The organism is Halarchaeum grantii (genome assembly GCF_014647455.2).
GTDB lineage: Archaea > Halobacteriota > Halobacteria > Halobacteriales > Halobacteriaceae > Halarchaeum > Halarchaeum grantii.
Window position 1 is genome coordinate 57672 of sequence record NZ_BMPF01000005.1, and the last position, 54458, is coordinate 112129.

The following is a 54458-nucleotide window of genomic DNA, read 5'->3' on the forward strand; positions in this document are numbered from 1 at the left end:
GTATAGTGTGGTATGATTCTACGGTACATTATAATTCTATTCATCGCTATTAGTCTGGAGACTCTGTCTATACGAAGTGGGATACTATCAGTTCTCTCCATCCCCTACATGCTGTCGAGATCTATCTCCTGACTCGCGATTGTCTCGAAAACGCTGCTGTACTCCGCGGGGGAGTTCCTCAAGCAATAGCTCGTACAGTTGATCCGTCTCAAGTTTTTTATTCGACCAACTCAGTTTAAATGATCCAGTACTGTGGATATATTCCGTAATGCTCTCAATATCGTCCGTAGTAAGAGGATCGAACCCATCAATTGTCTCCTTTGGGTTTTCGGTTCGGCAAACAAACTCAGTTGCAAAAAACACAAAAGCAGCATATAGCAGCTCTTGTTCGCTACCTTCACTGATCACACCATGAGCGATATTTGTCTCACTGTTTGAAATCTTTGCAAAATTCACAGACCGCGAAGAGTCTGACGTATAATGGAGCCCCTGATGGCAAATTCCACAAATGTTTCGGAATTTGAATCGTTCAGACTCAGTTATTTGCGAGACCATCGTTTCCATGTCGGCATCACTAATTGGGCCACTTTGCCACGCTTTTACCACGTATCCCATGGATGCATACCAAATTAGGGGGAGTACATCGCGCCGCTCTTCAACTAACCGCGGCCGTGACTTTGGCTTGTATTGTCTAAAGCAATGTAGCCAAAATTTTGAGAACAATTGAGTGCCATTTTCTGTTTGTAGACTTCGAAGAAGAACTGTATAATTCATTTCGACAGCGTGTAACCAAACTCCCTCACGAAGGGGGTTCGTCGCCTCATTTGATCGAATTCCACGTTTCCGGATGGAATCACGAACAATTCTCACCACATCTTCGCTTATTGGCCCCAAATTTCGGGCATGGACCTCATCTAAGTGTCGGCCATAATACTGGTCTATTGCATCAATAATCGCGTCTGCTAATGATAGAAATTCCTCGTTTAGTGCATTAGAGAAATGTCTATCCAATACCGCATGAACTTCATATGTCTCATCTGTATTTTTAGTCTGTGATAGCTTCATATAGAGATGTACAGACATTTCTTGAAGTTGATTAGCAACCTCAGATCCAATCTCAGCTTCTTCACGTATGTTGTTTTCATCCAATAGCTCCTGGCGTTTATCAATTGAGTAGATTATCAGATCAGATAGAACATCTGTATATCGCTCTATTGTGGATATTTCCCCCTCTTGGACGGATTCCGTCACAATCTCTTTGAATCCAGAGGTTAGGTCATCAAATTCATAGACCCAGTTAGAATTATCCAGTTCGATAGTCCCCGCGACAGGCGGTAAGTTGAAATTTGGAGAAGATGCGTCGTCAACCAATTTTAGTATAGCAATAGTCCCATTATTATTATGTTTATGTATATTTGAGGAGAGATTAATTACGATGTGGTCCTCGTACGGATAGAGAGGATCAATTGCCTGATTAAATGCAGCGAGGTCAACGTCTACAATGAATTTCCGGGATACAGGAATTGCGTTTCGGTGAGTGACCGGAAACTGCACACCATTCTTTTTAATTGACATACTCTCGGATAGATTCATCTTATCAGTTATAACCTCAGTTTGAGTACGTTCCGAAACACTAGGAAACTCTATTGGTTCAACATCTTGATCACGGAAACCGTCAGAAGTATTCACTTCGATGGAATTCAATCGTGACTGTGCTACCTCTCGATGGGTCTCTGCTTGTAGCTTTCTTTTGAAGTTATCCCTCAATTTCGACTCTAGACCGCGATCTAGAGGATTGGCAAAAACTTCGGACGTAATACGATAATACACATAAAATAATGAGATGAGAGTGAGTGTTGAAGAAATTAGAACGATTAGCGAGTAGTTTACCGAATACGATTCCTCGACAGGGTCAAGGAGCAAAGATATGCCCCCTACGACAAAGAGCGTTAGAAATGCGGTATATACTGTCGGAACAATCAGAGTACCCGAAATAAAGTCCTGGATAACCGTTCTATCGTGATATTCGTTTTCAATAAATTGCAATAAAAATACTATCACAACAAAACTGACACTTATTAGAGAAGCCAAGACAGTCCAAGTTGTCTGGACATCACTACCGGTCAACCGGATCCAGCTAATTGAATCAAAAGAGACCTGAGATAGCACAAGGATAGAAAGAGCTGCAATAGGTAGGATTACGACAAAGCTTTGATTCGTTTTTAAACGCCTTATCCGTTCCAAGCCAACCCATCGGGCTAAAGATAATCGGTAAAAGTCCTTCCGGCTATAGACTTCAATGCCAGACGTATACCACAGAGAGTCTCGTGAAAGTAGATGCTTCATACGAACGCACTCCCTGATATCGCGGTAGTATCTATTTCCTCTCCAAGACAGGAGAAGTAATATGATTGCACTAAATAAAAGAAAGCCAGACAAGATAGGGAGCTGCCTTGTGCCAATCTGCATCTTACTTATGGCGTTGTAAGTCAGCATCTTAAGTTGACGGGTTATTAACCAGATATTCAATCCTCTTTGTGAAGCAGGTTCCTAACAAGGCTAATATTCATCAAAGTTCCGGTAGGCTACAGCGAGTCTTAGTCCCAAGAGCCCAACAAAGCACGTTAATTTATTTGTTCGTAGGTTCGCAAAGCGCCTCTTCAATAGTGTCTTGTAGTTCTCCTATATTTTCATCTCGATACATCTCCCAGAGTTGGAGTCGCTGGGGGTTAGAGGGAAGAATTATGCCGACGCCGGCGTTGGTAAACGCTTCCTCAAAGACGATTCGGTATTGTTTACTAGTAACATAACCAATCACCTTATCATACCGATTCCCGTATTCTTGCAAGTAGGATGTCAGCCGAGATATGACGAGTTCCCGCTGCTCATCATCCACACTATTGAGAGCGTAGTCATACTGTGTAATTGGATCCAAGTGTTCGTCTGATTCAGGGACTGGACCATAGAGACCAGAAACGGTTAGTTTGGAGTATACTCCGTCATCCAGTTCATCAAGACCAGACTCTACTACTTGGTGAGATTTAGATTCACTATATGGTTTAGTCTGGCTACAGGGAATAACCAGTAGCACTGGTGCAGCATCTGGCTCATGCGATCGGTCAAGGACATTATAGTCGTCAGGCGTATGTTTTAAAGAAGTTGTTCCCATGGAGTTTTCAACTGGTTCTTCGGAGTCTTGGTCACGGATTAGTGGTTCTGGGTCGACATCAACAGAGAATGCGACCTTCGGTATATCGTCCCTTAGTTCTGGATCTCGCATCTGTGCCCGTTGCAGCCCTTTCCGAAGATCCGCATTATTTTCAGAGAGTTTGATAACATGGGACAGAAGAGAGCCCTCCTTAATCGCGTGCCGGACCTTTTCGACTTCTCTTTCATAGACCAAGAAGTTGTGATGTGCCATCAACGCGTAAAAATCACTTTTGAGGTACTTCGTCTCTGCAATGCTCTGATACGATGTGTCCGACTGCATTACAGTCCGCATTGCATCTATGTCGAGTTCAGCACACGCTTCACAATTACAGGTCCAGCTGTCAGAAGAAACATCAACGAAAGAAGTTTGTTTCCACGAATCTGGATCAATGAAATTCCTGTTCCGTGCTGTTTGGACGTAGGTTGTTGAGTCAAAGCTGTCGACTCCAAGCAACGACATCAGGCCAAAAAGTTTCCCACTAACACCAAAGACATGAAGCCCAAATTGATCTCGATATTCTTCTGGAATTGCATTTACTGCACCCTGAACGATATCGACCAAAGTGGCAATATTAGACCGTAAGGGCACTAGAGAGCCGATTGCAAACCCATCAATCAAAGATGGATCAGAGACCCGATTAAGCACTTCACCAATGTACCAATCGATTTCCTCGTAGTTGTGACCATGGATCGCGACATATACGGTAGGATCCCAGCCTTTGGTGTTGACATCCCCATGGTCTTCATTGAGGAGTTCAATTGTATCGAGTGCAGATTGTATACTGCGTTCGAGCCGCTCATCTTTTTCACTATCCCTCAGATCCTCGGGAATAGGGAAATCAAGAGTGGCAATAATATCCGCACCGAAGTCACGCTGGAGTTCAAGAACGCTTTCTGGGGTGGTACCTATTCCCCAATCATTACTTACGTCTTCGCCTCTCCCCACTTGGAACGTATCTGACTGCATCAGTCGATACCCACCCGAGTCGATAAACAACGGCTCCGTAAATGATTCAGGTTGGGGATGCCAATCTTTTGGTGGGTCATGATTAGTGAAGTGCTCTCGAAGCGTATGTTCCCGCCAGTCGTCTAAATTATCCGGTGTCAAACCGAAATTCAGGAAGCTTAGTGCCTGATACATCGCTCCGTTAAATTTAGGAGAGCCAAACAGGCGGTTCCGAACCCGACTCCAAATACCGCCGGATTTGACAGTTGTGCCGCCAATAAAATCGAGAACAGGAAAGAATGCGGGAGTCTCCACACTCCCACTCGGGGTTCGGATTCGACCAGACCTAGCCTCACCGTCTCCATCTCGAGTGTTGGTTTCAAACGAGCCCATTAATATGGATTGAGATCAGCCCCGGAAAGGGTAAACTCTTCTGTTGGAGCATAGTCTGGCATTTCCTCAATAAACATGCGATACTATCAAATAGCTACGATCTTATGTAAATCGTAGATATGGTACGATCATTACCTGGGATAGAATGGTACGACGGTGCGGCATCAGGACAACAGCGGTCTGCATTAATGCGATTACAGCCTCAGCGGGTGATGATCTCCTACGCAACAGCGTGTAATACTCCGTGGAACAATCAGTACCAGTCGAGAGACGATTATACATTATTCGTTGATTCCGGGGGGTACCATCATATGAAAACAGGGTCTGGGGAATACAAAACGTCAAATGCCGATTACCTATCGTATATCAAAGAGAACGAGCCCAGATACTGGGCTCTTCGAGATTTCCCCTGTGAGCCATCACTATTATCCAAACTGGGGAGATCTATTCAGGATCATCAAGAACGGACAACCCAGAAGCACGCCGAATTAGTGTCAGCAGTAGAGGATAGTTCTGTTCCAGGAGAGCCTGTCGCGGTACTACAAGGATGGGAAATTTCGGACTACCTAAGCCATATCGACGAACTCCGCGAACAAGGGTCTTTGACAGATTACGTTGGGATTGGTTCCGTTTGTAGGCGTCATCAAGAAGAACCGATAGTGGATATTATTCTTGCAATCAGAGAGGAGCTACCACAGTCAGTCAATCTTCATGCGTTTGGAGTGAAAAATAGCGTACTCCAGTATTCTGAAGTAGTAGACGCTCTTCACAGCGCAGACTCTAGTGCTTATGATTATTCTGCTAGTCATTGCGCCAATCGGCTCACGGAGTCTTTCTCATATCGTGACAGCCTTTGGTCATGGTTGAATTGGCGGAGAAAATTGTATGATCAAGTTGGAAGTAAATCATATATAAATAATACAACATTAACAGGGAATAAAGAAAAGCAAGAAGCGCATTCAAAGATGGCCGTCAGAGATAAAGTCTGGTCAGCAGTCCTCGAAATTCTAAGAGGGTCACAGGGTCGGTTTACGATATCTGATTTACTAGAATTCGCCAGCATGAGCGAGTCCCAGAAAAATACCGCAAGAAGGACACTACACTCGATGTCATCATCAGGGTGGATATCACATCAACCACATTCACAATATTGGTACCCTGGGCCCAAAGCACAGGCCGAATTAACCCACTAGCCATATTGTATCTATCATTTTCTCCCGTGGCCCCCCAGTCCGAAGGCTTCTTTCCCGGACTGTCGATCGAGGCGATGGCAGCCGTCAGCGTCTACGCCGCCTGTCGCCGCAACTGTCTTTCTCTGCCGCGTACAGACGTCATCGAGCCCGCACGCGTCGGCAAAAAATCGTGTGACGAACGCTATTCAGTCTTGAACGAGGAACTGGGACTGCCAGCGCGACCGATGTAACCCCTCGGATACCTCCGACCTCGACGTCCCAGACGAGATACGACGACAGGTGAAGACACTCGCAGAAAGACTGAAGAGACGCAGGTCGTACAGGTATGCACCGGCGGAATTCGCTGCCAGTTGCCTTTATTTCCCTGCACAGCAGGCTGACTATCGACTTACACAGTCCGCAGTCGCCGATGTCACGGCCAACATAGTTCGTGGGCATCGCATACTCGAGGAACTAGAGTAGCCCGACTCAATTCGGCAGTTATACAGAAGGTATTGATTCACGGCGTAGAAGTTGCAAATACGAATAGAGTAAATAGAGGGAGCGACGATGCTGACGAACTAGTTCCCTGCAGATCACTTTGACGCGGAATTCGTCGATCCTCCGAAGCGACTGGGAGGTCTCAGTGATAAGTAACATACCAATCCTGAAGATTACAAACAGGCAGCGTTTGGGGAGGCGCGAGTTCGAGAATTTCGGCACCGATGTCGACCATCACGAACGCGAATCGCAACGCAATCGATCGGAAGCAAGCGAGTTGGCCGTTGACAATTTGCCTGAGATATAACATTTATTGACAAAGAGTAACAAGCGTCTCTCTTGGTCGATACGGACGCTGGCCAACAGACGTTAACTGGCGAGGCTGCCGCGATGCGCTGTCTCTTCAGCAACTGATCGGCCGGCACCAGTCTTAACCAACAAAGAATCATTGGAAGGAGGAAGTACAGCCCGCTTTGTCTATCAAACCCCGAAGAGGGGATGAGGGCTTGATCGAGTCCTCGAACATCCATGAGTAAAAAGCAAGACCGAAACGACGTCTCGATCGATCCGATCCCAGTTGATGTTTCGAACTCGCTCTCGGATGAGGTTGATCCGACAGAGATCCCCGACGAGATCGAGTCGCTCACCCGAGCGCTTGCTAGCGAAGAGCCACCGACGAACCCGTTGGTCGTGCTGAAGGCCGCGCGCTGGTGGTACATTCACGGCGAGGGCGGAACCGATCCGGTATTCTGCTGGGCAGTCGAGTGGACGCGCCACCTCGCGACCGATACGGCGAACGACGTCGAACAGTTCGACGCGTTCCTCGCGTACCTCGTCGAACTTGGCCTCCCGACGAGCAGGCAGCGCTACGAACACCGCAGTAGCGTTTTTCTGCGCCCGAGAGGTGCGACGCGCGCTGTAGTGAGCGTCGTGGAGAACACCATGAGTGGGTCCACAGACCGAGAGTCGTCGGCGTCCTTCGGAGATTCCGACCAACGGTCGGAGGAGATGCACAGGACGATCGAAGCGTGGGTCGACGACCTCGTTGACCACGTCGACGAAGCACAGGCGAGCGAGACGTTCCAAGAGTGGCTGGACATCCAGAGTCGGTTCCACGACTATTCGTATCGGAACACGCTCCTGATTACCCTCCAGTGTCCTGAGGCAACGAAGGTCGCAGGGTATCAAGCGTGGCAGGAGGAGTTCGACCGTCACGTCCAGGAAGGCGAGAGCGCGATCTGGATCTGGGCACCCATCATCGCGAAGCAATGTCCAGAGTGCGGAAAATCGCCGAGTTACCACGAGCAGAGCGACTGTGAGTACGACGAGACGCCACCCGAGGAGTGGGACCGGGGACTCGTCGGTTTTCGACCCGCGTCCGTCTTCGATGTCTCCCAGACAGAAGGTGAGCCACTTCCGGAACTCAAGACGGCGGCGACCGGCGACGCCGGGAATCTCGTCTCCACCCTCGAAGACGCAGCTAACGATTTCAACGTCGACGTCGAGATCGTCGGCTCAGAGGAGTGGATTCACGGGCAGGCGGAGGGCATCTGCAAGCCACGTAGATCAGACGAGCGACCCCTAGTCGTAGTCCGCGATCGGGAGAACGAGGCGGACCTCGCCGTGACGCTCGTCCACGAACTCGCCCACGCGCTCCTTCACGGTGCAATCAGCGACCCGCTGGCGCGCGACGCACAGGAACTCGAGGCGGAGTCGGTCGCCTACATCGTCGGCCGGTACTGTGGCCTCGACACGAGCAACTCCTCGTTCTACCTCGCCGCCTGGGCCGGCGACGACCCAGACATGATTCGAGAGCGCCTCGGGCGTATCAGTCGAACTGCCCAGCACCTCATCGACGCCATCGACGAGCAGGCCCAGCGGTGAACGTAGAGCCGCCAAGAATCAATTCAGAATATTGAATTAAGAAATCGAGTGCGAGGGCAGGGAACGATGAGAGCGCCCGCATGGCCGAAGTCCGGTTAACTAATAGTCAGATATGCCTAATACACGGTATGCACGATTTGACCGGCTTTCAGCGCGACCTGCTCTACGTCATCGCGGGCCTCGAGAACCCCCACGGCCTCGCCATCAAGGAAGAGCTCGAGTCGTACTACGAGACGGAGGTTCATCACGGCCGCCTCTACCCGAATCTGGATACGCTCGTCGAGAAGGGCCTCGTCGAGAAGGGGCAGATCGACGAGCGCACGAACTCCTACACGCTCTCGCGACGGGGCCGCCGCGAACTCGACGCCCGCCGCGAGTGGGAAAACCAGTACGTCGACCTGTAGACGCGCCGGAGGACAATCTCTAGGGTCGTTGAGGTGAGAACCAGATCGGGGTGGTTGATGACGCGCTAAATCAGCCGATCGCCTGGAACCCGAGTGCGGGATTAGGGTCAATCGCACAGATCAAACTCAACGCAGAGAGCGTTAGATATAGACGAATGCTGTATCGCGCCGAAACCAACCTACTTAGAGGTTGAAAGGACTGGCGTGCTGAATACAGGGCGCGAATACGGCACGGAGCGATTACGTTGCGGGTGGTCCCGTCTCGACCGACCTGTACACACCCATCGTAAATTCTCAGTCTGACTCAAACAGCGCTTTGGTGAGTACGCCACCGTAGGCGAGCCTCGAACCGAGCCACAGCGCACCGAGGGTGACGCCCACCGCTATGAGGTCGGGACCCGGCTCCGGAAAGTGGCTGCTCGCCACGCGGGCAAGAAGGCTCGCCAAGGCGACACCGCCGAACCACACAGCCAAGAAGGCGACGTGCTGGTGAAGGGACTTCTTTTGGCGTGCGTGACGGTAACCGATCACGAGAAAGCCCACGAGTAGCAGGACGCCTACAGCCGCAAGGGCGAGAGAGCGGATCTGCCCACCAAACAGAAACGCGGTGGAGAAGGCGATTACCGCCGCGAGAACAAAGATCGTCTGGACGACCAGTCCGAGAGATGGTTTAATATTGGAGGGCTGTTGGGGCACAGATTGTGGTTACGGACGACGAGGAAATGAATCTTCTCGACGCGACCGAATCCCGGCCATCCAGATTGGTTCTACCCTACGCTACCGACCAGACTGTCCATCGTGACGTTCACTGCTATCTCTGATACGTCACTAAGTACATCCTCTGTATTCAGCACGCTCCCGAGAACACCAATGATATCTGGCAGAACCCTCGGCGGTGGGTTTGCATACCTACCTAACGGCCGTTTCACGGAATCGGACGGTGATGCCCTTACTTTGAGAGTGGTTAGATGACGTCGTTGGGGTCGTGGGCGTCACGCATGCGCGTGGCTTCGGCGGCGTACTGCTGGCGCGTTTCCGAGTCGTCGACGTGGCCGAGATTGGTGGGTGCGGCGTCGACGGCGGCGGTGGTGTCGCGGACGTCGCCGAAGCTCGTGAGCGCGCGTTCCTTGCGGAAGTAGCGCTCGCCGTCCGGGGTCGCGTACGTCAGGATGATGAGGTTCTGCTCGTCGTCCGAGTACGTCCGCTCGACCAACCACACCCGAACCGCCTCCGCGTCGCTCTCTTGGATACTCATGCACACTCCTACGTTGCACAGACAGATGGGTGTACTGCCGGCTCTGGAGGAATGGGTTGGGGGGCTGGACTGCACGGGTTAGCCGCGACGTCATGATAGGTTTAACCAACAAGATACGCTATTTCGCGCGAGTGTTGGTTAAGGGTCTTGCCGGCGCCTACGAAGAATGGAATGATCGCGCTCGAAGAAGGGGAAGACGGCCGTGCTCGTCGTCCGCGATGAGGCCGCGCCGGCCAGCGTTGGTTCGGCGGACTGCCGGTCACGTCTCGCGCGGGTCGAAGACGCCGCTACGGAGGCCCTCACGAACCGGCGCGTGCTCGGCGTCAGAGGGCGGGGGCGCGGTCACGAGCGTCGCTTCCAGCCGCGTCCCGTCGTCCGCGCGCACCCCGCGTGCCGCGCCGGCCTCGACGACGACCACGTCACCGCGCTCGACCCGATACGTCTCCCCCGCGTCGTGGACGACGCCGCGTCCGGACTGCACCGTGATCGCGACGTCGCTCTCAGGAGCGTGCACCGGGATGAACTGCCCGGGTTCGAAGAACCCGAGCACGACCTTCTGCCGCTCGCTCTCGAAGACCGTCTCCGCGTTGAACGCCTCCTCGTCGTACGTCCGCTCCGCGTCGAAGCTCGTCGCGACCATTACGCGAAGACTCGCACGTCCTGGACGTCACGCTTCCCCCGAACTCGTTCGGCCACCCCGCGACGAGAGGATCGGTCCCGCCGGCGGCGAGGGCCGTCTCGCCGAACTCGTGGACTTCCCCTCGGATTGCAACTCGCCGAAGTCAATGGGGTCCTCATTTGATATGTGGTGGCCTCTCTATCGGAGTCCGTTAGTACTGGCGCCGGGCGTACGCGACCGCTCCCGACCGAACTTTCAGTAGCGTGGCCCCACCACGGACGAGTGATGTACGATCCCAGTCTCGGCCGACCGCCGAGCGAGCAGTCGGGGCCGCGGCCGACGCGTTCGCAGCGAGACGGGGGTACCGGCCGCACGGGGTCACGGCCCGACCTGGAGGCGGAGCCGTACGCGCACACCTCCATCGCTCCCGGCACTCCCTCCGACCAGTGGGACGCTGTCGAACTCCGTCGGCTCCGCGATACGCCCCATCATCCGCTTCAGGAGACGGCCGAACGCGAACTCCAGTCCCGTCGGGAGCGACAGCTGCCTGACTGGGACGAGAAGCGGGACGCGCTCGACGACGTCCTTAATGAACCGATCGATCACCCCGACGTGTGGGCCGACGGGCGGGCACTTCTCGAACGGGAGCCAGTCGGCCAGCCCGAGTCGTCGGTCGACGCGGTCGCCCCGTCCTCGAACGCGGAATCTCTCGACCCGGCGAGTGACTCCGTCGGCGCCGAGTCGCTTCCGGAAGACCTCGACCTGGAGCGCTTCGTCGCGATGACCGTCTACCCGCTGACCCACTTCGACCGCCTCGACTACATCTCGAAGTGTAAACACTGTGAGTCGCGGCCCTACTCCGAGGGGCCGCATCACGACCGGAGCTGCCCGCGTTACGCGCGTCAGCTCCGGTACGATACGCACCACGCGACGCGGAAGTACTGCAAGCACGAGGACTGTAAAGCGCGGCCGTTCGTCGCCGGCTTCCACCACCACGCCGACTGTCCGCGCGGCTTCCACGCGCGCACCGACTGGCAGGTCGCCGACGACGGCTACAACACACCGTGCGTCTGCGGCGCGAAACCCTATTCCGAGGGCCCACACCACCGCTCCGACTGCAAGTATCACACCGCGACGCCCCGATTTCGAACCGACCGCGCGTACTCGGCCACCTGCGGGACGTGCGGCGCCAAGCCGTTCCCACCCGGCCCCCATCACGAACAGAGCTGTGAGCACCACGTCGAGGCGGTTCCGGTTCCACTCGCGCTCCGCGACGACTGACCGGATCGGAGTGGGACTACTCCTCTTCGAGGAGGGCGCCGTAGACATCGTGGAGCGCGTCCGCGACGCGCTTCCGGTACCGATAGCAGACCATCGGCGGCAGTTCGAGCTGTACGCCGGTCCCGTCGCAGAAGTAGTTGACCGAACTCGTCTCGCCGCGCCCCGCGAGCGCCATCTCGTCGTAGTCGGTACGGATCTCGAAATCAGCGGGGAGCGTCTCGCGGAGCGCGTCACCGACGGACTCGCGAAGCGAATCGGGGGCGCGACCGCCGACGGCGATGTACTCCGAATAGGAGTGCATGTGGATGCCGACGACGTAGGCGAACCGCCAGTCGAGCATCCGCTCGAGTTCGGGGTACGCGTCGGCAGCGGTAACGGGTTTCTTCATGTGCCAACGACTGAACGCGTCGGACGCGAACCCGGAGTTGAAGCCGTGGCAGAGCCACGCGGTTACCGGCGTCCCGGTCGCCCGGAGCGAGCGGAAGAGACGGGCGCCGATGTCGTCGGTACCGAACTCGATATCACCGCCGTGCGGACACGAGATCAGGAGGTCGCCGCGCTCGTCGCCCCAGAGCGTCTCGGAGAAGTCACCGCGCGGCCACGCCGCCATATAGCCTCCCTCGAGGGGGATCGTCGCATCGACGTGGACCGTCTCGCCCGGCCGCGTGCCGATCCGATCGCGGCCGGTTCCGGAGAGCCAGATCGTCTCCTCCGCTCCCGCAGTCACCTGCTCGACCTCCGCGTGAGCGGCGAGATAGTCGTTCTCGAGACGGACGTGATCTCCGTGCTCCTTGTCGAGCCGCTCGGCGAGTCGTGAACTGAGGTGGCACGTCCGACCGCTCTCGTCCTCGGCAACGTCGGTCCGACTCTCCACGCGCGCCTGAACCATGACGAGCCGTCAGAGCGGAGACGAGGTTAAAGCTGGGGTGACACAGAACATCGGTTCGGTGGCGTCGTCGCTCGGCCTCGCTGTCGGGCTGTGCACCGTGACGCCGAGGCCGAGGCGCGGCCTGCTCGGATTCGTGCGCGAGGAACTGCGCAACAGACGTGGCGCCGCGCGCTCCGTGACCTCGGTATCTCCGTCGAGAGCGTCCGCGCGTCGCGCCGTTGTGCCGCTCGAACACGTCCCGGATATTCTCGATTGCACCCGTAGATTCATCCGAATCCACGCACCAGAGCACGCATGGAGGTACCGGCGTTCGGCGACGTCGTCCACCGGACGGACGCGGCGAACCTCGACGTCACACTCGTGCACACGAGACCCGCGAAGGAGAGAACTGCCGAGGGAAGCGATCCATGCTGAGCCCCGCTGAGCAAGACTTCGTCGACTCCATCGTGGAGATTGGTGACCGGGTCCTGGATCAGGACACTCTGCCGTTCATGGTCGAGGAGGGACTGCCCGTGGAGAATCTCACAGCCATAACGGGTGACGACGATGTGGACGAAGTCTTGGAGGGGTTGAAACAAAAGGAGCTCGTGCACATTGAACCCCGCAAAGAGACGATTCGCTATACTGATACCCAGAGCGACGGATTCGACCTGGCCAATTGGGGACACACACGGTTCAAGACGGTTGACCGCCGATACGTCCACTTCACGGAGAGATTGAGAGCCCTGTACGAAGAGTAGCCAGTCTCACTCAGCGGTGACGCCACAGTTCGGGCAGGTGTCGGTCGTTGCTGACTCGACGTCCGTGGTGCGGTCGTCGGTACCGACGATGGCGCTCGCTGTCGGAACTGAGTGGGACAACCGATTTGGGAGTGCTAGGAATACGACTCAGGCCGCCACGGTTCCGGCCTGTGAGTAGTGCGAAGCGGGTCGAGATCGAATAGCCGAGCCTTAGTCGATGTCGAGCCGCTCTTTGATCGTCCGATGGTGGTCCGCGATTCTTGCGCTTATCTCGGCGATTTCATCTGACTCCGGCGCGTCGATGAGCAAGATAACTAATCGCTCCAAGAGTTCGACGCCGATCTCGATATTGTCTCTGACCGAGTCGGTCGCGTCACGATATCCCTCGAACTTTTCTTCGAGTTTCGCCACCCGCTCGGGTAGATCCTCGTCGATCTCGGTTAGCGAACTCGTCATACCCTGTGCAACCCGGACAACAGAATTTGAATTACGAACGATTTCTTGCAGCTCTTCTGTCGCTTCAATCCAATACTCGAGTTGATCCTGAAGCGTCTGGGCAGCCTCGCGTGTCTCTTTGAGATCGCTCGTCTCTGGCCCCGCCTCTGTTTCAGCCCTGTCGCGCTGAAGCGCGTCTAGCATCGACAGGACGGCCTGCGTCCGGCCCTTGTACTGCTGCAACCGGCTGTTCGTCGACGTGATATAGTCGAGGTGGGTGTCTGTCATCGCCACCACCTCTTCAGGGGTTTGAGGAGGCATATCCGCCCAAACTGCTGGCAGCGGTGAAAAAGTATGGACTAGCCCACATGACAGTTACGCTGCCTACTCGACGAAAAGACGGAGCGGGCTACTCGTCGAGCGCGGCGGCGATCGCTTCGAGTTCGGCTTTCCGGAACGCTCGGTCGACGCCGTCCGCCTCGTCGTCACGCTCGCCGATCGTCGTGAGGATGCCGGCGCGCATCCGTGGTTTCGGCGGCAGCGAGTCGGTGTCGATCTCGTAGTCGAGGGCGTCGCAGATCGCGGCGAGGTCCTCTTTCGTGAACGTCGCCGAGATCTCCCGCTCGAAGCGCCCCACAGCTACCCTGATCTCGTTTCGAAGCTCGTCGACGGTCTTGGCCATACCGCAACGTGGGAGGAGACCCTGGTGTAGATTCTGGTTCCGTACCGGCGGCGAACAGTGAATGCTCGTGGGCCGAGTGCCTACGCGAAAGGCATTTGATATCGCACGGCAAACCAGGCCGTATAACATCAACATTCATGGGGTACCGACGCGACGACGGTCGCGTCGGTGTCCGGAACCACGTCGCCGTCACCCCGACGCCCGTCGCGGCGAGCAGCGTCGCGCGCGGCATCGCGGACGGAGTCGGTGCATGGGGAAAGGCGACGCCACACCAGATGGGGACCACGCGACCGCCGGAGACGCGCTCACAGACCGAACGCGTCCTCGCGGGAATCGGCCAGAACCCGAACGTCGGCGCCGCCCTCGTGGTCGAACTCGGTACCGAGGAGACGGACGCCGCGGACCTCGCCGATCGGATCGCACGGAACGGGACGCCGGTCGACACCCTCTCGATCCGCGACGTCGGCGGTACCAGCGCCGCGCTCGAGGCGGGTACGGCAACCCTCGACGAGCTGAACGAGGAGGCATCAACGGCGCGTCGTGAGGAGGCGGACGCGAACGAACTGGTCTTCGCCGCGGAGTGCGGCGGAAGCGACGCCACGAGCGGCATCGCGGCGAATCCCGCGGTCGGGAAGGCGTGCGACCGGCTCGTCCGAGACGGCGGTACCGCGTCGTTCAGCGAGACACCGGAGTTCATCGGCGACCACGCCATCGACGAGGCCGTCGAGTACGGGGCGCGAGCGAGCGCGAGCGGTGTCTCGCTCGTCGACGCGCGGACGGCGGACCCGACGGATCTCGTGGCGGCCGTTCGCGACGTCGCCGATGGCGCGGCGACGTGTGCGGAGGGGCACGGTCTCACCGAGTTCGCCATCACGCGCGTCGGCCCGTCGATGTAGCGACCGTCGGCGTGTCGGCCGACGATTCCTCCCGCTTAGTGCCCGGCCGAGATTCGACGAGTTCGACCTGTGCCCGTCGGGGTCGCGGTGGAACGCGTACCGTGTGTCACCGGGACCGGACGGGCCGATGAGGATGCCATCACACTCGCGCTGGTCGTCCTGCGGTGTCGACGCCGCCGATGTCGAGGCCGATGTGTGGAACCAGTCGGGGTGCTCTCGCCGCGCGGCACGCGGGACGGTGTGGAAAGCACGTCCCCGATATACACGCCGGACAGTCGCGCCCTCTGGCGTGTATGTTACACTCAAGCACAATACTTTTCCACCATGATGTTCAACCCTGATGCGTAGCATGGATAATAATTATAAATATGGTTCGACCGGTCAACGACGTCGGCAGTACCTCAAGGGTGTCGGTGGGGTCGTCGGCGCAGGTGCCATCACCACTCTAGCCGGCTGCTCGAGTGACGGTGGGTCCGGCGGAGACGGTACCACGACCTCGAGCGGGGGCAGCGGCGGGTACAACCAGCCAATCGATAAGGCGTTCCTCTCTCCGGACAGCCTGAAAATCGACCTCTGGAAGGCGTTCCTCTCGGGCATGAAGGAGGCCGCGGACGACTTCGGCATGACGGGGAGCGCACAAGACCACGGTGGCCAACTGAGTAAGCAGATCTCGCAGATCCAGGGCGCCATCACGAGCGGTGCTGACATGGTCGCCGCGACCGCACCGAGCGACGCCGGCGTGCAGTCGATCGCCGAGACGGCGGTCGACGGCGGCGTCCCCTTCTTCGAGTACTGGTCGATGGGCAAGTGGCTGTTCCCGTCGAAGATCGGCCCCGAGTTCGTCCAGTACCAGATCCCGGAGACGTTCAAGGCCGGTGCGATCCCCGCGAAGATCCTCTTCGAGGAGATGGGCGGCGAGGGTAACTACGTCGCCATCCTCGGTCCGAAGGGACACATCGGCTCCTATCGTGTCGAGGGCATGAAGATGGCCCAGGAGGACTACCCCGACATCACCCTCCTCGGCTCCCAGTACTCCGGCGGCTGGACGCGACAGAAAGGCCGCGAGGTCATGTCGTCGTTCATCGCCAACCACGGCGACGACATCGACGGCGTCTACTGCAACAACGGGACGCTCGGTCTCGGCGCAGCGACCGTCCTCTCCGAGAACGACATGGCGATCCCGTTCACGGGCTTCGACGGCGCGCTCTCGAACATCGAGTACATCAACAACAACGGCCCGGACTCCGGCGAGCCCTACCAGGTACAGGAGCAGGCCGCGCCGCCGTTCTGGCAGGGCGGTTGGGCCGTCGCGAAGGCCTGGGACTGGCTCCACGGGTGGCGTCCCAGCATCCCCGAGCGGATGATGTGGACACGGACCCTCACCGTCCTCAACCCGGGTCTCGACCAGTCGAAGTTCAGCGACCTCGACACCACGTTCGCGACGCCGGACAAGTACAACTCCGTCGCCTACAGCGACGGGCACTCCCCCTACGACTGGAAGCTCGCGTCCGTCCACGAGAGCGGCGAGGACTGGGACCCGCAGCACGCGTTGGCCCCGATCCGCAAATCCGAGTGGAACCAGCTGAAGTGGGACGAGAGCAACAAGCCGAACGACCTCAGCGTCCCCTCGGAGTACGACGACGCCGACCTCTTCGATCAGGTCGCGGAGGACTACCACCAGCGGAACGTCAACGGCAACAACCCCTACCTGTAGACGCCGCAGGCGGACTCACCACTATGTACACTATTTCCAACTCACCCACGCTCGAACAACGACGGTGTCGTCTATGAGCACCGGGACCGACCCGAGTACTCGGGCCGAGGCGCGTGACTCCGAGGCAGCGCCGCGGTTTCGCGTCGCGGACATCCGAAAGGAGTTCACGAACGTCGTCGCCCTCGACGACGTCAACTTCGAAATCGGGACCGGCGAAGTCGTCGGACTCGTCGGGGAGAACGGCGCCGGGAAGAGCACCCTCCTAAACATCCTCAGCGGGATCTACCAGCAGGACTCGGGCAGCATCCACGTCGACGGGAGCGAAGTCGACATCTCCGACCCACGGGCGGCATCCCACCACGGGATCGCTATCGTCCACCAGGAACACAACGTCATCCCGAACCTGACGGGGTACGAGAACCTGTTCTTGGAGCAGTTCCCGGACTACTCGAACGCGGGCGTCCTCGACACGGACACGCTCAAGCGCGAGGGGGCGGAGGTTCTCGATACCCTCGGGATCGACCTCGACCTGACGAAGCGCGTCTCGGGCTACTCCTTCAGCGACCGGCAGATGTTGAGCATCGCGAAGGCGTTCACCGAGACCGTCCACACCGACCACCCCGTCATCCTGCTCGACGAGCCGACGGCCGGTCTCGAGGAGGACGGCCGCGACCTGCTGTTCGACCGCATCAACGAACTCCGCGATCACGCATCGTTCGTCTTCGTCTCGCACGAACTCGACGAAGTCCTCGAAGTCAGCGACCGCATCTACGTCCTCCGCGACGGCAAAATCGTCAACCACCTCCCGGTCGAGGACGCGACCGAGGACAACCTCCAGCAGAGCATGGTCGGCCGGGAGGTCTCCGAAGAGTACTACCGCAGCTCCCGACAGCGCGACGTCGGGGAGGCGGAGACGGTCTTCTCGGTCTCGAACCTCAGCCGGGAGGACCGCTTCGACTCCGTCTCCTTCGACGTCCGCGAGGGCGAGATCCTCGGTATCTGTGGCGTCATGGGGAGCGGGAAGAGCGCGCTCGGGCGAGTGCTGAGCGGCGTGGACGACGCCGACGAGGGCGAAATCGCCGTCGATGGCTCGTCCATCGAACTCGGTTCGGTCTCCCGGATGTTCGACGCCGGCGTCGGATACGTCCCGAAGGAACGCCAGTCGGAGGGGACGCTCCTCTACCAGCCGCTTCGCGTGAACGTCTCCCTCCCCAGCCTCGGGACGGACGTCGTCGCCGACAAGATACCGGGGCTCGGCGCCGTCCCCTGGCTCATCGACTTCGACAAGGAGGACGAGATGGCCGAGGACGTCATCGACCAGCTCAACGTCAAAACACCCAGTATCGAGACCCCTCTCGTCCAGCTCAGCGGCGGGAACCAGCAGAAAGTCGTATTGGGGAAAAACCTCCAGGGCGACATCTCGACGCTCGTCATGGACAACGTGACGCGTGGCATCGACGTGGGCGCGAAGGAGGAGGTCTACGACATCCTCCGCGACCTCGCCGACGACGACGTGGCGATGGTCTTCATCGCGGACGAACTCCCCGAGCTCATCGGGATGAGCAACCGTATCGCCGTGATGCGGGACGGGGAGGTCGTGGACGTCGTCGATGCACCGGCCGGCGATAAGCCGACCGAATCGGAACTCATCCAGAAGATGATCTAACATGGCTCAAGAATCACAATCGAACCCCGTTCGCGAATGGTACGACGAGTACACGGAAAGCCGGTCAGCCCTCGATATCGCCGTCGACCTCGGTCCGTTCCTGATGCTGGTGATCCTGATGGCGATTTTCACCGCCACCTCGGGGGTCTTCCTGACCTTCGACAACCTCGTCGGGAACGTCCTGATGAACAGCATGATCCTGCTGTTCGTGGCGCTCGCCGGGACGTTCCCGATCCTCCAGCAGAGCATCGACCTCTCGGTGGCGTCCATCGTCTCCCTGAGCGGCGTCGCGATGGCGCTGCTCGTCAGCGACTACCAGCTCGGGATGCTGGCGCTCCCGATCGGCGTCCTCGTCGGCACGGGTGTCGGCCTGCTCAACGGTATCGTGTTCGCAAAGGGGAAGATTCCGTCCTTCCTGGTCACGCTCGGCTCCCTCTCGATCTTCGGGGGGTCGGCTCTGTTGATCACCGGCGGCTACTCGGTCCCGTTCAACTCCCCGGCGATCCGTCAGCTCGCGATCGGCCACGTCATCCCGCAGGTCCCGAACCTCGTCATCTGGGGCCTCGTCACCTACGTCATCGTCTCCCTCATCGCGTGGAAGACGACGTTCGGGCGCTACACGTACGCCCTCGGCGAGAACGAGCGGGTCGCCGACTTCTCCGGGGTCAAGGTCGACCGCTACAAGATCGGCGCGTTCGTCCTCTCCGGGACCCTCTGCGGACTCGCCGGCGTCCTGCTGAGCGCTCGTATCACGTCCGCAACGCCCGGGATGGGGTCGGGGCTGTTGCTCCAGTCTATCGCGGCTATCGTGATGGGTGGGACGGCGCTGACGGGCGGCGTCGGCGGTCCGCACCGGACCATCCTCGGCGTTCTCGTCATCGGCGTGCTGACGAACGGGATGAACCTCCTCAGCATCCAGTCGTTCGTTCAGGAGATCATCCTCGGGTTCGTCGTCATCTTCGCCGTCGCGATGTCGATGGACCGCGATAAGATCGACATCGTCAAGTAACGATCACGACCCACCGGGTCGTCGAAACACGCACCATCCATCCTTTCATGCCGACCACGACCAACCACAGCTCAGACGGCGTACAGACACCGGACCGACCAGCGGGACGTGGAGGTGGGTGCCGATGAGCGACGACGCGGCACTCTCGTCGGCGCTCGGCGCACTCGCCGACGGCGAACTCGTCGACCTGACTCACGCTCTCGAAGAGGGTGTTCCAACCGTCCCGACGCACGCGCGATACGGACACACCCGCTACGAGTCCTACGAGGAGGGTGACGTCGCGTGCCACTACCGTCTCACGCTCGGCGAGCACACGGGGACGCACGTGGACGCGCCACTCCACTTCATCGCCGAGGGCGACGCTCACTACGACATCTCCTCGGTCCCGCTCGATCGCCTCGTGGGACGCGCCGCGACGATCGACGTCACCGATGTGGGTCCGAACGAGACCGTACCTGCGGATCGAATCCGCGAGTGGGAGGCGGAGCACGGTGAGCTAACGGAGGGCGACAGGGTCCTCTTCCGGTTCGGCTGGGATCGCCACTGGGACACGGGCGCCGACGGCACCTACTACATGGAGGAGTGGCCCGGCCTCTCGGAGGAGGCCGCCGCGTACCTCACCGACGCCGACGTCGCTGTGGTCGGCTGTGACACCGCGGCTATCGACGTCTCGGGTACTGAGGAGTTCCCGGTGCACTACGAACTTCTCGGAAACGAGGTATACATCGTCGAGAACCTGACGAACCTCGAGGCGCTCCCGCCGTTCTCGCTCCTCGCGACGTTCCCACTGAAGATCGAGGATGGCTCGGGATCACCCATCCGTGCGGTCGCCATCGTGGAGTGAGCGGCACGGTGTCACCACCTCTGAGTTGGCAATCCCAGGTCCACCGAGCGAACAGTATCAGCCGAGATTAAACAAAGGGAACCGTTCGCACTCCCCTCGAACCACGTGAACCGGTGGGACTAGGCGTCCGTGTATTCGGCGAGCGAGTGGTTCGGGCTGTCGGTCGTCCATTTCCCGATCTGGATGACCGCGAAGGCGTCGATGGAGGCGTCGAGCGCGTCGTCGAGCGCTGAGCGAACCTCGGCGGGGAGGTCGGCGACGGGAATCGCGGTGAGCGGCCGACTGGTGAGGAAGTGGCTGCTCCCGAAGCCCGTCGGCGCGATGACGATGACGCGCTCGCTCTCGACGTCGCCGAGCGCGAGCTCGGCGTCCCGCCCCGAGAGCACCGTCGCGTCGAGGTCGTCGACCGGGAACAGCATCGTCGCGTCCCCGTGGTCGATGCTCCCACCTGACCGCCCGAAATGCCCTTTGAGCATAATAAGTTGAAAATATATGCTCTACAGGCATCAGTGTTGTGGCGGGGTCGTCAGGACTGACACGGTATCCCCACCATTGAGTGGCCCGGACGACGACGAGGGACTATGCCTCGCGACCTCTACGACTGTACGGCGGGCGAACTCGCCACCAGCCCCGTCGAGCATCTCTCGCACGACACCGCTCCGAGCGACGCCGCGACGTGGCTCGCCGAGAACGGCTACGACGCCGCGCCGATCTATCGCGACGGCGACCCCGTCGGCTTCGTCCACGAGGACGACGTCACCGCCGACGCCACGGGCACGCTCGAGGACGCCCTCACGCCGCTCACGATCACCCACATGATCAGCGGCGACGCCGCCTTCCCCGCCGTCCTCGACGCCCTCACCGAACACTCGGCCTACTTCCTCGGCGGGCACAACCACGTCAGCGGCGTCCTCACCCGCGCCGACCTCAACACCGCCCCCGCGCGCATCTCCCTCTTCGACCGCATCACCTACCTCGAAGAACACCTCCGCGAACTCGTCCTCGCGGAAGCGCCCGACTGGAAGCGGACGTCCGTCACCGTCGGCGAACTCGACGCCATCGAGGAGCGCTACGCGGACGCCCGCGCGGCGAACGTCGCCCTCTCCGAGATTCACTACGCGCAGTTCTCGACGCTCGAAACCATCGTCACCGACGTCGAGGCCTGCTGGCGGGCGTGTGGCTTCTCGCAAAGCGGCACCGCGGACTCCCGGCTCCACGCCGTCACCGAACTCCGCAACGACGTCGCACACGCTAACCTCCTCGTCGAGAACACCGACAGCGACGACTTCCTCAGTAGCGGCCGCACCACCGAGAACCTCCGCGAGACGCTCGACACCATCACGCGGATACTCGCGTCCCTCCGGGACGCGGGCTACGACCCGGATTCGTCCGGCGACTCCTCCCGCTCACCGGACGAATCCGAGGCGGAGGCGTAGGCCGAGGGGTCAGGAGATCGATCGTGCAGAGACGAACGGAGAGAGTGTGCGGCCTCACGCGGGGAGGTCGAGTCGCGTGAGGTCGAGGTTCTCGGCGACGAGGGTCGCGGCGCGGTCGAACGGCATCTCGGGGTCGGCGGACGAGTCGGGGGGCCGGGTGTCGGCGTGGGCGTAGACGTCGTCGCGGAACGCTCGGCGGACGGCCCGGTTCTCGAAGAGCCCGTGGAGGTAGGTGCCGAGGACGCCGCCGGTCGCGGCGCTCCGGTCGCCGAGCGGGCGGGCGACGTCGCGAACGGGGGTCGTTCGACCCATGTGGATCTCGTAGCCGGTGGCGGTGCCGCTCGCGCCGCTGATCGGGGCGACGCCGTCGACGGTCACGGTGACTCGCTCGAGGTGTTTGTCCTCGCGGAACCGCGTTTCGACGGGGAGATAGCCGAGACCGGGGACGGTGTCGTGGGCGTCGACGCTCTCGATGCCGGCGTCGAGGATGCGTTCGCCGAGCAGTTGGTAGCCGCCGCAGAGGCCGACGATGGGGCCGTCGAATCCCGCGAGGGCGTCGTCGAAGCCGGCGTCGCGGAGCGCGAGCAGGTCGTCGACGGTGTTCTTCGTGCCGGGGACGACGACGGCGTCGGCGTCGACGAGCGAGCCGTCGAGGGGGACGTATCGGACGCGAACGCCGGGTTCGGCGGCGAGCGGTTCGAGGTCGGTGAAGTTCGAGATGTGGGGGAGGTGGGGGACGGCGACCGTCACTGCCCGGTCGGACGGGACGCCGTCGTCGCCGCCGACGGTGCGTGTGTCCCCACTGGAGGGGAGGGAGACGGAGTCCTCGGCGGGGAGGCCGGGGTCGTCGTAAGGGAGGACGCCGAGGATGGGGACGCCGGTTCGGGACTCGATCTCGTCGATGCCGGCCTCGAGGAGCGCGGGGTCGCCGCGGAACTTCGTGATGGCGGCGCCGACGACGCGCTCGCGGACGGCCTCAGGGAGCAACTCGAGGGTGCCGTAGAGGCTGGCGAACGCGCCGCCGCGCTCGATGTCGACGAGGAGGAGGATGTCGGCGTCGGCGAACACCGCCGTTTCGACGTTGGCGAGGTCGCGGTCGTGGAGGTTGATTTCGGCGATACTGCCCGCGCCCTCGGCGACGACGACGTCGTGCTCGCGGGCGAGGCGCTCGTAGGACTCGACGGCGGCGTCGCGCGCGGTCTGCCAGTGCTCATCGTAGTAGCTGCCGGCGTCGTAGTGGCCGACGGCCTCGCCCTGGACGACGAGTTGGCTCTCGGCGTCGCCGCGCGGCTTCAGGAGGACGGGATTGACGTCGGTCGTCGGCGTGATGCCGGCGGCGCGCGCCTGCGTGTACTGGGAGACGCCGATTTCGCCGGGGTCGCCGTCTGGCGTCGCGACGACGCGCGCGTTGTTGCTCATGTTCTGGGCCTTGTAGGGCGCGACGGCAACGCCGCGCTCGGCGAGGAGGCGACAGAGGCCCGCGGCGACGGTGCTCTTCCCGACGTGGCTCGCCGTCCCCGCGACCAGCAGCGTCTTCGTCATCTAATACTCGGTGCCCTTTCGCGCGCGCTGGCCCGCGTCGATGGGGTGTTTCTCCTTCGCCACCTGCGTCACGAGGTCGGCGTGCTCGTAGAGGTAGTCGGGCTTCGTGTGGCTCCCGGTGAGCACGAGTTCGAGGTCGTCGGGCTTCGATTCGACGAGCCCCAGAATATCGGACTCCTCGAGGAGCCCCTGGTCGACGGCGTAGAGGGCTTCGTCGAGGATGAGCATGTGGACGCCGTCGTCGGCGGGCGCGTCGAGTGTGAGCGCCCCCTCGACCCCCGTGGCGGCTTCGATGAGTTCGCGTGCGCGCTCGAGGCCCGCACGCGCTTTCGCGGTGTGCTCGTCGTCGTCCGATCCATCGAGACGGCCGTGCCAGCCGTAGTGGCCGGTGTTCTCGTAGGAGAAGCCGGGGAACTGGTCGATGGCGTTGTACTCGCCGCGGGTGTCCTCGACGCTGGACGCGCCGCCCTTCATGAACTGGAGCATGTGGACGCGGTAGCCGTGGCCGGCGGCGCGAAAGCCCATCCCCATCGCGGCCGTCGTCTTCCCCTTCCCGTCGCCCCACCAGGCCTGCACGAGCCCGAACTCCTCGGGCTCGGCCGCCTCGATGCGGGTCGGCGTCGGGTTCCGCCCCTTCCCGGGGGTCTGGGCGAGCTGGTCGTCCGTCGCTTCTGTGCGGTCCGTGTCGTCGGTGGTGTCGGTGTGGTCGGTCATAGGGAATCGGTGAGTCGGTCGAACGCACCGCTCGCGGCGTGGCGGTGGCAGTACGTGCCGACGGTCTCGTGCTCGGTGAGTCCGTCGTGGTCGTCGTCGATGCCGGTGCCGCGAACGACGTCGAAAGCGAACCGCGCGTCGGCGTCCGGCGAGAGCGAGGAGTAGTGGAACTCGTGGCCGTGCTGTGTCTCCCCACCGGCCGCCGTCAGGCCGTCGTCGCGGGCGCGGAGCGCGACGTGGTCGAGCGCCTGATAGCGCTCGTGCATCCGCACGTCGGCGGGGAGGACGCCCGCCATGTCGTAGGTGTCGCCGTCCGTGGTGGTGAGCGATTCACAGAGCGCCATGAGGCCGCCGCACTCCCCGAGGACGGGGAGGCCGTCGCTCGCGCGCCGGGCGAGGTCGTCGAGTGCGGGCGCGTCGGCGAGGTCGGCGGCGTGGCGTTCGGGGTAGCCACCGGGGAGGTAGACGGCATCGCAGTCCGGGAGGGCGTCGCCGGCGAGCGGCGAGAACGTCGCGACGTGCGCGCGCTCGCGGAGGCGCTCCAGCACGGCGGGGTACGCGAAGCAGAAGGCGGCGTCTCGCGCGACGGCGACGGTGCGCTCGCGGCGCGTGCTCGCTGGTTCGGGGTCGGGACGCGTCGGCGCGCGCGCGGCGTCGAGGAGGCGCTGTGTGCGGATCGGCTCGGCGGCCGCGTCGAGCGCTTCGTCCCCGAGCGGCGACTCCGTCCCGCGTTCGAGGCCGAGGTGGCGCTCGGGGATCTCGAGGTCGTCGCGCGGCGGCACCCGACCGTAGTACGTGAGCGACTCGGGGAGGGCGTCGCGGATGCCGTCGGCGTGCCGGCCGCCGTGCGCGCGCTGTGCGAGCACGCCGACGACGTCGACGTCGGCGTCGGCGTGCGCGGCGTACTCACGAAAGCCGAGCGCGCTCGCGGCGACGCTCTGCATCCCCGCGCTCGCGTCCACGACGAGGACGACGGGCAGGTCGAGCGCCGCCGCGACGTCGGCGGTGCTCGCCACGGACCCGTCGTAGAGCCCCATCATGCCCTCAACGACGCAGACGTCCGGGGTGCCGCCCGAATCGGTCGCTGTAGCGTCTTCTGCGCGGTAGTAGTTCCGTCGCATCCCCGTCCGGCCTTCGAGCCACGGGTCGAGCGTTCGGGAGGGCCGACCGGTGACGGCTTCGTGGTGGCTCGGGTCGATGAAGTCCGGGCCGGCCTTCGCGGCCTGCACCGTGTGGCCGGCGCGCTCGAGCGCACGACAGACCGCGAGCGTCGCCACGGTCTTCCCGACGCCCGACGCCGTGCCCGCGAGGACGACGCCCTTCATACGCGGAACACCTCGGCGGACCGGGTCGTGACGACGCCGTGGTCGGCGTCGGCGACGGCCGCCGGGAAGTCACCCTCGGGGTAGCGCGAGCGGAGGCTCGCCCGGACGGCGTCGCGGACGCACGCCCGCGCCGCCGCCCCCACCTCGGTCCCGCTTCCCGCGAACGTCGCCGGCTCACCGCTCGGGTTCGCGCCCGCGACGACCGCGTCCGTCGTCGTCCCCGGGAAGCCGGTCTCGGCGAGCAGCGTCGCGGTCTTCGCCTCCACGGCGACCGAGAGGAGCGTCGCGAGCGCGGCGTCGTCGAGCGCGCGCGCCGTCCCGAGCACGACGTTCACCGTGCCGACGCTCGGCTCCTGCGTCTCGGGTTCCTCAGTATCGCGCTCGCCGTCCATCGGAAGGGCGGCGGGGTTCGACACGCCGGCGGTCGCGTACGCCGTCACGCGCTCGCTTCGCGCGCCGCGAGCGTGCGACATCGCGACGCCGGTGAGGAGCGTCGGCCCCGCCGTCCCGAACCCCGCGTCGTCCCGGCGCTCGGCCGCGTACGCGCTGAGGTCCGTTCGGGACCAGCCCTCGGGCACGGAGACGTTGTAGGCGGCGTCGGCGTCGACGTAGCCGCCGTCCCAGCCGGTCGAGAGCCAGCGCGCGCCCGACGCGGCGACGCGGAGGACGCCCTCGCGGACGGTAGCGTCAAACATCGAGGGCCTCCAGCAGTCGGTCGTTCTCCTCGCGCGTGCGGACGGCGACGCGGACGTGCGAGTCGAGTCCGCGGAACGTCGTCGCGTCCCGCACCGCGACGCCGCGTTCGCGCGCCCTCGTGACGACCTCCTCGACCCCGCGGTCGCCGACGTCGAGGAGGAGGAACGGCGCGTCCGACGGTGCGACCGCGAAGCGCTCGGCGAGCGCATCGCGGAGTCGCGCGCGCTCCTCGCGGACGCGCCGCCGGGTGTCGGCGACGAACGCCTCGTCCCGCATGCAGTGTTCGCCGACGGCGAGCGCGGGCGCGCCGACGTTCCACGTGCGGCGCGCGGCGGCGAGTCGCTCGTATCGGTCGCCGGTCGCGGCGGCGAACCCGGCGCGAAGCCCCGGGAGGCCGAAGAGCTTGGTGAGCGAGCGCGCGACGACGACGCCGTCGCGGCCGGCGAGCGAGGGCTGGTCGGTGAACCCGAGGAAAGCCTCGTCCACGAGGAGCGTCGTCCCCGCGTCTGCACAGGCGTCCGCGAACGCGCGGAGGGCGTCAGCGTCGTAACACTCGCCGGTCGGGTTGTTCGGGTTGCAGACGACGGCGAGCGCGTACTCGTCGGGATCGGCGTCCAGCACCTCGTCGTGCGGGACGAAGACCGGATTCGCGCCCTGCAAGCGGACCTCACGGGCGTACTCGGCGAAGCTCGGCGCGGGCACGAGCACGTCGTCGCCCGCCGTGACGGACACCTCGACGGCGAGGCGGATGGCGGCGAGGCCGCCGGGCGTCGCGACGACGTCGCCGGGCGCGCAGTCGACGTAGTCGGCGGCGGCCTCGCGATACGCGCGCGGCGGCTCGACGGGGTAGGTTCGGGCGGCGTCGAGCGCGTCCGCGTAGACGTCGCGGACGCCCGAGGGCACCCGGGGGTTCGTGTTCGCGCTGAAGTCCACGACATCGGGGTCGTCGCTACTCCCGTGGGGCTCGCGCCCGACGCGGCGAACGGCGTCAGGCTCCATCCGCGTCACCCCGTTCGTCGCCCACCAGTTCGTCGTAGCGCTCGACGAGTCGGTCGCGGACGGCCGCCATCGACACGCCGGCGTCGTCGGCGAGGGCGAGCGCGCCGCCCATGCCCGCGCCCTCCTTCGCGACGCCCGCGAGGTAGTGTTCGGTGGCGGCGTGGTCGGTGTGCTCGAAGCCGGGGTCGGTGACGCGGAGGTCGACGCCGAGGTCGTCGGCGGCCGCGCGGAGGTCGACGCCGTCGTCGTCGGCGACGAACGAGGTGGTGGCGAGCGCGAACGGGTCGTCGATGCCGCGATGGCGGACGAGCGTCGCGGCGGCGAGCATCTGCGTCCCGCCCGCGACGGTGACGGTCTTGCCCGCGTCGAGCGCGCCCTCGACGAGGCCGGCGATGGTGGCGAGCGTCGGGTCGCCCATCCGCCTGACGGCGGCAACCGGATCGCCGGAGAGGGCGCCGGGTTCGAGGCCGCTCGCATCGAGGGCGTCCGCGACGACGTCGCGCTTGAGGGCGATTGGGTTCGTGGGGAGCGAGGAGGAGACGCCGTACTGCTCGCCGAGCGCGCGGAGGACGCCGAGCGCCGTCGTCGTCCCTCCGGGTATGGTTTCGCCGACGACGAGGCTCTCGTCGGGGTGGCCGCGAGCGTACTCGGCGGCGGCGTCGAACAGGGCGGCCGCGTTCGCCACCGGCTCGGGGTCGCGGACGTCGCGGCCGGGTTCGCTCCCGAGGCGGACGGCGGGCGCGGCGGTGCGCGCGGCCAGCCCCGCGTCGAGCGCGACGACGTCGAAGCCGACGAGTTCGCGGACAGCGCGCGTCACGAGCGCCGGCGTCGGACAGCCGTCCGGGCTGACGGGGACGAACGGCGCGAAGACCGGGCGGCCGTAGGCGACGAGCTCGGCGTCCGCAGCCGGCGTCTGCGCCATCAGGTCGGGGCTCGCGCCGGCGGCGCTGATGCCGTCGATGGTCGCCGTCTCCGTCGTGCCGGCGACGAGCAGGACGGTCACAGCAACGCCTCCGCGAGGACGGCGTCGTCGAGGTGGTTCACGTTGACTGCGTAGCGTACGTCGTAACTGAGGAACATGGTTTCGGTGTCGGTGTCGGCGACGACGTTGACGCCCGCCGGAGCGACTTCGCGGCCGTCGCGCTCGTAGGTCGTGTCGGCGCTCGCGCCGAGTTGACGTTTCAGTTCGGCCGGAACGCAGACCTGCACGGCGTCGGTCACAGAGCCGGCGGCGGCGTGGGCGAGGACGCGGTTCACGGCGGCGCCGTCGAGGAGCGGGAGGTCGGCAGCGACGGTGAGAGCCGGGGTCTCGACGGCATCGAGCGCGACGTCGAGGTCGCTCACGTAGCCCGCACCGGGCGTCTCGACGGTGTCGAGGCCGCGCGCGTCGAGGTGTGCGGCGGTCTCGGGGGTCGCGGGGGTGACCGCCGCCGTGACCGAGTCGATGCGGCTCGCTGCGAGCGCGTCCAGCACGCGGTCGACCATCGGCCGGCCCGCGACGGGGAAGAGCGGTTTCTCCGCCTCCGTCTCGAGGCGGGTGCCGCGGCCGCCGCACATCACCAGTGCGTCCACGCGATCACCCCCACGAGGAGCGCGGCGAGGCGCGCGAGTTCGTTCGACGCGCCGATGACGTCGCCGTTGATGCCGCCGAGGCGCCGCCGCGACCACGCGAGCACACCGAGCGCGGCGAGCAGGGCCGCGCCGAGGGCGGTGGCGGCGGCCGGGTTCGGGTACGTCACGAGCGCGGCCGGGAGCGCGACGAGGAGGGGGAGCACGAGCGAGCGCGCGGAGAGGGAGTCGCTGACGGCCGCCCCGAGCCCGTCGTGGGTCGCGTCGCCGAGGCAGGCGACGGTCGCCATCGCGAGTTTCGCGCCGACTTCGACGGCGAGGGCGAGCGCGGCGGCACGGAGCGGAAGCGTGGCGAGCCTCGCGGCGGCGACCCACGTGCCGAGGAGGACGAGCGCGAGCGCGAGCACCGCGCCGACGCCGACGGCGGAGTCTTTGAGAACGTCGCGGCGGCGCTCGGGCGTGGCGTCGCCGTGGACGGCGGCGGCGTCCCCGAGGTCGGCGACGGCGTCGGCGTGCGCGACGCCCGTGACGGCGTAGATGCCGAGCAGGTAGCCGAACCCGGTCAGGTCGGCGTCGAGACCGAGGAGGAAGGGCACTGTGAGGACGAGGCCGATGGGGTAGGCGGCGAGCGGGAAGGCTGCCGGCGACGCGCGGAAGGCGTCCCAGTCCCGCTCTCGGTGGCCGACCGGGAGGCGCGTGAGGAAGCCGAGCGCGCCACGGACGGCGCTCAGAGCCACGCGACCACCCCGGTGGCGCCGACGGCGAGCACGCCCGCTCGGTTCACGATGCGGACGGCGCGCTCCGCGTCGGCGGTCGTCGGGAGGGGGGCGTCCGGGTTGAGCGTGTAGACGCCGGGTTTCTCGAGGCGGACGTCGAGCGCGGCGGCGAGCGCCGCCATCGGCCACCCGGAGTTCGGCGACGGCGGGGCGTGCGCCCACGTTTGCGCTCGCGGGAGCGCGCGACCGTCGACTGCGGCGAGCGCGACGAACACCGCGCTGACGCGCGCCGGAACCCACATGACGAGGTCGTCGAGTCGCGCGCTCGCGGTTCCGTGGGGCTTCGACGGGTAGCCGAGGACGGAGTCGTGCGTGTTCACGGCCTTCACCCAGACGGCGGCCGCGACGCCGAGCGCGAGCGTGAGCTGTGCGCCGACGGCGAACGCGAGGAGCGGCGCGACGAGGCCGTCCGCGAGGTTCTCGGCGGCGCTCTCCACGGCGGCGCTCCGGAGTTCGCCGTCGTCGAGGGCGGTCGTGTCGCGCCCGACGAGCCCGCGAATGCCCGACGGCGGTGCGTCGTCCGCCGCGTCGATGCGGGCGACCACGTCGCCCGCGAGGTCGACGAGCATCCGGCGGCTCGTCGCCGAGAACAGCCAGAGGCCGGCGACGGCGACCCCGAGGACCGGGTGAACGCGGAGCGCGCCGACGACGCTCGCGGCGGCGAATGCGGCGGCGACCAACGGGAGGCCGAGCGCGACGAGCGCGCCGACGACGCGCGGTCGCGGCCACTCGCGGTCGAGCGCATCGACGACGCGGCCGTAGAGCGCAACCGGGTGGACACGTCGCGGCGGCTCGGCGACGAGCGCGTCGAGGGCGACCGCGAGCGCGAGCGCCGCGAGCGCGCTCACCACGACGCGTCCTCCAGTCGGTCGGGGAACGCCGAGAGCGGCGTGTCGGCGAGGAGGACGGCGGTGCCGCCGAGCGCGTTGAGGCCGCCGTCGGTCGCCGGGTCGTCGCCGACGTGGACGAGCGCCGAGACGTCGGTGGCGAGCGCGTCGGCGACCGCGCGAAAGGCGCGTCGGTCGGGCTTGCGCCAGCCGCAGTCGACGCTCGCGACGACCGCGTCGAATCGGTCCTCGGGGAGGTCGGACGCGGCGAGCGCGCGCTCAACGAGACCGGGGACGCTACAGTTCGAGAGCACGCCGACCCGGCCGGCGGTGGCGGCCGCCTCGACTGCGGCACACGCGCCCGGCCGCGTCGCCACGTCGCCGTCGAACGCGTCCGTGACCGCCGCCTCGACGACGTCGCGGGGGGGCGTGACGCCGCGACTGTCGAGCACGGCGAGCACGTGCTCCGGGAGCGGATACTCGCGTCCCGCGTCGAGCGAGACGTGGGGTTCGCGGTACGCCTCGTCCCACGACTCCGGCACGCGAACGCCGCGTGCGGCGAGCTCGTCGGCGACGGCGGCGGCCGGGTCCTCGGGGCGAGCGGCGTCGACGAGCGTGCCGAAGAGGTCGAACGAGACGTGCATTCGCTATCAGTCGAGGCGGCGGGTCGCCGTCGCGAGCGCGGCGAGAGCGCCGACGAGCGCCGCGATGACGCCGAACCCGGGCGATCCACCGCTCGTCGTCTCCGCTGCGCTCGTGGTGGTGGCGTTCGCCTGCGTGGTCGTCGCGCTCGGTTCGTCCGTGGTCGTGGTGGCGTTCGCGGCGGCGAACGCCTCGGGGTGCATCGCCTGCGCGAGCGCCGTAATCGGCTGGACGACACGCGGCGCGGGCTGGTTCAGGTAGTTGTAGTTGAGGACGATGACGTTCCCGTTCTTCACCGCGTCAGTGCTGTTGTACGCGGCGGTTTCCGGGACGGTCGGGTCCTGGCTGTTCCGGATGATCCACTCCGGGTTCCGCTCGACGATGGTCTCCTCGTTTATCTGTGCGTAGCCGTCGATGCCGGCCTCGGCGGCGACGTTCGTTCCGCCGGCGGTCTCGATGATCGTGTCGATGAAGGTGTTGTTGCCGGCCGTGTACCCGAAGAAGGTGTAGATGGCGCGCGGGCGCTCCTCGCCGTCGACGGCGGTGCGGACGGTGTCGAGTTTCGACTCCATCTCGGTGACCGTTTCGTTCGCGCCGTCACACGCGCCGACGAGCGCGCCGGTCACGTGCGTCTGCTCCTTGATGGTCGCGATGGAGTCGGCGGACGGGTAGTGGTAGACGGTCAGGTTCGCCGCGCGGAGCTTCGCGACCGTCTCGCTCGAGATGGTGTCCGGGGCGAGGACGAGGTCGGGTTCGAGGGAGACGACCGTCTCGCGGTCGATGTAGGCGTCGCCGGTGCCGGAGACGTTCGTCCGGTTGCTCGCGCCGTCGAGGTAGTGCGCGTACTGCGTGACGCCGACGACCTGGTCGCGCGCGCCGATCTCCCACATCGTCTGCGCGGCGCTCGGGCTGAGTGTGACGACGCGTTCGGGCGTCTCGGTGACGGTCACGTTCTCGCCGGTCGCGTCGGTGACGGTGACCGGGAAGCTACACGTCGGCGAGTCGATCTGGCTGGCGTTCGACTGGGCGTGCGTGGTCCCAGTCGCCGCTGCTGCGGGTGCGGCCCCCGCTGAGAGAAGCAGGAAGACCGCGAGGATAGCTGAGAGTCGGTGTCGCATCGTCCCACCCAAGACGATATTACAATAAATATTTAGCTATCGAAAGTAGAGTTTAGTTCCGATGCGACCGGGGCTCAAAATCGGTAGCTGGACGCTCGCTCTCACGGCGCTCCTCGTCGTGACGGTGCTCGTGAGCGCCGGCATCGGGACCGTCGCCATCCCCGCGCTCACGGTCGCACGCGTCTGCCTCAACGCCCTCGTCGTCCCGACATCGCTCTCGGTCCACACCGGCGCCCTCGGGACGACGGGCGTCGTCCTCCCGACCGTATCAGTCGGCACCACCCACCTCTTCGACTTCCAGACGCCGGAGACGAGCCGCATCATCGTCATGACGATCCGCCTCCCGAGGATCGTCCTCGCGTCGCTCGTCGGCTTCGCGCTCGCCCTCGCCGGCACCGTCATGCAGGGCTTCTTCCGGAACCCGATGGCCGACCCCTCCATCATCGGCGTCTCCTCCGGCGCCGCCGTCGGCGCCGTCACCGTCATCACCGTCGGCGTCAGCTTCCCCTTCGGCCTCGGCATCCACGGCGCCGCGTTCCTCGGCGGCCTCCTCGCCGCGTTCGGTATTTACGCCCTCGGCACGCGCGGCGGGCGCACGCCCGTCACCACCCTCCTCCTCGCCGGCGTCGCCGTCGAGACCTTCCTCGGCGCCGTCATCTCGTACATGCTCGTCCAGAGCGGGAACGAGCTCCGCGCCGCGATGTACTGGCTGATGGGCCATCTCCAGAACGCGAGCTGGGGCGACGTCACCGCCACCGCGCTCACACTCCCGCTCCTCTTCGGTGTCCTCCTCGGCTATCGCCGCCACCTCAACGTCCTCCTCCTCGGCGAGCACGACGCGAAGACGCTCGGCATCGAAGTCGAGCGCACGAAACGCGTCCTCCTCGCCGTCTCCGCCCTCGTCACAGCCATCGCCGTCGCGGTCTCCGGCGTCATCGGCTTCGTCGGCCTCGTCGTCCCGCACGTCATGCGCTTGCTCGTCGGCCCCGACCACCGCATCCTCCTCCCGACGAGCGCGCTCGCCGGCGCGTCCTTCCTCGTCGCCGCCGACACCGTCGCGCGCTCCGGGCCCGCCCAGCTCCCCGTCGGCATCGTCACCGCCTTCGTCGGCGCGCCCTTCTTCCTCTACCTCCTCCGACAGCGCGAGGTGGCGGAGCTATGACGGACGCCCGAATCGACGTCGAGGACCTGCGCGTCGACCGTGGCGACCTCACCGTCATCGACGGCGTCGACGCGACCGTCGAGCGCGGGCGGTTCGTCGGCCTCATCGGGCCGAACGGCGCGGGGAAGACCACGCTCCTCCGCACGCTCGCCGGGACGCTCGCGCCGACCGCCGGCCGCGTTCGCGTCGCCGACCTCGACGTCCAGCGCGCGTCCGCACGCGACGTCGGCCGCCGCGTCGCCGTCGTCCCCCAGAACACCACCGTCGCCTTCGACTTCACCGTCCGGGACGTCGTCGCGATGGGGCGGATGCCGTATCATTCGATGTTCAAAGAGACCGACGACGCCGACCGCCGCGCCGTCGACACCGCCATGGAGCGCACGTCGGTCACGCAGTTCGCCAAGCGCTCCATCGACTCCGTGAGCGGCGGGGAGCGCCAGCGCGTCCTCCTCGCGCGTGCGCTCGCCCAGGAGACGCCCGTCCTCCTCCTCGACGAACCGACCGCGAGCCTCGACATCGACCACCAGATACACACGCTCGAACTCGTCCGCGAACTCGTCGAGGGCGGCAAGACCGCCGTCGCCGCCATCCACGACCTCGACCTCGCGGCGCGCTACTGCGACGACCTCCTCCTCCTCTCCGACGGGGGCGTCCTCGGATACGGCCCCCCCGAGGAGGTGCTCACCGCCCCGCAGCTCGCCGAGTCCTTCGACGCGAACGCCGCCGTCACCGGTGACACCGTCACCGGGACGCCCACCGTCACCGCGCTACCCGACGCGGGCGACGCCGAGGGCCGCGTGCACGTCGTCGGCGGCGGCGGCAGCGCCGGCCGACTCCTCTACGCGCTCACCGTCGCCGGCTACGACGTCAGCATCGGCGCGCTTCCCGAGGGCGACGCCGACCACGAGACAGCGCGCGCGCTCGACGTCCCGGCCGTCACCGTCCCGCCGTACACCGCAGTGGACGCCGCGACCGCCGAGCGAGTCGCGGCCCGCGTTTCCGAGGCGGACGTCACGGTCGTCACCGACGTCGACGTCAGCGACGGGAACCGCCGGACCCTCGACGCCGCCGCCCGCGCGGACGCACTCGTCGTCGTCGAGGGCCGCCCACCCGACGAACGAATCACCGACGACGCCCGTGAGAGCTACGAGCGCCTCCGCGCTCGCGGGCGCGTCGTCACTCCGGAGAACGCGCTCGACGCGGTCGCGGACGCCCTCGACGGCCCGACACCCAACCAGCGGCGCCCGATGGCCGACGACTGACGGGATGGGACCGATTCGAGGGATTACCGGGGAGAAAACGATACCGCGAGAGCGAACGGCGGACGCACGAGCACAGCGAGCGTGGTCGGTCGGTTCTAGACGGGCCGAGTATCGGGTCAGTCGCGGGTTCCCGACTCGAGGCGACGGACGTCAGCGAGCACGGCAGAGGCGGTCTCCGGGCCACCGGCACCGCGCCCCGAGACGTTCAGTCGGCCGGCGTTCGCCGTCTCGATCTGGACGATGTTCTCGGTGCCCGAGACTGCGAGCGAGGAAGTGCTCGGGACGATGCGGGGGCCGACGCGCACCGACCCGTCCACGACTTCGCCGATGAGGCGCACCGTCCGGCCGTCCTCGCTGGCCAACCGGAGCGCGCTCGTCGGGATGTCGGCGATGCCCTCCACGTCCGCGTCCGCGAGCGTGTACTCGCGCTCGCCCTGCGCGAGCACGTTCGCGACGATGACGCACTTGAGCGCCGCGTCCGTCCCCTCGACGTCGAAGGACGGGTCGGCTTCCGCGACCCCGAGGTCCTGGGCCTCCGCGAGCACGTGCTCGTAGCCGAGGCCTTCGACGGCCATCCGCGAGAGCACGAAGTTCGCCGTCCCGTTCAGCACGCCCCGGATGCCGGTCACGTGCGCCGGACCACAGTCCTCGATCGTCGAGAGGACCGGCATCGCACCGCCGACCGTCGCCTCGAAGCGGAGGCGCCCCTCGCTCTCGCGCTCCAGTTCCCGGACGTCCGCGTAGCGTTCGGCGACCGGGCCCTTGTTCGCGAGTACGACGTCCCGGTCGCGCTCGAAGGCGGCGCGAACGTGGTCGTACCCGGGTTGCGCGTCGCCGAGCGTCGTCGGCGTCGCCTCCACGAGGCAGTCGTACGCCGCGTCGAGCGCGTCCGCCGGGTCACCGCTCCCGACGCGCCCGTCCTCGCGCTTGCGGGCGAGCGCGGCCTCGACGTCGATTCCGGAGTCATCGGTGACCGCGCTGCGCGAATCCGCCAGCGCAGTGACGGTGTGACCGTACTCGCCGGCCAGCTCCGCGACCGACGCACCGACCGCGCCGGTGCCGATGATCGCGAGCCTCATACGCCACCCTCGTAGAGCGGCTCGATGACTTGGAGGTCCTTCTCGTCCGCGATCTCACGGAGCACCGAGAGCGTGCGCTCCGTCTCCCCCTCCTCGATTCCGAGGCGGAGGCGGCCGCTGGAGATGTCGCTCGACCCCTGCGGTGCGGAGAGTTCGAAGTCGGAGATGGTGATGTTCGTGTTCTCGCGGATCCGCGTGAGCGTATCCGAGAGCCCGGTGTCGACCAAGTCCCCGGAGAGGAGGACGGTGAGAGATTCGCTGTAGCGCTCCGTGCCGGCCTGAATGACGTTGATTCCCTCGGAGCGGAGTTCGTCGACGATCGCCTCGTAGCGCTCGGGCGTGGCTTCGAGGTCGACCTCGACGGGGATGTGGCCGCGCGGGGTCTTGTCGCCGCGCTCGTGGAAGATAGAGAGGAGGTTCCCGCCCTTCTCGCCGATGGGTCGGAGCGCGCGGAGGAGTTCACCGGGTTCGTCGACTAACTCGAGTCGGATCGTGTACGTGTTCGGCTCGTGGGTCTCACTCATCGACGCTCACCCTGTGCAAGAGGCAGTCACTCATTGTGCACTCATAAGTAGGGCCGGGCTTAAGAGTCTCGGTGTCCGCAGGACGGCGCCGACTAGGGCTTAGGCGTGCGTCTGTTGTTCGGCGAGTTTCGCCGCCAGCGAGTCCATCTCCGTGACGTCCTCGCTCGCGACTTGGAGCGCTTCGATGAGCGCGGCGAGCTTCCGCACCGGGATCTGGCCGGGGGCGTACTCGCTCGTGTCCTCCGCGAGCGGGGCGTACCCGAGCGCCGAGCCGTAGAGCGGGCCGACGACGCGGCTGTGGCTCCCCAGCCCACCCATCGCGATTCCCGCGACGTCGATCCCGTCGTTCGAGGCCGTGTTGATCGCCTTCAGGAGACGGAGCACGTCGTCGTGGTTCTGGGGGTACGTCGCGACCTTCGCGACGTCACCGTACTGCGCGCACTGCTCGATGATGGCGTCGAGAACGTCCTGCTCGGGCGTGTCGTCGAAGTCGTGGTGGGAGATGATGATGTCGACGTCGTTCTGCCGGAACTCATCGAGGATCCAGCCCATCCCACGGGCCGTCTCCAACTCGATGTCGACGAGCTCGACGGCGTCGAACCGGGAGGCCGCCGAGAGTCGGTCGAGGCGGCCCGTGTCGTTCGCCTCGCCACCGAACCACTTCGTGCGGTTCGTCGCGATGATCGGGAGGTCGCCGTCGTAGTCGGAGAGCTGGCCGATCGGGTCCTCGGCGCTGTCCATCCGGAACTCGACCACGTCGGCGACGCCGCGCGCGTCGACCTCTCGGCCCAGATCGTTCGTTGTTGCAGCGAGAGCGAACCCATCCAGTTTCATGGCACGCCGTAGCACCCCCGCAGGTATAAACCTTCCCAGAATCCGGAAAGAGGTGCACAGACGTGCTGCGTCGCCGCTCGGGGGCCGCAACCGGGGTACTGTGTGAGGGACGTCGCGCCGGTGACCGGCCCGCGCGTGAGCGGATTAGGTCGTCTTCTCGGTCACGTCGGAGAGCTGACCCGGGTCGAAGATGTCCGCTATCGAGCAGTCGAAATAGGCCGCGAGTTTGAACGCGAGTTCCAGGGAGGGGTCGTATCGCTCTCGCTCGATGGCGTTGATCGTCTGGCGGGTCACGCTGACGGCGTCGGCGAGGTCGCCCTGACTCAACTCCGCCGCTCGTCGTCGTTTCGGGATGTAGAATCAAGTGCCGGCAGCGATTGTCGAACGTATGGCCCTCCAACGCCGTCGCGTCCTCCGGACCGCAGGCGTCTCGACGCTCGCAGCGCTCGCCGGCTGTTCGTCCCTGAGCGGGCTCGACTCGGAGTCGTCGACCGAGACGTACGCACTTCACGTCGACTCGATCGACGCCTCGCCCGTCGAGTACGCACTCTACGAGCTCGACGAGAGCCCGCTCTTCGGCGACCCCGCTCGGACCGCCCTCGAGGCGGTTCTGCCGGACGGGCGGCACACGACGTACGGCTACACACCGCTCCCGGACGGCGGCTACGTCACCCACGAGAGCCGCTACTACCAGCTGTCGAACACCGTCACGGGCCGCGAGCGCATGGAGCGCACGCTCGTCCGCGCCGAGCGCGTCCCGAGCGACGACGTGCCGGCGGACCCGGTCCGCCTCGACTCACTCGACCGGCCGAGCGCACGCGTCGTCAAGATCCTGCACAGCCACACGCAGTCCGGTGGGGAGAGCATGACGGACCTCCTCCACGGGAGCGCGTATGTCCTTCGGCGGCCGGCCGAACGCCGGAGTCGCCTCGCGACCGGCGACCTCGACGGCCGCGTCGTGACGATGACCGACTCGGACACCTGGGCGTACCGACTCCACGTGACCCGGGAACCCGTCGTCGAGACCGCCTACACGGCGCTCGCCATCGAAGTCGCGGAGTCACGCGCCGCGTTCCGCGAGGTCGTCTTCGGCGCCCGAATCGACGTCGACCTCGCCCCGTCCGCCCTCCCGCCCGAAGCCCGTGACCGTCTCGTGCGGGCAATCGACCGCGGGGAGTACAGCGAGTCGGCCCCGCTCTCCGAGTCATTCGACACGCTCCTCGCGGAACTCGACCTCGCAGGCGTCGACGAGTCGGTGAACCGTCGCCTCCTCTGGTACGACGGCGACTTCTACCGCTACGCCCTCTACATCCAGCGGGACGAACACTAATGGCGCTCCATTCGGCGCCTTACGCACCGTCGACGTCGCCGCAGTAGCGCCGAACCGCGTACCACGAGAGCGCCACCAGAGCGGCGGCGACCCCCATCGCGAGGTGGCCACGGATTCGCGGAAAGAGCGTGTTGATGGCGAGAGTCGCGGCGACGAGCACGACCGCCACGACCAGCCACTCCGAAACCGCCCGTATCACTGGTCGGTCAATCGGCCGCCGCCGCAATAGTGGTTTGCGCTAGGGCGACCACTGCGTCACACCCCGCTCGCCGGCCGAACACCGCCCGAATCTGCACGTCGGGGGTCACGCACGGCGCCGAGCGCGGGCATCGCGCACGACGAGCGCGCCGACACCCGATGCGCTCTTTGCGGAGCCACCGAAACCCCCGGGTATGGAGACCGTGACCGTCACCCGCGAGGTCGAGGCGTCGCCCGAGCGCGTCCGCGACGCCATCTCGGACGTCGAGTCGTTTATGCTGGCCGCCGGCTTCGACGAGGTGCACGTCGAGGGCGACGGCTTCCGGCTCGTCAATCAGGTCGGGCTCTTCGAGATCGAACTCGATCTCGTCGTCGAGGACCGCGCGGACGCCGCGCTCGCCTACCGCCAACGCGACGGCATCTTCCGAGAGATGGAGACCGTCTACACGGTCGAGGAGACGGCGGACGGGACGCGCGTCGAGGCGACGACGGAGTACGCGCTCGCCGCGAAACTCGTCGGCCCGGTCTTCGACGGGACGGTCGTGAAACGCCAGCGCCGCAAGGAACTGAACGCGCAGTTCGACTCCCTCGAAGACCTCTGAATCGCTGAGTCGGCGCCTCAGGCGGTCGCCTCCTCGATGGCGCGTTCGAGGTCGGCGAGGATGTCCTCGGGGTCCTCGATGCCGACGGAGAGCCGGACCATATCGGGGGTGACGCCCGCCGCGTCCTGTTCGGCCTCGGTGAGTTGCTGGTGGGTGGTGCTCGCGGGGTGGATGATGAGCGTCTTCGCGTCGCCGACGTTCGCGAGCAGCGACGCGAGGTCGGCGTTCTCGACGGTCGCGCGCGCGGCGTCGTAGCCCGCCTTCAGCCCGAACGTGATCATGCCGCCGTACCCGCCCTCCAGGTATTCGCTCGCCGTCTCGTGGGTCTCGTGGTCCGCGAGCCCGGGGTAGTTCACCCACGCGACCTCCTCGTGGTCGCTGAGGTAGTCGGCGACGACTTCGGCGTTCTCGCAGTGGCGCTCCATTCTCAACGGTAAGGTCTGGACGCCTTGGAGGGTCTGCCACGCGTCGAACGGCGACTGCTGGTTCCCGAGGTCGCGGAGGCCGCGCGCGATGGCGGCGTACGTGAACGCGGCGTCGCCGAAGCGCTCCGCGAAGTTCACGCCGTGATACGCGGGATTGTCCGCGCCGACCTCGGGATACGTCTCCGAGTGCGCCGCCCAGTCGAAGCTCCCGGCGTCGACGAGCGCGCCGCCGACCGTCGTGCCCGCGCCGTGGAGCCACTTCGTCGTGGAGTGCCAGACGATGTCCGCGCCGTGCTCGATGGGGTTGCAGAGGTACGGCGTCGCGAACGTGTTGTCCACGATGAGCGGGACGTCGTGGTCGTGGGCGACGTCGGCGATGGCCGCGATGTCCGGCGTGACGAGCGCGGGGTTGCCGATGGACTCGAGGAGGACGAACGCGGTGTCCTCGTCGATGGCGTCCCGATAGGCCTCGACGTCGAGCGTGTCCACGAACTTCGTGGTGACGCCGCGGCGCTCGACGGTGTGCGTGAGGTAGGTGTAGGTGCCCCCGTAGAGCGCGGACGCGGAGACGACGTTGTCGCCGGCCTCCGCGAGGATGAACGTCGCGAGGTTGAGCGCCGCCATCCCCGAGGACGTCGCGACGGCGCCGACGCCGCCCTCGAGCGCCGCGAGGCGCTCCTGAAGGACGTCGACGGTGGGGTTCATCAGTCGCGAGTAGATGTGCCCCGGCTTCTCAAGGGCGAACTGCCCCGCGGCGTCCTCGGCGTCGTCGAACTCGTAGGACGTCGTCTGATAGATCGGCGTCGCGCGCGCCCCGGTCGCGGGGTCGGGTTTCGCGCCCGCGTGTACGCTCTCGGTTCCCAGTCCCCGCTCTCGGTCGGCGTTATCGTCTGCCATACCTCGGCAATTCGACGGTGACGGTAAAAGCGTATCGTGCGTTCCCCGTTTCTGGTATCGGCGCGCGCTCAGTCCTCGAGCAGGTCGGCGCGCTCCGCGAACTCGGCGATGACCGTCGCTTCCGCGCGGTGGAGGGTCTCGCTGCACGTCGATTTCGCGATGCCGAGTTCGTCGGCGACGTCGGTGAGCGTCGCGTCGCGCGGCGTCTCGTAGTAGCCGACGGCGACCGCGGTCGCGAGGACGTCGCGCTGGCGCTCCGTGAGCGGGGCGTCGCGCTCGTACTGCTCGTCGCGGATGCGTTCGAGCGTGAAGTCGATGCCGAACGCGCTGAACTGGTCGCGGAGCGCACCGAGGCGCTCGCTCGGCGCGCGCAGCGTCCACGTCGCGGCGCCGTCCCGTATCTCGAAGGGGAACTCGAGGGGGACACCGGACTCCCGGAGCGGGAGCAAGAGCACCGGGTCGGCGGTCTCGAACTGCAACAGCACGTCCTCCTCGCCGTCGTAGAGCGTCGTGACGTCCTGAATCGTCTCGTGCGCCGTCATCGCGTCGCGGATCGCGTCCGAATCGGTGCCGTCGTCGAGTTCGAGGAGGCCGACGCCCGTCTCCTCGTCCGCGAACGCGGTGAGCACGCGGAACGTGTCCGCCGCGAATCGACGCGAGACGTCGCCGATCCAGATGCCCTCGGGAACGGTGACGGTGAGTTCGGCGCGCGGCATACCACCCGGTTCGTGAGCGGACCGTAAGTGGCTAGCGCTCGCTCCCGCGCGCTGGGAGTGCTCACGGCCCGCGAGCCATGGTGAGGCTCTCGGCGGTCTTCGCGGCGAAGAACGCGACGGTGCCAGCGACGGCGCCGGCGTCGAGGTCCGCGAGCGCGCAGGCGACCGCGAACACGACGATACCGACGGCGACGGGGAGGCGGTTGCGGGCGACGCGCTGGACGCGAGCGGCAGTGGCGGTCATCGACGCCGACTCGGCGCGCCGCGCGGAGAGGGGTTTCCCCGAACTCGTTCGGGACGGCGCGTAGGTGACGGGCGCTCGAAGACGCGGGTATGCTCCCCGGGAACCTCGACGTCGACACCGACGTCCAACCGCCGATGCGGCTGCCGCTCGGCCACTTCGTCGTCGCGCTCGGCGCGCTCTGCGTCGCGGTGCTCGTCGGCCTGACGCGCGGTGACGCGCTGTTCGCGCCCGCCGCCGGCCTCGCGCACGTCCACCTCGTGCTCGTCGGCTGGATCTGTCTCACCATCGCCGGCGCGATGACGCAGTTCGTCCCCGTCTGGTCGGGCGTCCGCCTCCACTCGACGCGGCTCGCCGGCGCCCAACTCGCCCTGCTCGCGGGCGGCCTCACGGGGTTCGCCGCCGCGCTTCTCACCGGTGCGTTCGCGCCCCTCCCCGCGTTCGCGGCGGCGATGCTCCTCGGGTTCTGGGTCTTCGTCTACAACATCGCTCGGACGCTCGCCCGCGCCCGCCCGTTCGACGTCACCGAACGCCACTTCGCGTACGCGCTCGCGTCCTTCCTCGCCGTCTCCGCGCTCGGCGTCTCGCTCGCCGTCGGCTTCACCCACCCCGACCTCCTCTCCGTGAGCCGCGTGGCACTCCGGGGTTCGCACGTCGCGCTCGCGCTCTTCGGCGCCGTCCTCTGCACCGTCTTCGGCGCGCTCTACCAGCTCGTCCCGATGTTCGCCCAATCGGACCTCGACGCGCTCGACCGGCGCCTCCAGCGCCTCGAGGAGGCCGTCTACCCGCTCGGAGTCGCCCTGCTCGCGGCGGGGCGCCTCGTCGAAGTCGCACCGCTCGCCCGCCTCGGCGGCCTGCTCGTCGTCGGCGGCGTGCTCGCCGTCGCCGTCGTGCTCGCGCGCCGCCTCGCGGCCGCCACCGTCTCGTGGGGGCCGATGCTCCGCCGATACGCCGTCCTCCCGGTCGCGATGGGCGCGTGGGCGGCGTGGACGCTCCCCGTCTGGCTCGCCCGCCCGCTCGCCTACGACGCCGCCGTCGGCGCGCCGGGGTCGTTCTCCCTGCTCGTGCTCGGCGTCGTCGGCTTCGTCGTCCTCGGCACCCTCTACCACGTCGTCCCGTTCATCGTCTGGGTGCACCGCTACAGCGACCGCCTCGGCTTCGAGGCCGTGCCGACCATCGACGACCTCTACGTCGCGCGCGTCGCGAACGTCGATTTCGCGCTCCTCCTCGCCGGCACGGGACTGCTCGTCCTCGATGCCGCCGTCTCGCTCCCCGCACCGCTCGGCCGTGCGGGCGACGCGCTCGTCGCGGGCGGCGTCGCGCTCGCCGTCGCGAACCTCCTGCTCGTCGTCTGGCGACACGCCGTCGCGCCCGCCGTGGGCGCCCGTCTCGGGTCGCTCGCGGGCGAGTGAAACCGCGAGTGCTCCGTTTTCGAACTTATTCCTCGGCGTCGAACAGCGCGCGCACCCGCTCGGCGTCGGCGGGGTCGTCGGCTTCCCTGACGGCGCGCTCGGGCGCCTCGAGCAGTTCCTCGACGAGTCGGTCCGCGAGTTCGTCGAGGACGCGCGCCCGCTCCGCCGTGAGCGCGTCCCGTGCCTCGAGACGCGAGCGCGCCCGCTCGAGTTGCGCGTCCCGGATCGCCGCCGCGCGCTCAGCGATGTCGCGGCGCGTCGCCTCGCGCTCGTCGGTCGCTCCCGCGTCGCTTCCGTCGCGTGAGGCCGCCTCGCTCATAGCTCCACCTCCGCCGGCGACTGGTCCGGCATCGGGCCGTCGTACCCCTCGGGTTCGTACGCGCAGAGCGGGTCGCTCGCGAGCGGGTCGCCCGCCGTCGCGTAGGCGCGCGAGCGACTGCCGCCGCAGACGTTGCGGAACTCGCAGGCCCCGCACTTCCCCGTGAGGGCGTCGGGGTCGCGAAGCGACTCGAAGAGCGCCGAGTCCCGATAGAGGTCGACGAGCGACTCCTCGCGGACGTTCCCCGCCGACTCGGGGAGGAAGCCCGACGGGTAGACGTCGCCGACGTGGCTGACGAACGCGAAGCCGTCGCCCGCCGTGATGCCGGTCCGCCGACCGATGCCGTCGCGGGCGGGCGACGCGGTGCCGCCCTCGGCGCGCTTCTGCTGGAGGGCGACCCGCCGATAGTGCGGGGCTTCGGTCGTCTTCACGCCGAACGGTGCGTCGTCGGCGACGTCGACGAGCCACTCCATGACGCCCTCGGCGCGCTCGGGGTCGATCGGGTCGAGGACGCGCCCCCGGCCCACGGGAACGAGGAAGAAGACCGACCAGAGCACCGCGCCGAGGTCGGCGACGAGGTCGCGGATAGCGGGGAGGTCCCCGACCGTCTGCGCGCAGACGGTGGTGTTGATCTGGAGCGGGAGGCCGGCGTCGCGCGCGGCGCGCGCGGCCTCGACGGTGGAGTCGAAGCTCCCCGCTTCGCCGCGAAACGCGTCGTGGGTCGCCGCGCTCGCGCCGTCGAGGCTGAGCGCCATCCGCCGGAGGCCGGCGTCCGCGAGGTCGGCGACCCGCTCGCGGGTGAGCGACTCGGTGCCACTCGGCGTCATCGTCATTCGGAGGCCGTTCTCGACGCCGTACTCGACGAGGTCGACGGTGTCGTCGCGGGCGAGCGGGTCGCCACCGGAGAGCACGACGAGTTGGCCGTCGCCGAACGCGCGGGCGTCGTCGAGGAGCGCCTTCCCCTCGGCGGTGGTGAGTTCGTCCGGGTGGCGCGCCGGCTGGGCGTCCGCCCGACAGTGCTCGCAGGCGAGCGCGCACGCCTGCGTGACCTCCCAGATGCAGACGAACGGCCGCTGGCTCGTGTCGACGTCGCTCGGTCGCATACTCGTGGGGTGGGCGTCCGCACCCGAGTAGCCCGTCCCGAACACGTTCGGGGATACGGTTTGCTCCCCGGAGCCGATACACACAGGTATGGTTGACGCGACCGCCCTCGACGACGCCGTCAGCGAGACCGACGTGCCCACGGACCGGCCGCGCGAACGCCTCGACGCCCGCGAACTCCCGCCGCCCGAGCCGCTCACGGAGACGCTCGAGCGACTCGCCGACTTCGACGACGAGCGCGTCCTCGTGCAGGTGAACGACCGCGCGCCCCAGCACCTCTACCCGAAGCTCGACGACCGCGGCTGGGCGTACGAGACCGTCGAGGCCGACGACGCCGTCGTGACCGTCGTCTGGCGCCCGTGACGATGGACGGCGCGTACGCGCGCCGCGACCCGGAGCGGACGCGGGCCGAGGAGCGCGCACCCCCGGAATCCCGGGACGGCGGGGTCGAGCCGTCGCCGCGCGAGGTGACGGCCGCGCTCGACGACGCGGACTGTCGCGCGATGCTCGCGGCGCTCGAGGAGGCGAAGACGGCGCGCGAGCTCCGCGAGGAGTGCGACGTCCCCTCCTCGACCGCCTACCGGAAGCTCGACCGGCTGAGCGACGCCGGCCTCGTCACCGAGCGCGTGACGCTCGACGATGGCTACCAGCAGGTCACGCGCTACGTCCGCGCGTTCGACGCCGTGCGCCTCAGCGCCGACGCGGACGGGTTCAGCGTCGACATCGAGGTGCGCGAACAGGCCGTCACCGACCGCCCCGTGGGACCGCACTCGCCCACCGACCCCTGAGCGTCCCGGCACGCGAACACGTTCGGGGGGACGGTGAACCGTCCGGCGTGCGTTCGCTCACGTATGCCCGACGTCCAGACGCTCGCCGACCTGACCGAGGAACCGCACGCCACCGTCTTCGCGGACGCGCCCCGGACCGTCCGGCTCTCGCTCGACGCCGGCGAGTCGCTCCCCGAGCACGACCACCCCGGCGTGGACGTCCTGCTCGTCGGCCTCGAGGGCCACCTCACCGTCGAACTCGACGGGGACCCCCACGACGTCCGGGGCGGCGACGTCCTCCGCGTCGCGGGCGAGCACCGCATCGAACCGCGCGCCCGCGACGACAGCACCGCGCTCGTGGTCCTCGCGCCACGGGAGGGCGACGATGCGTAGCTTCTTCGGCGGCGGGGGCGCCGACGAGGCCTTCGACGATCAGGGGTCGTTCGTCCCCGCCAACATCCCCGACCCGGGGCCGTTCCTCGACGACGCCGAGGTGCTGACCGGGGACGACCACGTCGCCGTCCACGAGACGGCGCGCGAGTGCTTCGAGGAGCGCGGCGTCTACGACGTGACGTTCGGCTACAACCTCGCGCGCCTCAACCTCGACCAGCGCCACCCCGACGCGGGGTTCCGGTACGGCGTGGACGGCGACGACCTGCGCGCGGAGTTCACGCCGACGACCGAGTTCTGCCCGCAGAGCGACACCCTCACCGTCGGCGCGTTCCGCGCGTGGAACGGCCTCGAAGAGCGCCACGACTACGAGCTCGTGCGCGTCCGCGTCGCGCCCAGCCACCAGCGCGCCGACGCCGTCAACGACCGCCTCGCCGCCCTCGAAGACGCGTACGTCGAGACGGGCGAACTCCCCGACGCCGAGACCCCGGACCCGAACGGGGGCGCGGGCGACGACTCACTCCCGTTCTGAGCCGCGCTGTTGAGAGCGTTAGCAGGGGATAGCTCCTACGTTGTCACAACTGCGACGGCGTTGAAGAAGGTGAACAGGACGACGAAGGCAAGTATGGCACTGACGACGGTCCGTCGGGGGTGCTCACGTCGGTACTTCCCGGCAAGGCCGTAGGGGATACCCAGTCCGAGCGTCACCGCGAGGAACATCGCGATGTTTCGGACGAGCTCGACGACGACACCCGGATAGCCACCGGACGCACCCATCGTCGCCAGAAACCCGACGAAGGCTGTAACAGCGACACTCAACCCTCCCCAGACGGCTAATAGGGCGACTTCCCACCACACGACTAATTCCGCGAATCCGACATACGCGACGAGTGAGATCACGAGCGGGAACACGAAGATCGTGAATAGCTCGAGGTTCCCACTCCGAAGCGGAGAGCTGGGAACGTTCGCGACTAAGAGAGCGAGTCCCAGGATGGTTAATCCGACCAGTACTCCCGAAAGCGTCCGGGTATCGGCCGTTCGTGTGGAGGGCGCCATATCGGAACATGTGCTTCAATATGGTAAATGTCTTATGTGACTCAGAGTACTGGAACGATACATTCGCCCGTCGAAGTACGTACGCCTACTCGACGCGCACGCGGACGACGTGCCCGCCGCAGCCGCACTGCTCGACGTACTCGTAGTCGACGGCGTCGCCGAACGCCTCCTCGAGCGCGTCGTAGAGGTACGTCTCCGGGTGGCCCTGTTCGGCGTGCGTCACGAGGTTCACGTGGTAGCCCGAGGCGGTCTGCCGGACGGCGTCGCGGGCGTCGTCGAGGAGGCGCTCGCGGTCCGACTCGTACTCGGGGTGTTCGAGGTTCGCCGACCACGAGTTCCGATGCGTCTCGTCGGTGACGGCCTCGGCGTCGTGCGAGTGGCTCATGCGTGTCGTGGGAGGCACGCAGGAGAGAAGAACGGCGTCCCGAACGGGTTCGGGACGTTAGTCGTCGTCGGATTCGGCGCCGGCGCCCTCGTCGAAGATGCGCCGCGAGATGACCGTGCCGTCGGATGAGGCGGCCGTCGGGTCGCGGCGGACGAAGCGCTTCTTCAGGACGTCGTAGGAGAAGAGCGCGGTGCCGAGGATGAGGAGGACGTCACCGGGGAGGCGCGCCCAGAAGAGCGTCTGGATGATGTCGCGGCTGTAGAAGGCGACCGAGCGCGCGGCGTCGTAGTTCGCCGTGAAGACGGTCTCGAGCTGGAGGAATCCGACGGGGACGTCGCCGATGAACACCATCCACGCGAGGCCGACGTTCCACAGCCAGAACGCGCGCCGGAGGTTCGTGCCGTCCCACTTGCCGCGCTTCGTGGTGAACTGCAGGACGTAGACGGCGAGGCCGAGCGCCAAAAATCCGAACGCGCCGAACATCGACGCGTGGGCGTGCCCGACCGTGAGGAAGGTGCCGTGCTCGTAGTAGTTGACCAGCGGGAGGTTGATGAAGAAGCCGAGGACGCCCGCACCGACGAAGTTCCACACCCCCGAGGCGACGATGAACATGAACGGGAGCGTGTAGGGGAAGGACTCGCCGGCGTCGCGCATCGCGCGGTACTCGCCGATGGCCTCGAAGAGGATGAACACCAGGGGAATGAACTCGAGCGTGGAGAAGACGCTCCCGATGGGCACCCAGTAGTCGGGGAGGCCGATCCACCAGTAGTGGTGGGAGACGCCGATGACGCCCGCGCCCATCACGAGGAGGGCTTCGAGCATGACCGCCTTCTCGGCGCTCCGACGCGAGAGGAGGTTCATCGCGACGAGCGCGACGGCGACGACGGCGACGACGAAGAACTCGAAGGCGCCCTCGACCCACATGTGGACGACCCACCAGCGCCAGAACTCCGTGACGACCATCGTCGTCTGCGGCGTGTAGAACATGCTCGCCGTGAACAGCAGGCCGATGGAGCCCCCGGCGTAGATAATCATGTGCGCGAGGCCGAAGCGCGACTCCCGACTCAGGAGGGGCTTGAAGCCGCGCGCGACGAGCGCCGTCCAGAGCGCGAACCCGACGAGGAGGCCGACCTGCCAGAGGCGTCCGACCTCCAAGTACTCGAGGCCCTCGTTCCCGATGATCCACCAGAGCGCGCCCTCGATGTAGCCCTGCGAGCCGAGCCAGATGCCGAGGAGGCCGCCGACCACGACGACGAACAGCGCGCCCAGCAGGACGTGGACGTAGCGCTTCTGGTTCGCGGGTTCGCGGCCGGTGAGCAGCGGCGGGAGGAAGAGGCCGATACCGAGCCAGAGCGTCGCGATCCAGAGGATCGCGAGGTCGATGTGCCACGCCTTCGTGATGGCGAACGGGAGCGCCGAGAGCGCGTCGACGCCGAGCGCGCTCGCGAGCCCGTAGAAGCCGCCGCGCTCGATGTAGTAGTGCGCCATCAACCCCCCGAGCAGCGTCTGCGCGAGGAAGAGGACGGCGGCGACCGGGACGAAGCGCGCGGCCGCGAACTGACTCGGCGTGAGCGTGACGTCGGCGGGGTCGGGGACGTCGACGCCCTCGGCGTCCGGTTCGGGGAGTTCGACGGCGCTGTAGAGCCAGATGCCGAGGCCGCCCCCGCCGACGAGGAGCACCATCGCGACGACGCTCCACGTCAGCGCGCTCACGGGCGCGTCGTTCCCGGCGCCGGGCGCGTACGGCCAGTCGTTCGTGTAGGAGTGCGCGGTCCCGGGGCGGTCGATCGCGGAGAACATCGCCGTCCAGACCGCGAAGTCCGCGAAGCGCCGGGCGTCCTCGGGCGTCGAGACGAAGCCGGCGGGGATGCCGGCCTCGCGGTCGCCGTCGTGGTACTGCTCGACGTACGACTCGCGGACCTCACCGTAGGCGTACGCCTCGGCGGCAGTGAGTTCGAGCGTCTCGCCGAACTCGCCGTCCGAGAGCTGGCGTTCGACGACGTCGTTCACGGCGGCCTGCTCGGCCTCGTCGAGGGCGGCGTACGACGACGCGCCGTAGCGCTCGCGCGCGACGTACTCACGCATGTTCGTCGTGAGTCTGTCGAGCGCGTCCGCCGTGTAGTCCGCGCCGAAGTACGCGCCGTTCCCGAGGATCGAGCCGTGATTCATCAGGCTGTTCTGCTGGAAGACCGCTTTCCCGGCGACGATGTCGTCGTTCGTCGCGATGACGTCGCCGTCGGGACCGACGACCTCCGCGGGCCGCTGTGGCGACTGTTCGTACGCGAGGTACGCCCCCGCACCCATCACGATCAGGTTGAAGACGAACGCCACGACGAGGGCCTTCGCCAACGTCTCTCTGCGTATGAGCATCTCGTTCGGCGGTTCGTCGCCCCCGCACTACTTGGTGGCGTCGAACACGTTCGGGAGAAGCGACACGCCCGACGTGTCCCTAGTACACGACGATGCCCCCGACGGAACGCGTCCTCGACGTCCGCGAGCACGACGGCGAACCGTTCGACACGATCACCGACGCGCTCGACGACCTCTCCGACGAGGACTCCCTCCGGCTCGTCAACAGCTTCGAGCCGGTGCCGCTCTACGGCGTCCTCGAGTCGCGCGGGTTCACGCACGAGACGGAGCAGGTGGGCGAGGACGAGTGGCACGTGCATATCGAGCACGAGGGGTGAGCCGAACGCGTTCGGGAGAAGGGCTACCCCGGTGCCGGGCCGAGTACGACACGTATGAGTGAGACGACACTCGACGTCCGGGACGTCCCGCCGTCCGACCGCCACCCGAAGATCCACGACGCCTTCGAAGAGCTAGACGCCGGCGACGTCCTGACCATCGTCAACGACCACGAGCCGAAACCGCTCTTCTACGAGTTCCAGGCGGAAGTCGAGGCCTTCGACGCCGACGGCTACGCCGTCGAGAAGCGCGGCCCGGGCGAGTTCGCCGCGCGCTTCCCGAAGCAATAACGCCCCGCACCCAACCTGTTCTTTTCGTCCCCGATAGCGACGCGGAGCGCCGCGTCAGTGCTCCAGCACCGCGTCGAGGACCTTGCGCTGTGCCGCCGCGAGGTGCTCGGTGAACGTCGAGGCGCTGATGTCGAGCGCGTCCGCGACGTCGTTGGCGTTCGCGCCCTTCGGGTGCTCGAAGTACCCGAGGTCGTGCGCCGTCCGCAGGACCTCGCGCTGGCGCTCGGTCAGCCGACTCCGGTCGACGAAGACCGGGTCGCTCGACGTGCCCCCCTCCGAGCGCACGAGCTTGCGGAGACGCACGCCGCCGAACTCCTCACGCAACTCCGCGACGACGTTCTGGACGGTGTCGAGCGACGCCGTGTGAAAGGAGAGCGAGAGCGTCCCCCCCGCCGCACGCACGTCCACGACCGGGGTGCCGAACGACTCGACGCGGTCGCAGACACAGCCCCGGTCGCGCGAACGGCGGACGCGGTAGACGTGGCCCGTGTCGTGCTCGGCGACCTCGGTCGCATTCCCCGGTTCGGGGAGGGCGTGCTCGGCGGTGAACTCCTCGGCGATGCGGCCCTCGTCGTCCGTCACGGACGCGCGCGTCACGGACGAGATAGCGGTGGCGTCCGTGGAGGCGTCCGCGACCGGGCACGCGCCCGGATCGGCGACGTCGAGTTCGACCCAGAGTTCCGCGCTCATACGTGGGTCTTCTGCGTCGCCCGGGATGGGACCAGTCCCGAACGTGTTCGCCCCCGGGCGCTACGGGCGGACGGTGCGGGCGAGCCACGTCTCGGGGTTCTGCCGGCGCACCTCGAAGCGCTCGGGCGCGTCGCCGTCCGCGAGGTCGCCGAGGAACGTTCGGACGGGCGTCGGGTCGCGGTCGCTCGCGACGACGAACTCCTCGCCGGCCTCGAGGGCCCCGAACGCGTCCGCGACCGCGTCCCGGCGCTCGTCGGCCGGAACGCCCCGAAGGTCGACGCCGCTCTCCGGGAGGTCCACCGACCAGACCGCGTCGTAGCGCTCCTCGACGGCGTCCGCGAGGTCCGCGACCGGGTCCGGTATCGCGGCCGGTGTCGGCGTCTCCTGGAGCGCGGGCGTGAACGGGAGGCGCGCGAGCGCCGGCGTGTCGAGGCGCTCCGCGGGCGGGGTGTCGCCCGCGAAGAGGTCGTGGTCGTGGTCGCAGCGCTCGCAGGTGAACCCCGCCATGTTGACGGCCGTCCCGAGCACGGGCACGTCGTTCTCGCGGAGGAGCTCGACCGTCTTCTCGGTGTCCGAGAGCGCGGAGTGGAACGGCGTCGTGACGACGACGGCGCCGTCGAGCGACACCTCCTGCAGCGTCGTGAGCACCACGTCGCCCGTCCCCGGCGGGAGGTCGACGACGAGCGTGTCGGTGTTCGTCCACGCGGTGTCCGCGAAGAGGTCGCTGACCGCGTCGTGCGCCATCGCGCCGCGCCACGCGAGCGGCGCGCCATCGGAGAGCAGGCCGACGCTCATCACCTCCAGGCCCTCGGAGCGGACGGGGCGCGGGGCGCCGTCCTCGGTAGCGTGAACCGGCCCGGAGACGTCGAGCAGCGCGGGGACGTTCGGCCCGTGGATGTCCGCGTCGAAGAGCGCGACGTCCTCGCCGTCCGCGGCGAGCGCGCAGGCGAGTTGCGTCGCGACGGTCGACTTCCCGACGCCGCCCTTCGCGCTCGCGACGGCGATGACGCGCTCGAACGCGTCGGTCCCCGTCGCCTCCGGGTCGCTCGTCAGCGCCGCCCGGTGGACGGTGACCGAGTCGACAGCGGGGACGTCACGAACGGCGCTATCGACGGCGGTCGTGACCTCCCTGATGGTTCCCGCGTCGAGCGTCGCAGCGTCGAGGCCGACGCTCGCGACGCCGCCGTCCAGCGTGGCGCGCTGGACGAGGCCGGCGTCGATGACGTCCACGTCGGCGTTCGGTTCGCGCACCTGCCGGAGTGCGGGTTCGAGGCGGTCGTCGACGGCGGTCGCGTCGTCGCGCGTGGTGTCGTCTGGAGTCATAGGTTCGGGCGTCGGTTGAGTCGGTCGTCGCTGGTCGTGTCGTCGGTGTCGCGCTCGCTCGACTGGACGAACTGCCGGCGGAACCGGCCGGCGTCGACGTCGAGCGCGTTCGCGGCGGTCTTCGCGACGACGCCGACGTCGTCGCGGGCGAGGTCCTCGAGCGCCTCGGTGGCGCGCTCGTCGTCGATGCCGCCGAGGAGGTGGGCGACCCACTCGCGGACGCGCTCGCTGTCGTCGTCGGCGGCGTCGAGGAGCGCGGGGAGGGCGCCCTCGCCGCGGAGCTTGAACAGCGAGACGAGCGCGTTGCGCCGGACAGCGTGGTGGGGGTCGTCGAGCGCGGCCTCGAGGCGCTCCGCGTTCGCCGCGCGGTCCACGTGGTCGAGCGCGACGAGCGCTTCGGCGCGGACCCACGGGTCGTCGTCGGCGGCCGCGTCCCGCGCGACGGCGTGCGCCGTCTCGCCGCCGAGTTCGCCGAGCGCTTCGACGGCGAACTGCCGGACGTCGGCGTCCGAGTCGTCGCGGGCGGCGTCAGCCAGCGCCGCGACCGCAGCAGCATCGAACGACCGCTCGGCGAGCGCGAGCGCGGCGCGACGCCGCTCCGTCTTCGCGCCCTCGCGGAGGTCCGCGACGAGGCCGTCGTGACCGGCGTCGGCGACCGGGTCGGTGTCGGCGGCCGTGAGCTCCCCGGGGTCGGCCGTGCCGATGGTGACGTCGTCGCGGCTCACCTCGATGTCCTCGAGCGCCTCGATCTCGGTGTCGAGGCCGGGGCTTCGCTCAGGGTCGAGCTGCGGGTCGGCGGGGCCGTCCGGGTTCGGGTCGGCGAGGCCGGCGTCGTGCTCGTGGTCGTGGCCGCCGCAGCCACAGTCCCCGCCGCAGTCGTCGCTCACGTCGCCTCACCTCCGAGGAGGAGGGCGACGCCGAGCGCGGCGGCGAGCGCGCGCGACACCGTCACGGGGACGGCGGCGACACAGAGCAGGAGCGCACCGCACGCGGGGACGAGCGCGCGACGGCGGGCGGTGGCGACGGTCGCCGCCGCGAGGGCGCCGAGGCCCGCCGAGAGCGCGCCGAGGGAGGCACCGACCGCGCCGCCGCCGACGAGCGCGATTGCGCCGGCGACGTAGGGCATGCTCGCGCCGGCGGCGTGAACGACGCCCGCGAGCGCGATGCCGAGCGCCCAATCGACCACGCGGGCGTCCGCCGCGAGGCCGGCCGCGACCGCCGCCGCGAGCGTGAGGAGCGTCCCGACCTGTCGGCCGGCGGGCGACGCGACGCCGACGCTCGCGGCGAGCGCGACGATGAGCGCGGCGACGGCGAGGGCCGCGAGGAGCGGGCGGCCGAGGAGCGGGACGACGCGCGTCGGGCGAGCGCGAGCGAGGCGGCGCCACGCGACGACGGCGCCGGAGAGCACGACGCCGGCGGCCGCCGGAGCGTACGCGGCGTCCGCGACGAGCGCGAGCGGCGCGAACACCGCGAGGCCGAGGAGGGCGACGCGCTCGACGCGGTCCGTCGTCGCGAGCGCGAGCGCGAGCGCCGCGAGCGCGGGGCCGAGCGTCCCGACGACGACGGCCGCCTCGTGGCCGCCGGCGAGCGACGCGAGCGGCGACCCGGGGACGTTGCGCGCGACGCGGAGCGCGAACGGGACGGCGGCCGCGAGGAGCGCGACGACCGCGAGCGCGGGCTGCCACGCCCCGTGCGTGCCGTCCGCCCGCTCCAGCGCGGCGGCGAACCGCGTGGGCACGGCGGCGCGACTCACGGGACCTCACCCCGCTCGCGGCGCTCGCCCAGTTCGGCGGCGTCGGCGGCGACGAGCGCGTCGAGGAAGCGCCCGAGCGTCCCGTAGACGCCGGTGTCGTACTCCGCGTCGAGCGCGTCCGCGACCCCTTCGGCGAGGACGCCGAGGTGGCGGTCGAGGAAGTCGAGGCGGGCGCCCGCCGCGCCCTCGTCGGGGTCGAGCGCCGCGCGTCGCGCGAGGTAGCCCGCGAACGCGAGTTCGAGGCGGAGGTTGTCGTGGTTGTCGCGCGCGTCCTCGTCGACGGAGAGCCCGTAGTAGTCGTAGGCGCGCGCGAGGTCGACGTTCACGTCGCCCCACGAGACGTCCGAGCGGTACTCGACCTCGTAGAGGGGAACGGGCGGGCCGCTCGTGGCGAGCGAGCCGTCCGTGCGGTCCTCGTACTCGGCGAACCCGACCGCGAAGAGGTCGTTGTAGCGCGCGGCGAGCGCCTCGTACTCCTCGTCCGTCGTGAGCTCGGGGACGTCGACGTCGAGCGCCGTCCGGTCGAGGAGGCGGCGACACGTCACCTCGAACGTCCCGTCGCGGAGGTCGCGGTGGAGGGGTTCGTCCGGGTGCTCGAACGCCCGCGCGAGCAGGCGGTAGAGCTCGCCGCGCGCGGCGGCGTCCGCGTCGAGGTCGGCGGGGTCGATACGGTCGGCTGCGTCCGTCGTGGTGGTGGCGTCGGTGGATGTCATCGGTCTCAGTTTCCTCCGTCGTCGTCTCTGGCTCGCCGGACGCCCTCGACCGTCATCGCGACGACGAGGACGACCGCGAGACCCGCGATTCCCCAGAGGATGGTCTCGTAGGGCGGGCCG

General features: G+C 66.5%; 60 protein-coding genes and 2 pseudogenes (1 of these 62 only partly in view). 23 read left to right on the forward strand and 39 right to left on the reverse strand.

Annotated features, from left to right (window positions below):
- Nucleotides 1-87: 87 nt before the first annotated feature.
- Nucleotides 88-2346 (reverse strand): hypothetical protein, encoded by a 2259-nt coding sequence (locus tag IEY12_RS13545; RefSeq protein WP_188884198.1) that lies wholly within the window; start codon nt 2344-2346, stop codon nt 88-90.
- Nucleotides 2347-2629: 283 nt separating this feature from the next.
- Nucleotides 2630-4471: a tRNA-guanine transglycosylase gene (locus IEY12_RS13550; RefSeq protein WP_188884199.1), complete on the reverse strand. Its 1842-nt coding sequence runs from the start codon at nt 4469-4471 to the stop codon at nt 2630-2632.
- Between the two features lie 290 nt (nt 4472-4761).
- Between IEY12_RS13550 and IEY12_RS16025 the strand changes: the two genes are divergently transcribed.
- The 4 genes and pseudogenes from IEY12_RS16025 (at nt 4762) to IEY12_RS13560 (ending at nt 8510) form a co-directional block, all read left to right on the forward strand.
- Nucleotides 4762-5742 (forward strand): deazapurine DNA modification protein DpdA family protein, encoded by a 981-nt coding sequence (locus IEY12_RS16025; RefSeq protein WP_425433171.1) that lies wholly within the window; start codon nt 4762-4764, stop codon nt 5740-5742.
- 1008 nt (nt 5743-6750) lie between these two features.
- Nucleotides 6751-6957, forward strand: a pseudogene (locus tag IEY12_RS16090) (DUF8013 domain-containing protein); the annotation flags it as partial.
- A gap of 207 nt (nt 6958-7164) precedes the next feature.
- Nucleotides 7165-8106, forward strand: a complete 942-nt coding sequence (locus tag IEY12_RS13555; RefSeq protein ID WP_188884300.1) for an ImmA/IrrE family metallo-endopeptidase — start codon at nt 7165-7167, stop codon at nt 8104-8106.
- A gap of 128 nt (nt 8107-8234) precedes the next feature.
- Nucleotides 8235-8510 (forward strand): helix-turn-helix transcriptional regulator, encoded by a 276-nt coding sequence (locus IEY12_RS13560; RefSeq protein ID WP_188884200.1) that lies wholly within the window; start codon nt 8235-8237, stop codon nt 8508-8510.
- A 294-nt stretch (nt 8511-8804) separates the two neighbouring features.
- Here IEY12_RS13560 and IEY12_RS13565 read toward each other — a convergent pair whose 3' ends face one another.
- The 3 genes from IEY12_RS13565 to IEY12_RS13575 form a co-directional block, all read right to left on the reverse strand.
- Nucleotides 8805-9206: a hypothetical protein gene (locus tag IEY12_RS13565; RefSeq protein WP_188884201.1), complete on the reverse strand. Its 402-nt coding sequence runs from the start codon at nt 9204-9206 to the stop codon at nt 8805-8807.
- Between the two features lie 268 nt (nt 9207-9474).
- Nucleotides 9475-9765: a DUF7967 family protein gene (locus IEY12_RS13570; protein WP_188884202.1), complete on the reverse strand. Its 291-nt coding sequence runs from the start codon at nt 9763-9765 to the stop codon at nt 9475-9477.
- 259 nt (nt 9766-10024) lie between these two features.
- Complete coding sequence (locus IEY12_RS13575; RefSeq protein WP_188884203.1) at nt 10025-10405, reverse strand: cupin domain-containing protein; 381 nt, start codon at nt 10403-10405, stop codon at nt 10025-10027.
- 264 nt (nt 10406-10669) lie between these two features.
- Here IEY12_RS13575 and IEY12_RS13580 point away from each other — a divergent pair, with 264 nt between their 5' ends.
- Nucleotides 10670-11665: a hypothetical protein gene (locus IEY12_RS13580; protein ID WP_188884204.1), complete on the forward strand. Its 996-nt coding sequence runs from the start codon at nt 10670-10672 to the stop codon at nt 11663-11665.
- 16 nt (nt 11666-11681) lie between these two features.
- Here the strand turns inward: IEY12_RS13580 and IEY12_RS13585 are convergent, their stop codons facing one another.
- Nucleotides 11682-12554: a poly-gamma-glutamate hydrolase family protein gene (locus IEY12_RS13585; RefSeq protein ID WP_188884205.1), complete on the reverse strand. Its 873-nt coding sequence runs from the start codon at nt 12552-12554 to the stop codon at nt 11682-11684.
- 407 nt (nt 12555-12961) lie between these two features.
- Between IEY12_RS13585 and IEY12_RS13590 the strand changes: the two genes are divergently transcribed.
- Entirely contained in the window at nt 12962-13294 is a 333-nt protein-coding gene (locus tag IEY12_RS13590; protein ID WP_188884206.1) for a hypothetical protein, read from the forward strand.
- Nucleotides 13295-13504: 210 nt separating this feature from the next.
- On the opposite strand, the gene IEY12_RS13595 is transcribed toward IEY12_RS13590, so the two are convergent.
- On the reverse strand, nt 13505-14050 hold the full coding sequence (locus tag IEY12_RS13595; protein ID WP_188884207.1) for a hypothetical protein: 546 nt from the start codon (nt 14048-14050) through the stop codon (nt 13505-13507).
- 88 nt (nt 14051-14138) lie between these two features.
- Complete coding sequence (locus tag IEY12_RS13600) at nt 14139-14411, reverse strand: hypothetical protein (RefSeq protein ID WP_188884208.1); 273 nt, start codon at nt 14409-14411, stop codon at nt 14139-14141.
- Between the two features lie 137 nt (nt 14412-14548).
- Between IEY12_RS13600 and IEY12_RS13605 the strand changes: the two are divergent.
- From IEY12_RS13605 to IEY12_RS13625, 5 genes and pseudogenes are all read left to right on the forward strand, one after another.
- Nucleotides 14549-15130 (forward strand): annotated as a pseudogene (locus IEY12_RS13605) (UxaA family hydrolase); the annotation flags it as partial.
- Nucleotides 15131-15836: 706 nt separating this feature from the next.
- Nucleotides 15837-17021 carry a sugar ABC transporter substrate-binding protein gene (locus IEY12_RS13610; RefSeq protein ID WP_188884302.1) on the forward strand — a complete coding sequence of 395 codons (1185 nt, stop codon included), beginning with the start codon at nt 15837-15839 and terminating at the stop codon, nt 17019-17021.
- A 73-nt stretch (nt 17022-17094) separates the two neighbouring features.
- Nucleotides 17095-18687, forward strand: coding sequence for a sugar ABC transporter ATP-binding protein (locus IEY12_RS13615; RefSeq protein ID WP_188884209.1), 1593 nt, complete (start codon nt 17095-17097; stop codon nt 18685-18687).
- 103 nt (nt 18688-18790) lie between these two features.
- Complete coding sequence (locus IEY12_RS13620) at nt 18791-19696, forward strand: ABC transporter permease (RefSeq protein ID WP_188884303.1); 906 nt, start codon at nt 18791-18793, stop codon at nt 19694-19696.
- A gap of 124 nt (nt 19697-19820) precedes the next feature.
- On the forward strand, nt 19821-20540 hold the full coding sequence (locus IEY12_RS13625; RefSeq protein WP_188884210.1) for a cyclase family protein: 720 nt from the start codon (nt 19821-19823) through the stop codon (nt 20538-20540).
- Nucleotides 20541-20659: 119 nt separating this feature from the next.
- Here IEY12_RS13625 and IEY12_RS13630 read toward each other — a convergent pair whose 3' ends face one another.
- Complete coding sequence (locus tag IEY12_RS13630; protein WP_188884211.1) at nt 20660-21016, reverse strand: DUF8165 family protein; 357 nt, start codon at nt 21014-21016, stop codon at nt 20660-20662.
- A 105-nt stretch (nt 21017-21121) separates the two neighbouring features.
- Here IEY12_RS13630 and IEY12_RS13635 point away from each other — a divergent pair, with 105 nt between their 5' ends.
- The gene (locus IEY12_RS13635; protein ID WP_188884212.1) at nt 21122-21976 is read left to right on the forward strand and encodes a CBS domain-containing protein; all 855 of its coding nucleotides are present in this window, start codon (nt 21122-21124) and stop codon (nt 21974-21976) included.
- A gap of 54 nt (nt 21977-22030) precedes the next feature.
- On the opposite strand, the gene IEY12_RS13640 is transcribed toward IEY12_RS13635, so the two are convergent.
- The 11 genes from IEY12_RS13640 to IEY12_RS13690 are packed head-to-tail and all read right to left on the reverse strand — an operon-like array spanning nt 22031 to nt 32184.
- Complete coding sequence (locus tag IEY12_RS13640; protein WP_188884213.1) at nt 22031-23518, reverse strand: cobyric acid synthase; 1488 nt, start codon at nt 23516-23518, stop codon at nt 22031-22033.
- The gene (locus tag IEY12_RS13645; protein WP_188884214.1) at nt 23519-24232 is read right to left on the reverse strand and encodes a cob(I)yrinic acid a,c-diamide adenosyltransferase; all 714 of its coding nucleotides are present in this window, start codon (nt 24230-24232) and stop codon (nt 23519-23521) included.
- Nucleotides 24229-25557: a cobyrinic acid a,c-diamide synthase gene (locus IEY12_RS13650; protein ID WP_188884215.1), complete on the reverse strand. Its 1329-nt coding sequence runs from the start codon at nt 25555-25557 to the stop codon at nt 24229-24231. The genes IEY12_RS13645 and IEY12_RS13650 overlap by 4 nt, the downstream gene beginning before the upstream one ends.
- Complete coding sequence (locus IEY12_RS13655; protein ID WP_188884216.1) at nt 25554-26252, reverse strand: adenosylcobinamide amidohydrolase; 699 nt, start codon at nt 26250-26252, stop codon at nt 25554-25556. Before IEY12_RS13655 ends, IEY12_RS13650 begins: the two co-directional genes overlap by 4 nt.
- Complete coding sequence (gene cobD / locus IEY12_RS13660) at nt 26245-27252, reverse strand: threonine-phosphate decarboxylase CobD (protein WP_188884217.1); 1008 nt, start codon at nt 27250-27252, stop codon at nt 26245-26247. The genes IEY12_RS13655 and cobD overlap by 8 nt, the downstream gene beginning before the upstream one ends.
- Nucleotides 27242-28255 (reverse strand): nicotinate-nucleotide--dimethylbenzimidazole phosphoribosyltransferase, encoded by a 1014-nt coding sequence (locus IEY12_RS13665; RefSeq protein ID WP_188884218.1) that lies wholly within the window; start codon nt 28253-28255, stop codon nt 27242-27244. Before IEY12_RS13665 ends, cobD begins: the two co-directional genes overlap by 11 nt.
- Nucleotides 28252-28809: an NTP transferase domain-containing protein gene (locus IEY12_RS13670; protein WP_123079164.1), complete on the reverse strand. Its 558-nt coding sequence runs from the start codon at nt 28807-28809 to the stop codon at nt 28252-28254. Before IEY12_RS13670 ends, IEY12_RS13665 begins: the two co-directional genes overlap by 4 nt.
- Nucleotides 28809-29558 (reverse strand): adenosylcobinamide-GDP ribazoletransferase, encoded by a 750-nt coding sequence (gene cobS / locus IEY12_RS13675; protein ID WP_188884219.1) that lies wholly within the window; start codon nt 29556-29558, stop codon nt 28809-28811. The genes IEY12_RS13670 and cobS overlap by 1 nt, the downstream gene beginning before the upstream one ends.
- Entirely contained in the window at nt 29549-30448 is a 900-nt protein-coding gene (gene cbiB, locus IEY12_RS13680) for an adenosylcobinamide-phosphate synthase CbiB (protein ID WP_188884220.1), read from the reverse strand. Before cbiB ends, cobS begins: the two co-directional genes overlap by 10 nt.
- Nucleotides 30442-31068 (reverse strand): HAD family hydrolase, encoded by a 627-nt coding sequence (locus tag IEY12_RS13685; protein ID WP_188884221.1) that lies wholly within the window; start codon nt 31066-31068, stop codon nt 30442-30444. Before IEY12_RS13685 ends, cbiB begins: the two co-directional genes overlap by 7 nt.
- 6 nt (nt 31069-31074) lie before the next feature.
- Nucleotides 31075-32184 carry a PGF-CTERM-anchored ABC transporter substrate-binding protein gene (locus IEY12_RS13690; protein WP_188884222.1) on the reverse strand — a complete coding sequence of 370 codons (1110 nt, stop codon included), beginning with the start codon at nt 32182-32184 and terminating at the stop codon, nt 31075-31077.
- Between the two features lie 61 nt (nt 32185-32245).
- Between IEY12_RS13690 and btuC the strand changes: the two genes are divergently transcribed.
- A complete protein-coding gene (btuC, locus tag IEY12_RS13695; protein ID WP_188884223.1) occupies nt 32246-33346 on the forward strand; it encodes a vitamin B12 ABC transporter permease BtuC in 1101 nt (366 codons plus the stop codon).
- On the forward strand, nt 33343-34608 hold the full coding sequence (locus IEY12_RS13700) for a heme ABC transporter ATP-binding protein (RefSeq protein WP_188884224.1): 1266 nt from the start codon (nt 33343-33345) through the stop codon (nt 34606-34608). The genes btuC and IEY12_RS13700 overlap by 4 nt, the downstream gene beginning before the upstream one ends.
- A 116-nt stretch (nt 34609-34724) precedes the next feature.
- Here the strand turns inward: IEY12_RS13700 and IEY12_RS13705 are convergent, their stop codons facing one another.
- The 4 genes from IEY12_RS13705 to IEY12_RS13720 all read right to left on the reverse strand — a co-directional run bounded on the left by IEY12_RS13705 (nt 34725) and on the right by IEY12_RS13720 (nt 37399).
- Entirely contained in the window at nt 34725-35687 is a 963-nt protein-coding gene (locus IEY12_RS13705; protein ID WP_188884225.1) for a homoserine dehydrogenase, read from the reverse strand.
- Nucleotides 35684-36211, reverse strand: coding sequence for an amino acid-binding protein (locus tag IEY12_RS13710; RefSeq protein ID WP_123079176.1), 528 nt, complete (start codon nt 36209-36211; stop codon nt 35684-35686). The genes IEY12_RS13705 and IEY12_RS13710 overlap by 4 nt, the downstream gene beginning before the upstream one ends.
- A gap of 99 nt (nt 36212-36310) precedes the next feature.
- Complete coding sequence (locus IEY12_RS13715; RefSeq protein WP_188884226.1) at nt 36311-37045, reverse strand: type I 3-dehydroquinate dehydratase; 735 nt, start codon at nt 37043-37045, stop codon at nt 36311-36313.
- A gap of 144 nt (nt 37046-37189) precedes the next feature.
- Nucleotides 37190-37399 carry a helix-turn-helix transcriptional regulator gene (locus IEY12_RS13720; RefSeq protein WP_188884304.1) on the reverse strand — a complete coding sequence of 70 codons (210 nt, stop codon included), beginning with the start codon at nt 37397-37399 and terminating at the stop codon, nt 37190-37192.
- A 34-nt stretch (nt 37400-37433) separates the two neighbouring features.
- Here IEY12_RS13720 and IEY12_RS13725 point away from each other — a divergent pair, with 34 nt between their 5' ends.
- The gene (locus IEY12_RS13725; protein WP_188884227.1) at nt 37434-38375 is read left to right on the forward strand and encodes a hypothetical protein; all 942 of its coding nucleotides are present in this window, start codon (nt 37434-37436) and stop codon (nt 38373-38375) included.
- 19 nt (nt 38376-38394) lie between these two features.
- On the opposite strand, the gene IEY12_RS13730 is transcribed toward IEY12_RS13725, so the two are convergent.
- Nucleotides 38395-38574 carry a hypothetical protein gene (locus IEY12_RS13730; protein ID WP_188884228.1) on the reverse strand — a complete coding sequence of 60 codons (180 nt, stop codon included), beginning with the start codon at nt 38572-38574 and terminating at the stop codon, nt 38395-38397.
- Nucleotides 38575-38767: 193 nt separating this feature from the next.
- On the opposite strand from IEY12_RS13730, the gene IEY12_RS13735 reads away from it, so the two are divergent.
- The gene (locus IEY12_RS13735; RefSeq protein ID WP_188884229.1) at nt 38768-39175 is read left to right on the forward strand and encodes an SRPBCC family protein; all 408 of its coding nucleotides are present in this window, start codon (nt 38768-38770) and stop codon (nt 39173-39175) included.
- 17 nt (nt 39176-39192) lie between these two features.
- Here IEY12_RS13735 and IEY12_RS13740 read toward each other — a convergent pair whose 3' ends face one another.
- The 3 genes from IEY12_RS13740 to IEY12_RS13750 form a co-directional block, all read right to left on the reverse strand.
- Nucleotides 39193-40497: an O-acetylhomoserine aminocarboxypropyltransferase/cysteine synthase family protein gene (locus tag IEY12_RS13740; RefSeq protein ID WP_188884230.1), complete on the reverse strand. Its 1305-nt coding sequence runs from the start codon at nt 40495-40497 to the stop codon at nt 39193-39195.
- A 68-nt stretch (nt 40498-40565) separates the two neighbouring features.
- Nucleotides 40566-41213 (reverse strand): helix-turn-helix domain-containing protein, encoded by a 648-nt coding sequence (locus tag IEY12_RS13745; protein ID WP_188884231.1) that lies wholly within the window; start codon nt 41211-41213, stop codon nt 40566-40568.
- Nucleotides 41214-41274: 61 nt separating this feature from the next.
- Nucleotides 41275-41457 (reverse strand): hypothetical protein, encoded by a 183-nt coding sequence (locus IEY12_RS13750; protein ID WP_188884232.1) that lies wholly within the window; start codon nt 41455-41457, stop codon nt 41275-41277.
- 89 nt (nt 41458-41546) lie between these two features.
- Here IEY12_RS13750 and IEY12_RS13755 point away from each other — a divergent pair, with 89 nt between their 5' ends.
- Nucleotides 41547-42866 (forward strand): hypothetical protein, encoded by a 1320-nt coding sequence (locus IEY12_RS13755; RefSeq protein ID WP_188884233.1) that lies wholly within the window; start codon nt 41547-41549, stop codon nt 42864-42866.
- Nucleotides 42867-42891: 25 nt separating this feature from the next.
- Here the strand turns inward: IEY12_RS13755 and IEY12_RS13760 are convergent, their stop codons facing one another.
- Both IEY12_RS13760 and IEY12_RS13765 read right to left on the reverse strand, forming a co-directional pair.
- The gene (locus IEY12_RS13760) at nt 42892-43185 is read right to left on the reverse strand and encodes a hypothetical protein (RefSeq protein ID WP_188884234.1); all 294 of its coding nucleotides are present in this window, start codon (nt 43183-43185) and stop codon (nt 42892-42894) included.
- On the reverse strand, nt 43182-44288 hold the full coding sequence (locus IEY12_RS13765) for a TIGR04053 family radical SAM/SPASM domain-containing protein (RefSeq protein WP_188884235.1): 1107 nt from the start codon (nt 44286-44288) through the stop codon (nt 43182-43184). Before IEY12_RS13765 ends, IEY12_RS13760 begins: the two co-directional genes overlap by 4 nt.
- 88 nt (nt 44289-44376) lie before the next feature.
- On the opposite strand from IEY12_RS13765, the gene IEY12_RS13770 reads away from it, so the two are divergent.
- The 4 genes from IEY12_RS13770 (at nt 44377) to IEY12_RS13785 (ending at nt 45975) form a co-directional block, all read left to right on the forward strand.
- Entirely contained in the window at nt 44377-44649 is a 273-nt protein-coding gene (locus IEY12_RS13770; protein ID WP_188884236.1) for a DUF2249 domain-containing protein, read from the forward strand.
- Nucleotides 44650-44651: 2 nt separating this feature from the next.
- On the forward strand, nt 44652-45074 hold the full coding sequence (locus IEY12_RS13775; protein ID WP_188884305.1) for a winged helix-turn-helix domain-containing protein: 423 nt from the start codon (nt 44652-44654) through the stop codon (nt 45072-45074).
- A gap of 63 nt (nt 45075-45137) precedes the next feature.
- Nucleotides 45138-45446 (forward strand): cupin domain-containing protein, encoded by a 309-nt coding sequence (locus tag IEY12_RS13780; RefSeq protein WP_188884237.1) that lies wholly within the window; start codon nt 45138-45140, stop codon nt 45444-45446.
- The gene (locus IEY12_RS13785) at nt 45439-45975 is read left to right on the forward strand and encodes a DUF7998 family protein (protein WP_188884238.1); all 537 of its coding nucleotides are present in this window, start codon (nt 45439-45441) and stop codon (nt 45973-45975) included. The genes IEY12_RS13780 and IEY12_RS13785 overlap by 8 nt, the downstream gene beginning before the upstream one ends.
- 35 nt (nt 45976-46010) lie before the next feature.
- On the opposite strand, the gene IEY12_RS13790 is transcribed toward IEY12_RS13785, so the two are convergent.
- The 3 genes from IEY12_RS13790 to IEY12_RS13800 form a co-directional block, all read right to left on the reverse strand.
- Nucleotides 46011-46499, reverse strand: a complete 489-nt coding sequence (locus tag IEY12_RS13790; protein WP_188884239.1) for a hypothetical protein — start codon at nt 46497-46499, stop codon at nt 46011-46013.
- A gap of 85 nt (nt 46500-46584) precedes the next feature.
- A complete protein-coding gene (locus IEY12_RS13795) occupies nt 46585-46884 on the reverse strand; it encodes a CGCGG family putative rSAM-modified RiPP protein (RefSeq protein ID WP_188884240.1) in 300 nt (99 codons plus the stop codon).
- 57 nt (nt 46885-46941) lie between these two features.
- Nucleotides 46942-49254, reverse strand: coding sequence for a nitric-oxide reductase large subunit (locus tag IEY12_RS13800; RefSeq protein ID WP_188884241.1), 2313 nt, complete (start codon nt 49252-49254; stop codon nt 46942-46944).
- Between the two features lie 92 nt (nt 49255-49346).
- Between IEY12_RS13800 and IEY12_RS13805 the strand changes: the two genes are divergently transcribed.
- Together IEY12_RS13805 and IEY12_RS13810 are read left to right on the forward strand one after the other, a co-directional pair.
- Nucleotides 49347-49571, forward strand: coding sequence for a DUF2249 domain-containing protein (locus IEY12_RS13805; protein ID WP_188884242.1), 225 nt, complete (start codon nt 49347-49349; stop codon nt 49569-49571).
- Between the two features lie 54 nt (nt 49572-49625).
- A complete protein-coding gene (locus tag IEY12_RS13810; protein WP_188884243.1) occupies nt 49626-49859 on the forward strand; it encodes a DUF2249 domain-containing protein in 234 nt (77 codons plus the stop codon).
- Nucleotides 49860-49913: 54 nt separating this feature from the next.
- Here IEY12_RS13810 and IEY12_RS13815 read toward each other — a convergent pair whose 3' ends face one another.
- The 6 genes in view from IEY12_RS13815 to IEY12_RS13840 are tightly spaced (at most 60 nt apart) and all read right to left on the reverse strand, a layout consistent with a single transcriptional unit that may run on beyond the window.
- Nucleotides 49914-50549 (reverse strand): helix-turn-helix domain-containing protein, encoded by a 636-nt coding sequence (locus tag IEY12_RS13815; protein WP_188884244.1) that lies wholly within the window; start codon nt 50547-50549, stop codon nt 49914-49916.
- Nucleotides 50550-50609: 60 nt separating this feature from the next.
- Entirely contained in the window at nt 50610-51872 is a 1263-nt protein-coding gene (locus IEY12_RS13820) for a P-loop NTPase (RefSeq protein ID WP_188884245.1), read from the reverse strand.
- Entirely contained in the window at nt 51869-52759 is an 891-nt protein-coding gene (locus IEY12_RS13825; protein WP_188884246.1) for a HEAT repeat domain-containing protein, read from the reverse strand. Before IEY12_RS13825 ends, IEY12_RS13820 begins: the two co-directional genes overlap by 4 nt.
- Nucleotides 52756-53610 (reverse strand): DUF8068 family protein, encoded by an 855-nt coding sequence (locus IEY12_RS13830; protein WP_188884247.1) that lies wholly within the window; start codon nt 53608-53610, stop codon nt 52756-52758. The genes IEY12_RS13825 and IEY12_RS13830 overlap by 4 nt, the downstream gene beginning before the upstream one ends.
- Nucleotides 53611-53621: 11 nt before the next feature.
- Entirely contained in the window at nt 53622-54338 is a 717-nt protein-coding gene (locus tag IEY12_RS13835; protein ID WP_188884248.1) for a molecular chaperone TorD family protein, read from the reverse strand.
- 5 nt (nt 54339-54343) lie between these two features.
- Nucleotides 54344-54458: the end of an ethylbenzene dehydrogenase-related protein gene (locus tag IEY12_RS13840; RefSeq protein WP_425433172.1), read on the reverse strand. The gene runs 659 nt beyond the window's last position; 115 of the gene's 774 nt are visible here — the last part of the coding sequence; its start codon lies off the right edge, out of view — the gene reads right to left on this strand; it ends in the stop codon at nt 54344-54346.

Coding starts and splice junctions, on each gene's coding strand:
- IEY12_RS13545 (WP_188884198.1), bottom strand. CDS start 2,346: ATGAAGCATCTACTTTCACGAGACTCTCTGTGGTATACGTCTGGCATT.
- IEY12_RS16025 (WP_425433171.1), top strand. CDS start 4,762: ATGATCTCCTACGCAACAGCGTGTAATACTCCGTGGAACAATCAGTAC.
- IEY12_RS13555 (WP_188884300.1), top strand. CDS start 7,165: ATGAGTGGGTCCACAGACCGAGAGTCGTCGGCGTCCTTCGGAGATTCC.
- IEY12_RS13560 (WP_188884200.1), top strand. CDS start 8,235: ATGCACGATTTGACCGGCTTTCAGCGCGACCTGCTCTACGTCATCGCG.
- IEY12_RS13570 (WP_188884202.1), bottom strand. CDS start 9,765: ATGAGTATCCAAGAGAGCGACGCGGAGGCGGTTCGGGTGTGGTTGGTC.
- IEY12_RS13575 (WP_188884203.1), bottom strand. CDS start 10,405: ATGGTCGCGACGAGCTTCGACGCGGAGCGGACGTACGACGAGGAGGCG.
- IEY12_RS13580 (WP_188884204.1), top strand. CDS start 10,670: ATGTACGATCCCAGTCTCGGCCGACCGCCGAGCGAGCAGTCGGGGCCG.
- IEY12_RS13585 (WP_188884205.1), bottom strand. CDS start 12,554: ATGGTTCAGGCGCGCGTGGAGAGTCGGACCGACGTTGCCGAGGACGAG.
- IEY12_RS13590 (WP_188884206.1), top strand. CDS start 12,962: ATGCTGAGCCCCGCTGAGCAAGACTTCGTCGACTCCATCGTGGAGATT.
- IEY12_RS13595 (WP_188884207.1), bottom strand. CDS start 14,050: ATGCCTCCTCAAACCCCTGAAGAGGTGGTGGCGATGACAGACACCCAC.
- IEY12_RS13600 (WP_188884208.1), bottom strand. CDS start 14,411: ATGGCCAAGACCGTCGACGAGCTTCGAAACGAGATCAGGGTAGCTGTG.
- IEY12_RS13615 (WP_188884209.1), top strand. CDS start 17,095: ATGAGCACCGGGACCGACCCGAGTACTCGGGCCGAGGCGCGTGACTCC.
- IEY12_RS13620 (WP_188884303.1), top strand. CDS start 18,791: ATGCTGGTGATCCTGATGGCGATTTTCACCGCCACCTCGGGGGTCTTC.
- IEY12_RS13625 (WP_188884210.1), top strand. CDS start 19,821: ATGAGCGACGACGCGGCACTCTCGTCGGCGCTCGGCGCACTCGCCGAC.
- IEY12_RS13630 (WP_188884211.1), bottom strand. CDS start 21,016: ATGCTCAAAGGGCATTTCGGGCGGTCAGGTGGGAGCATCGACCACGGG.
- IEY12_RS13635 (WP_188884212.1), top strand. CDS start 21,122: ATGCCTCGCGACCTCTACGACTGTACGGCGGGCGAACTCGCCACCAGC.
- IEY12_RS13640 (WP_188884213.1), bottom strand. CDS start 23,518: ATGACGAAGACGCTGCTGGTCGCGGGGACGGCGAGCCACGTCGGGAAG.
- IEY12_RS13645 (WP_188884214.1), bottom strand. CDS start 24,232: ATGACCGACCACACCGACACCACCGACGACACGGACCGCACAGAAGCG.
- IEY12_RS13650 (WP_188884215.1), bottom strand. CDS start 25,557: ATGAAGGGCGTCGTCCTCGCGGGCACGGCGTCGGGCGTCGGGAAGACC.
- IEY12_RS13655 (WP_188884216.1), bottom strand. CDS start 26,252: ATGTTTGACGCTACCGTCCGCGAGGGCGTCCTCCGCGTCGCCGCGTCG.
- cobD (WP_188884217.1), bottom strand. CDS start 27,252: ATGGAGCCTGACGCCGTTCGCCGCGTCGGGCGCGAGCCCCACGGGAGT.
- IEY12_RS13670 (WP_123079164.1), bottom strand. CDS start 28,809: ATGTGCGGCGGCCGCGGCACCCGCCTCGAGACGGAGGCGGAGAAACCG.
- IEY12_RS13685 (WP_188884221.1), bottom strand. CDS start 31,068: ATGCACGTCTCGTTCGACCTCTTCGGCACGCTCGTCGACGCCGCTCGC.
- IEY12_RS13690 (WP_188884222.1), bottom strand. CDS start 32,184: ATGCGACACCGACTCTCAGCTATCCTCGCGGTCTTCCTGCTTCTCTCA.
- btuC (WP_188884223.1), top strand. CDS start 32,246: ATGCGACCGGGGCTCAAAATCGGTAGCTGGACGCTCGCTCTCACGGCG.
- IEY12_RS13700 (WP_188884224.1), top strand. CDS start 33,343: ATGACGGACGCCCGAATCGACGTCGAGGACCTGCGCGTCGACCGTGGC.
- IEY12_RS13705 (WP_188884225.1), bottom strand. CDS start 35,687: ATGAGGCTCGCGATCATCGGCACCGGCGCGGTCGGTGCGTCGGTCGCG.
- IEY12_RS13710 (WP_123079176.1), bottom strand. CDS start 36,211: ATGAGTGAGACCCACGAGCCGAACACGTACACGATCCGACTCGAGTTA.
- IEY12_RS13715 (WP_188884226.1), bottom strand. CDS start 37,045: ATGAAACTGGATGGGTTCGCTCTCGCTGCAACAACGAACGATCTGGGC.
- IEY12_RS13725 (WP_188884227.1), top strand. CDS start 37,434: ATGGCCCTCCAACGCCGTCGCGTCCTCCGGACCGCAGGCGTCTCGACG.
- IEY12_RS13735 (WP_188884229.1), top strand. CDS start 38,768: ATGGAGACCGTGACCGTCACCCGCGAGGTCGAGGCGTCGCCCGAGCGC.
- IEY12_RS13740 (WP_188884230.1), bottom strand. CDS start 40,497: ATGGCAGACGATAACGCCGACCGAGAGCGGGGACTGGGAACCGAGAGC.
- IEY12_RS13745 (WP_188884231.1), bottom strand. CDS start 41,213: ATGCCGCGCGCCGAACTCACCGTCACCGTTCCCGAGGGCATCTGGATC.
- IEY12_RS13750 (WP_188884232.1), bottom strand. CDS start 41,457: ATGACCGCCACTGCCGCTCGCGTCCAGCGCGTCGCCCGCAACCGCCTC.
- IEY12_RS13755 (WP_188884233.1), top strand. CDS start 41,547: ATGCTCCCCGGGAACCTCGACGTCGACACCGACGTCCAACCGCCGATG.
- IEY12_RS13760 (WP_188884234.1), bottom strand. CDS start 43,185: ATGAGCGAGGCGGCCTCACGCGACGGAAGCGACGCGGGAGCGACCGAC.
- IEY12_RS13765 (WP_188884235.1), bottom strand. CDS start 44,288: ATGCGACCGAGCGACGTCGACACGAGCCAGCGGCCGTTCGTCTGCATC.
- IEY12_RS13770 (WP_188884236.1), top strand. CDS start 44,377: ATGGTTGACGCGACCGCCCTCGACGACGCCGTCAGCGAGACCGACGTG.
- IEY12_RS13775 (WP_188884305.1), top strand. CDS start 44,652: ATGGACGGCGCGTACGCGCGCCGCGACCCGGAGCGGACGCGGGCCGAG.
- IEY12_RS13780 (WP_188884237.1), top strand. CDS start 45,138: ATGCCCGACGTCCAGACGCTCGCCGACCTGACCGAGGAACCGCACGCC.
- IEY12_RS13785 (WP_188884238.1), top strand. CDS start 45,439: ATGCGTAGCTTCTTCGGCGGCGGGGGCGCCGACGAGGCCTTCGACGAT.
- IEY12_RS13790 (WP_188884239.1), bottom strand. CDS start 46,499: ATGGCGCCCTCCACACGAACGGCCGATACCCGGACGCTTTCGGGAGTA.
- IEY12_RS13795 (WP_188884240.1), bottom strand. CDS start 46,884: ATGAGCCACTCGCACGACGCCGAGGCCGTCACCGACGAGACGCATCGG.
- IEY12_RS13800 (WP_188884241.1), bottom strand. CDS start 49,254: ATGCTCATACGCAGAGAGACGTTGGCGAAGGCCCTCGTCGTGGCGTTC.
- IEY12_RS13805 (WP_188884242.1), top strand. CDS start 49,347: ATGCCCCCGACGGAACGCGTCCTCGACGTCCGCGAGCACGACGGCGAA.
- IEY12_RS13810 (WP_188884243.1), top strand. CDS start 49,626: ATGAGTGAGACGACACTCGACGTCCGGGACGTCCCGCCGTCCGACCGC.
- IEY12_RS13815 (WP_188884244.1), bottom strand. CDS start 50,549: ATGAGCGCGGAACTCTGGGTCGAACTCGACGTCGCCGATCCGGGCGCG.
- IEY12_RS13820 (WP_188884245.1), bottom strand. CDS start 51,872: ATGACTCCAGACGACACCACGCGCGACGACGCGACCGCCGTCGACGAC.
- IEY12_RS13835 (WP_188884248.1), bottom strand. CDS start 54,338: ATGACATCCACCGACGCCACCACCACGACGGACGCAGCCGACCGTATC.